The following is a 57,671-nucleotide window of genomic DNA, read 5'->3' on the forward strand; positions in this document are numbered from 1 at the left end:
AAGAGCAAATAAAATTCGGCGTCAACCGGCCAAGATAATTGACGCGGAACCGGCCAAGTTAATTGACGCTAGATATTGCTCACACGTATAATTCAAATCGCTTCTTAACTTAGCTGAAATTGATGGCCAATCTGGCGTATAACCACTTGTGTGTTTCTTACTGTTAACAGGTAAACTTTTAAAGTAGGAGCTATAAACTTCGAAAAATTGTTCAAACGAAAAACTATTAAATACTTGATTTTTAACTTGAGGACTTTGAGTCGAGTAACCCTTGTAATTAAGAATTTTTAAGCAGTTTTTACATACACCTAAATCAGCTTCACCCACTGTATTAGAGCCTCCTCTGTAACTTGAGCCAAATACAGGGAAAAAGCCATCAACCCGATTAATTACATCGTAGCGTTTAAACCGGCCAGTTTCTCGCATCAACTCAAGAGTAGAGCACTCTGCCACATGGATACGTCGCCCTAATTTACCATTAGACAACACGGCTTCAATGTCATCTCCTTGATCAGGTATATAAAGCATAACCTGATGGCCATCATAGTTTAATACACCATTTGACCCATCAATTTCATCTAACTGTACATCTTTACCTAAAATCATCCCTTGATTAAGGTGACTGCCAATGCTTTCGAGTTCAGAAGCATCACTGCTAATAGAAAAGTCTGTTACTACATGCCCTAAAGGTGCTACCGCTCTATGTAACGCACTAAAATCAACTGTTAGCTTCATCACTGCGCCTCCAGTATCCGTTTTATTTGAATGTCAGCATTAGTAATAGCCCTAAATGATACACGCCTTGACCTTGCAGCATCTTCCACACCATTCTCTTTAATCAAACGCGAAGATGAAAAGCCGACTGCAGCAATATTAGCTTTAATCCAATCAGACTCATTAGGCATAAGTGCATAGCCATACTCTAATACAGAACGTGTTCGCCCTTGAGATAATCGCATATTATAAAAGTATGCTTGCGCTTCTGTAGAGCCTCTTAAACCAACACTTGAAGTATGACCCTCAATACGAATTTCATCTAATGAGTCCCTAAACGGGGCTAGCACGTTGATATAACGGGGGAAAAAGTCGTTTAATATTTCTTTATATGCGTCGCTTAATCGAGTTTCATTATTTGCAAATAATACATCAGGAGATTGAAAGTTAAACGCTAACGTTTCTTTGTCTATTGTTGCTCCCCACTTATCAAGGTCTTTTTCAAATTCGCTTTCTAGAGCTTCATAGATAGCCACTTGATTTTGTTGGTAAGCAACAGCAACATCTTTAATCTTGTCGTTTTCTTTTTGAGTTATCATCATAAAAACAATAGCTATAAACAAGAATACAACCATTAGACCAGCCATCAAATCTGATACAGTTAACCAATGGTCACCACTATCTTGTGAGGTATTTTGAGAGCCAAATATCTTTTCCATTACATTACTCGCTGACTTACAACTTCATTCATCGCTTTAGTTAGCTTAATGTAATCATCAACAAATTTACCGCTTACCTGCGCAAGTGCCTTACCCATTTCGTTCATTACACGGTTTATTTCTTGCTGCATCGCAGTATCAATAAGTTTTAGTTGTGAGTCTACGGCTTCACCAGTCATACCAACCTGCTTTTTAACCTCATTTTCCATTGCGTCAAAGGTACGTTTAGCTTGGTTAATTTGCTGTGTAGCTGCATCGTCAATCACTTCATTAAGGCGTTGCTGAAGTTTTTCTGCAGACTTAACTACAGTGTCACGCACCTGCTCTGTATCAGTCACAAGGTTTTGATTAGCTTGCTTCATAGTTGAAGTAATGTCTTTAGCGTCATCGACTAGTTTTTCAATCATGTCTCGCATATTGTTATTTAGGTCTGTCACTGTATCTTGTAAGTGCTGCTTAATTACTTCAGTTTGCGACTGTAAATGATCAGATGTTGTCTTTAAGCTTTCGTTAGTACGAGCTGTATTATCTGTAAACTCATTACCTGCTGTTTGGATTTCTTTACCAATCTTGTCTGAACTTTCTATCAAACGATCGCCAACACTATTAATGCCTTTCTCTGTTTCATGAGCAAACTTGTCTAATAAATCATTAGATGTCTGAACGTGTGTTTTTATGTAATCGTCTGATTGTGTAAGAAGGGTTTTATAATGGTCACTCGCTGTTGTTACAGCAGCCGATATATCGTTTACTGTAGCTTCAACTTGTTTTTGAATTTGCGGGACGGCTTCAACAGCTTTGTCGCGCATATCTTTAAAGGCCTCTAAGTGGCGTTCAAGCTCAGCTAATTGATGTTGATTAACTTCCATAACGCCTTTTAATTCACCCATAGATTGAGGAATTATTTGGCTTTGCTCACTAATATGAGCAACAGATGACTCAGTAGCAGAAATAGAAGCAACACCATGAGCGTATTGTTCACTCATTTCTTTAAGCTGAACTTTATAGTTTTCTTGCCATTCAACTAATTTAACTACCGCTTCATTTAATTGTTTAAAGTTATCACCAAACTGCTCTGTTAAGTTATTATTAAAATCACTAATCACCTGTTTTAGCGCTTCAATAACTTGCTCGGTAGCTGACTTTGATAAAGTATCTGCAAAGTCTTGTAGTTTAAGCCATAGCTTTTCACTAAACGCCTCAAAGTTCTCTTGTTGTTTTACAGCTTGTTCTTGGGCAATATTTATCGATGTTTTTGCATTATCATTAATATCACCACGTAATATTTTTAATTGCCCAAACAGTGTTGACTCTTCATTACCAACAATCGCCTCTTTTAAAACTTTTGTTTCTGCAACCTGCGCTTGCATAGCACCTAATATCGCCTCAGGTGTTGCATGAGAAATGCTATCTTCTAGTTGCTTAGGTTTTAAAAATGAGAATGTAGACAGTGTTTTAAACACTAAAGATAAAAATATACCCGCTAAACTTGTAATAAATGCCGTTTTTAAACCCGCTAGCAACAACGGAATACTGGCTTCTATATCATTTTGGTTAAATTCTAATAAACCAAGAACTATACCTAAAAAAGTACCAAATATACCCATAGTAGTTAATAGTGTTGGAACGAACTGAACAAATTCAACTTGCCTAGCCTTTTTGGTGTAAAACAAACCTGAACCAAAAACAAAAAGCATTAAAATTAATACTGCACCGCTAACAACGTTTGTATCAAAACTGCGTAGTAAACTTTCTAGTATATCCATATGATTTATCTTTTGTACTCTCGTAATTAAATAGACAACTACCTTGAAACCTCAAAGCAGAAAACACGCATTAATGGCAAGGAAAAGAATCATAAAGAGGTATAAAATTAACAGTGGGGGTTTGGTGGTACTGCTCGGCTTTTATCCATAAAATCTTTACGCTCCCTATCGCCATCCACAACTAAAATAAAGCAATACTTTAGTCGTGGCGAGATAGTATATAAATCAACTGTGATAAGCAAAAAAATAATGATAAACAACTAAAAAAGCAGGTTATATGACCAAGCTTTAAGCTTAAATTCAGTAATAATTACTGTTCAGCCAATATTAACCATTAATTATAAGCCGTGTTATTAAGTAACTCGACTTATCGCTGTAGCTCATATTTTTATTGCGGATAAAACCTTTAACATGGCCGATTCATGGTTTTTTAAATTTGTTCGACCTAGTCCCACGGGGCCCCAGTCATCGTAACTCATCATAATCGCTTGCTTTAAACTCTCAGCACGATTGTTCTCACGATAGAAGGACTTTTTATCCTGCGGAGAGTAATTGCTGAGCCTCGAGTTACTACTTGGCGAAATTAAACATAAATTTCCAAAGCGATCGACATCCTCCATTTTGCTTGCACCTGATGGATCGGTTTGCGGGAAGTAATGCTCAACAGAGGTTCTAAAACTAAACTGAAAATCATCAAAGTGCTTTCCAAGCTCTTTTTTACCTTTACCATCAAATGTTTCACCATCTGATAAACGCTTCCACAAAAGGTAATCCAACCGATTAAACACGAAGTTCTGAACACCCGTTCCTTGATGTAATACGCCTAAGCTCTCTTCATTAAGCTCTAAACATTGACCGCCGGTGATTTCTTCAAAATAGCGATCGCTTAAGCGCTCAAGCTCAGTTAAGTACACCTCTCCATCAATGCTTAAACCCGTATCCTCTGTAGTATTCCTATTCAAAATACTTAGCGCATCATTTAACCAACGCTTATAAACTAAGGCTGGGTTTGATACATGGAACATTGCTAATATCATGCGCAATTTTTCATTTAATGTGTCTTGGTCTTTACCAAAAGAGTTATTATAGCTAGAGCTTGTGCTAGTACCGCTCGTATTAGCTATGAGTGTTTGTAGGCTCCACTTACGCTTTTCATTGTGTTGGTCTGGCTTGATGATGTAGCTATCAAGTAGAATTCGGTACTTGAGCAACTCATATACAAAGGTTTTGGCTTCTACCTTAAAGCCATTATCTTTACTAATAAACGCATCAAGTAATTTTTTATCATCAAGCGATACCCCCTTAATCTCAGGCATCAACTTGAGTACATGAAGTAAGAAATTTGAAAAGTCGATAACCGTGCCAAAGCGTTCTTCTTTCTCGCGCTCTTCATCATCGGTATTTTCACTGGGTGTTTTGTTGTCGATAATTTCGCGTAGTGTCATTGCATCTTGTTTTTGCTGTATACTCGTATGCTTTGCTTGAATCGCATCAAAGCTTTTTGGCATTGTTTGCCAATTGTCACCAAATACTTCTTTACGCAAATCAGATTGAAAACCCATCTGTGTGTAACGCGTCATATTTGAGCAAGCATCCCAAATGGTCGAAAAACAGTTTCTTTCCTCATCATTACTCAGTGTAGCCATGAATTTCGCTTTCAATACTTCGTGTTTTTCTAGCTGCTCACCACGGTTATTCATGATCTCAAAGTAGTGATTAAGATCGGTTTGCGGTGGCACAACGACTTTCAATATAGTGACGTTATCTAACAGGTATTCGCAAAACTGCTTAATTTTAGCCTCTGTATCTAGCCCTTTGGTTTTGAAGTAACGCTGAATAATGTTCAACGCAGCATGAATGTTAGGCTCTTCAGCCTCGCCACTTGACTTACCTCTATAAATATCATCTAACGCTCTGGAAGATTTTGGGCGACTATCAAAAGTTAGGTTAATGTCTAACCCTGCTAGGTCACTCTCATCCAATACTTTTCGATGCTTTAGATACGCCAATAAAATAGAAAGCGTGGTATGCCTTTGCTGCCCATCAATAGTCTCGTACACCACATTTGATTGCTGTGAGTGAGTTGTGCGCTGATAAACAACAAGACTACCCAGGTAATATTTTACTTGTTTTACGCTAACAGTTTCACCTGGCTGAGTAATAAGCCCTGCGGCATCACTAATATCTTGAATAAGCTGCTCAATCTCAGGTGCACCCCAAGCGTAATTTCGCTGATAAATAGGGATAATATATTGAATTTTCTTATCAAAAAGCACTCTAACGGATAACTGTTCCACTTGTTTCACATCACTCATTGATACTTCCCGATTTCATTGCTTCAATAAATCCTTGTACTTTCTCAGCATTATTAAACTTAGGCACTTTTATATAAAGCGGCTGAAAATTCAACACCTGTTGAGGGTGAACAGCTTTGCGAATTACTCTAAATAACCCGCTACGGCTTTTAGCGTGGTTATCAACTGACTCCATGCCAATACGTTGCAATTCAAGGCGTAAATAATATGCCCAGCGATAACAAATCTGCGCCGCTTTTTCTAACTCCACATCACCAAATTTGTCGTAGTAATACATCACGGTACACAAAAATAAATTGCGCACATAGCTATCCCCTTTACGGTGACTGCCACTGTACCTAGCGTATTTATCAACAAACAAAGAGAGCTTTGCCTTGTTACCAACAAATAAGGTTGAGTGAATGGCCATGTAGTGCTGAATGTATTCAAAAAAACGCTTACCGTTGATCATCACCTGTTCTACTTGGAATGGGTAACTCTTAGTTTGCTTGTCCCATTTTCGCGCAGGATCGCCATTAAAGGTTTCAATCGCGTAATCGAGCGCCAGCATTGCATCCACATAAGCATATTGCGTGTTATCTAAGTTAATACCCTTGAATACATCAATGTTATGACGACTAAACGTAATGCCATAATCACCGTCAATCCATCGGCGCATACGGAACAAAAACTCTCCAATTATGGTGTGCAAATTGGCTGAATCATCATCAGGGTTAACGCCTTGCTCCCACAGGCTTACATGGTGCAAGCGTTCTGTTTGTGTCGTGGCGTCCATCATTTCACGCAGGTGATACGCTTTGAGTAAATCGTGCGGCGCGAGGGCTTTACCACGGGCATTCTGAGAATCAAAAAACTGAAACGCTTCACTCAAATCATCTAATGTCACTTGAATAAGCTCGCACTTGTTAAGCACAAAATTAAGTAAATTTTGTTTTTCAGTAGTATTCAGACTGGTTACTCGTTCAGAAATGATCTGAGCATTATGTTTGAGGTTTTTAATACTGACTGATGATTCAAACTTATGTTCAAGTAAAGTGGATGCAATAGCTTTCTCAGCCCCATCAAGAATGGTGCAAAGCAGCGTTAAAGTGAGCAGCCGCTGCTGGCCATCAACGATATTCAGTGTCTGTTTTTTATTCTCATTCACTGATTCTTTATCTTGATGCAATACAACAGTACCAAGGCGATAACACGGCTTAGTGCGGTGATTAAAAATATCATCAATTAACTGATTAACGTGCTTAGGCTGCCATTTATAGGGCCTTTGGTATTCAGGAATCGTAAGTTGTTGCGCTAACAACTGCACAATAGTTTGTGGTTTATTGAAGACAATTGCCATAGCTAAAGCGCCTGTTCGACTATGGCATCGGTTAGGTGAAGTTTAGTGGTTTGTGCGTCAGTCAAACGAGCTTTGAGTTGGTCGCAGAGTGTTAGTAGTTCATCGATCTTGACTATAATGTCTCCCAGTTCCCCCTTGGGTGGCATAGCAATAAGGCAACCTCTTAGCTGTGTTTTATTAATAGAAGCAAGGTTCGTTGTTTGTTTACTTGAGCCTGCAAAGTAATCACGGGCATATGGTCCATTAAGATATTTCTCGAGCCAAACTTCGCATTGTTCTTCAAGAAAAATACGAGCTTTAAATACATGGTTTTGATGACCTACATAATCAAGTTCATCTGACCAAATAGCTGTTCGACCAACCTTATCCCAATCACCACCTTCAGTTATAAGTAGATCTCTTTTTTTCACACGATATTTTTCTTTTTCCTCAACTGGGATATCAATCTCTTTTAAGTGCTCCAAATTGAGATAGCTTCTCTGAACATTCGCCACGCTCAAATAAGGCACAGTAATGAGCTCACGCCCAGCTAATTTTCGACCCTTAGTAATTCCGCCATTGATCTCAACTATATCTTCAAACCGACACCACTCCCACCCTTCGGGTAATTCAAACGGTTTTTCTTCGTCGGTAATTTCTGGCAGTGGTTTTTGCTTTTTGATTTTTTTGTCTTTAATCAGTTGTGCTTTTTCTGCTGCTATACGCTCTAGGAGTTTGGCGGCGGGTTCGTCGTTTGGGTTTTGTGGGACGAGTTTGCCCATTACTGCGAGTTGTAAAATGGTTTGTTTTAGCGTGTCGATGCTGGCGGTGGTGGTAAATAGCGTGTCGAAGTGTTCGCTTAAACGTTGCCAGTTTTGTTGGAACTGTGCTGTGGCTTGTTCGGGCGTTGCGGTTTGCTCTGGTGCTTTCAGCAAGGCCTCTAACAGCACTTCAACTAATGTTTGATGTGCCGTAATACTATTTTCAGTTTGCGCCTCAAGCGCATCACACAAGCCCATTAACTCATCGACTTTAGCAACAATACGGCGTTGTTCTTTTAAAGGTGCGACCGGAGCTACAACAGTAACAACTGAACTTGTATTAAGCTCCACTTGTTTAGTTGAACCTGAAACTAAAGCATTATCATGATTAGGCTCTATTCTTGATTGAATACCCGGAGCCATGATAAAACACCAAAGAAATTGACTATAAACATTGAGAGGTCTAATAACCGTTACATGAGAATCAGCAACTAATGTTTGTTCTACAATATTCCCTATAACGTTGGCTCGACCAACGGTACCGGTACCCGTTGAATTCCAAAGTATATCGTCATTTAAAAGGTATCTTTCTGGTTGGTAAGCACTAAGGCTTTCATCAGTAACATACCTAGCTACATCAAGATTAAAACCTGTATTTTGAACACATTTCTGAGAAATAACTCTAACCTTACCAGACTCGGCATATTTAGGCCCTTTACCCCTCTGTATGTATGAAGTTAAATCTTGCAACCTTGACCACGCCCACCCTTTCGGCAATTCAAACGGTTTTTCATCTTCGCTGATTGCTGGCTGTGCTTTAGGCTTTTTGATTTTCTTGTCTTTAACTAACTGCGCTTTTTCAGCGGCTATTCGCTCAAGCAATACTGAAGCGGGTTCATCATTTGGATCTTGTGGCACTAATTTACCACGCACTGCGAGTTCTAAAATAAGTTCGCGCAGTTTTTTAATGCCATGAAGTGAGAACTTTTTAGATGATCCACGCCCTGACGACGATTTTTGCTCAATAGCAGTCGTCCAAATATCAAGATGTTCGGTTATTAGCTGCTCTGCGTTTGTATTTGGTGTTTTTGACTCAGCCATTACTTGCCCTCAGTATCTTTTGAAAGGGCTGCTGATAATATACCTTTAAGCTGGTCACGCAGGGCTTGTATATCGGCTTGCTGCTTTGAATAGTCGGCTAGTAGCTCTTGTGGGTTATGGCTTATTACCTCTCCTACATGCGGGTTTTTAATATCGAGGTTGTAATTACGAGCAATAATATCGTCAATTGATACTTTCCATGCTTGCTCGGTTTCAGTTCGGCTTGCAAAGCCGTCTGCCTCATTGCCCCACCATTCGAGCTCAGTCTTAAATTCTTCAAACTTCATTGGTTTGGTTTTGTTGTAATTTTTTACACCGGCTGGGTATGGGTGCTCGTAAAACCACACGTCTTTTGTTGGCGTGCCTTTAGTAAAAAACAGGATGTTGGTTTTAATACCGGTGTACGGGTTAAACACGCCATTGGGTAAGCGTATTATGGTATGTAAGTTACATTCCTCTACCAATAGTTTTTTAATTTTGGTTTTTACGCCTTCACCAAACAAGGTGCCATCTGGCAATACCACTGCTGCGCGCCCTTTGGTATTAAGTACTTCTATAATGAGTTGTAAGAACAAGTCGGCGGTTTCGCGAGTTTGCATGTCGCTTGGGAAGTGTTTTTCTATGCCATCTTCTTCAGTGCCGCCAAACGGAGGGTTGGTGATGATGACATCTACTTGGTCATCCCAGCTTGAAAGCGGTTTGTTTAAGGTATTGCCGTGTTTAACTTGTACCGGTACTTCAATGCCGTGAAGCATCATATTGGTAGTACACAGTAAATGCGGAAGTTGTTTTTTTTCTACGCCGTGTATTTGCTTTTGTAATATTTGGTGGTCGTCGCCCGATTTAACATAGTTTGATTTTACATGGTCGAATGCACACGCTAAAAAGCCACCAGTACCACAAGCAGGGTCCATAATTGACTCGCCTAGTTTTGGGTCGGTTACCGCCACTATAAATTTAGTGATGGCGCGCGGGGTACGACTAATGTCGTTTTCAATAAGTGACAAAGTGTTACCACATTGTATTTATTCATTTTAATAATGGTAACAGTTTTTGAGAAATTTACTCCATAGATAATGAAAAAATGAGGTGTAAAATGCAGTTTTGTTACTAAATCTATCGCTTACTATTGAATTGAGATAACACCGAACTTGCTAATTTTTAGCAGTATTAGATGCATTAGGTGTACTAGTGTGATTACGACAGAATCGCTTGGTAATTAAGATACGACAAAGTCGCTTGGTGTTAACTGCATTAGGTGTACTAGCTCATATCTGAACTTACAGATTAAATGAATAGGTTTAGACTTCATCTGACAGACAGCCATGAGCGATAACCGGTCATTGAGACTGGCTAAACATCGTCGTTAATAGATTGGTTAAACTGCTCTTTGCGAATATATTCATGAAAATGAGCGCTGTGCGCATATTGATGCATTTAACTTTACCTAAATAATTTAGAAAACTTAGTGATAGTAATGCCTTAGATAATTTGTTAAAACTATATAAAGTAAATAAATGAGCGTTAAGTCGGCAGAAATATGCGCGATGAGCGCACTATAAAATTGTTGAACTAAGCCGCTACGCGGAGATCCTATTCTGACCATTTGAGCCACACTTACCTTGGGGTTATCCCATAACTTGGAGGTAAGTCATGAATACACTCATTGAACAAGTCAAAACTGAAATAGTCTATCGTGGTTATTCGCAAAGTACCTGTAAAAGCTACTGTGAACATTTACTAAAACTCAGTCATTATTTTAATAGACCACTCGATTCGATTACTGATGACGAACTTAACGCCTTTTTTAACGATCCCGCTATTCGTAAACTGTCTAGAGCAAGCCAAAAAGTACAGATAAACAGCATTTGGTTTTTGTTTAAGAATATTTTACACCGGCCATTGAACTTAGATGTCGCATTGCCAAAAGTGAAGTCGCGCGCACCCACCTATTTATCACGTGATGATATGCGGCGGCTGATAGAGAGCTGCACGGATGATATGCGCTTAAAAACATTGATTATGGTGTGCTATGGGTGTGGCTTACGTATTAATGAACTGCTACGCATTAAAGTGCAAGATATCGATGGACAGCGTAAAACTATTTTAATTGAACAAGGTAAAGGGGATAAATCACGCTATGTTGTTGTATCAGATAGCGTGCTGGCTCAATTACGTTGTTATTGGAAAATGTATCACCCAACAGGTTGGATGTTCTATTCACGGTTATTAATGGATAAACCTATGTCAGCATCAACCTTCAGGAAGCCATTGAGAAAACATGCACAAGCGTGTGGCTTAAAGCACTGTAATCCACATACTTTACGCCATGCTTATGCAACACACCAACTTGAATCAGGTATGCCACTTCATCAACTGCAACATCAGCTTGGCCACAGTGATATTAAAACCACACAAAGTTACTTACATTGGTTACCAGAGTTAGGTCATGGCGGCATTGATTTGCTTGCGAGCTGGAGTAAACAATGAACGCCTTACACCTCGCTGATATTTTAAACTCAAGCCTTGAGAGTTATCGCCAACATCATACGGTGAGTTATCAACAACTGCGCGTGTGTCAGCACCTTCAATCATGCAGAACGGGTCAGCTCGGTTACCAAGCATGGCAATGTGATAACTGTGGTGAGTCACAAAAGATTGGATGTAGTTGTCGAGACCGTCATTGTCCGCGTTGCCAAGGCATGGCTACTGCTAAGTGGGTGCAAAGGCAGCAAGAGGATTTATTACCGTGTCGGTATTTCCACCTTGTTTTTACGCTCCCTCATGAGTTGAATATCATTGCGCACTATAACCCAAGCGCGTTGTACCAGTGTTTATTTAAAGCCGCATGGCAAACGCTGAGTAAATTTGCGAAACGAAAGAGGCATGGTCAGTTAGGCATGACAAGTGTACTGCATACATGGGGGCAAAACTTAGGTCAGCATATCCATTTACACTGTTTGATACCCGCAGGCGCGCTTGATAAAGCGCACTGGCATAAAATAGAAAAAGGCTATTTATACCCCGTTAAAGCATTATCAACAGTGTTCAGAGGGAAAATGCTGGCGGCGCTCAATGAATGCGATAGTTCATTCGCGAAGGTAAGCACGCCAACCAAATGGTGCGTGTATAGCAAAGCTTGTTTAACGTACAGTGAAAAGCTAGTTAGTTACCTTGCTCGTTATACCCGAAAAGGCGTAATGTCAGAATCACGATTAGTGTCAGCGACTGAAGAAACAGTGAGCTTTAAATACCGCGATTATGCAGATAACAACCGCGATAAAGTCATGACTCTGAGTTGTGATGAATTTTTACGGCGTTACTTACAACATGTATTGCCCAAAGGGTTTATGCGCAATCGCCACTATGGCTTTTTAGCTAATGCGTGTCGCAAGCGAAAGTTAGGGTTAATAAAGGCTCAAGTATCAGCAACCCCATGCAAAGCGGTGAAGCCGAAGGTAGAGCAAGAACGATTAATACCCCATTGGCCTTGCCAGTCATGCAAGACGGGTACTTTACGACTTATTGGTGTGATGAATTTAGATGAGGCGACAAACAAAGTAGCGCGAACGAGTTAGCAGCCTTGCTTGCTGCATCAAATCAATAAGTTAACCTGCTTAATTGTTCAGGCTAGCGGCCTCTGTACGTGTAAAAAATATAATTGCTTATTAAGGCAAATTTAGGTGTAATGAATACATAATAAGCGCTGAGCAATGCAGGGAAAGCTTACATAACACTCGCTAAGCTGATTAAATTAGCGAGGAAAGTGAGAGCCTCTAAAAAGCAAATTCCCATAGCATAAACAACACCAACTCTGACACACCGAGCAGGTAGCGGCTCAGTCCAACAAGTGATTATGCAACACAAACAGCGTGTCGCATAAATACTAAAATGTTATGCATTTCCGTAAGCTGGAGAAATCAGTGAACCCAATCTACGACACTAGTAATACTTTCGCGAAGATTATTGCTGGAGAGGCCCCCTGTGTAAAGGTCTATGAGGATGATTTAACGCTCGCATTCATGGATATAATGCCGCAGAAGGATGGTCACGTATTAGTAGTACCCAAGGAACAAGCGGTCACAATTTACGATCTGTCTGCAAAAGCTGCTCAAGCATGCATGCTAACCGTTCAGAAAATAGGTAAAGCTCTCGAGCGCGCTATGGGGGTGACTGGGTCAACCATATTCCAGCACAATGGCTCTTCTGCCGGTCAAACTGTGGGGCATTTTCATTTTCATGTTTTTCCGGGACCTTTGTTGGTGATAAAAGACCATGGCGTGCAGTTTGAAGAGGTTGGGAAGCTTAAAGAGATAGCTGCGTTAATCATTGCACAATTAGAAAGTCCACATGCATAACAAGTGCAGGCACGGCGACGCCCACTACATTGCGCCTCCGGCTCCATTTCGTGGGCGCGCGTGCTGCAAGCGTTATGTTACCGAATAAATATTCCAACTCATTTTTGTCCAAAAGTGAGTTTCAATCTTTGTTGTCACAATTTTTCTTTGGATAGGCACGTTGATTGAATCTAAGTTTTGATCTTTATTGTCATACATACCTTCTATTGACACGAAAGGCGGACTGGGAAGGCAAAAAAGTTTCAAACATTATTGTTATGCATACTTAAAAGTGTAACATCTCCTTTAATGGTTAATATCTGCGGTTGTAAGGGTGAACTGAACTAAAGCATAGTTCTTATAGAGGTAGTACTTTCTGTGCTGATTGGAATCTAACAGAGGCGATGTTGCCAAACTCATTTCTGCCCCAAAACGAGTTAACGTAAATGCTCTAAGGGCAGCTTTGAGCGATAACCGGTCATTGAGATTGGCTAAATGTCGTCGTTAATTGATTTGTTAAACTGCTCTTTGCGCATATATTCATGAAAATGAGCGCTGCGCGCATATTGGTTCATTTAACTTTACCTGAAAATTTTAAAAAACTTAGTTATAGCAATACCTTAGGTGATTTGTTAAAACTATATAAAGTAGATGAATGAGCGTTAAGTCGGCAGAAATATGCGCGATGAGCGAACTATTAAATTGTTAGGCAATTTTTAAATGGATGGGGATATTTCAGATGGGTAAAAAAAGTAGGCTAAAAAAAGAACGAAAAAAAGAACGAAAAAAAGCTAGCTTTACTCAAAAATTATTTAAAAAGTTAGTGTTTATTGATGGATACAATAACCCTGTTTATCGGTTCTTTCCCGAAAAATGGCAAGCAGAATCATTGTGTCAAGGTAATGTATGGATCAGTACGCTTGAAACATGCCGAAAGTATGAAGACCCATTGCAAGGCGACCTCGGTGAAGCGACGCAGACTTATAAATCCGGTCATATAGTTGGCGGTAGTGGAGATCCTGCTTTTGTAGAAATGGCATCTCGTAGTGGTATCCATATAGGTGGAGTGTGCTCAAATATTAATATTAGTGGGGCTACCAACGTACAGCGATTGCCTGACGCGTACGTTATGTGCAGCACAAAAGAATTCAGCCCTGAAAAATTATCAGATACATTTGGAAATTATTGCGTAAAAATTTCTAATCCTGCTGAGTTTTTCAAACGAGTTTCTGTGGAATTAAATAAAGAAAGCCCAATTAGGGAAGCAGGAATGGGGTTAATTCAGTATAAAGATCGAGAATTCACCGGATTGCAAGCCGCTCCTGGTCCAATAGGTTTTGTGAAACCTCGAGATCAATATGCTCCACAGAAAGAGTTTAGGCAGTTGTGGATTCCACAAAATCATCAAAATATTGAGCCATTTTTATTAAAATGCTCAAACGTAAGTGAGCTTTGTACGTTAATTGCCTAACAAGGCGTTACGAACGTCCGTAAATGGCACATATGCGACTATCAGATTTGATCAAAATCTAAAAATCACACCTGACAGATTAAGTTAAGACTTACTCACATTAGGATCGGTTAATGTTTTAGCTGCCTTTGTGCTAATTTTTGGATATTTTCTTTGTATTTTTACTCATAGTAAATATCTCATGATTGTTAATTCAATTATGAATATTTAGAGTCCGTGTTTTAGCCGTTCTGCAAAGCCATTGCGTTCAGCTAATACTTCATCGTACATATTGTAAACCTGCTGAATGTGCTCCCACAATGACTCATTTTGCGTTCTCAAATCCTCAGCGAGCGCTTTATAATCAAGATTCGATTTTTTTAACGATTCAACCTCTTTCTTAAGCTGCTCATTTTCAGTACCAACAGCAATAGCCTCTGCTTTATTTTTCTGACGCTTTTGCGCAGTCTGAATATCCGGGATTTTCTCAGGGTTGAACTTGTAAATAGCAGAGTTTGAAATTCCTAATCGTTTAGCTACTTGGCTAACGTTAATTTTTTCGTTATTAGCTGCCATTTCAGACAAAGCCATATCAATTCGATCTGCCGTTGTGATCTCAAATGATTCGCTCATATTAGGCTTCCTTCACTTTTATCGTTAACTGGTCAATGATGATATTGGCGGCTTCAAGGTTGTCATTTAATGCCGTACTAAAGGCTTTTAATCGCTGCTTTATCTCTGACGGAAATTTTTCAAATGCAGCTAATTGCGATTCACATCGCTTTTTAACAACCAGCCAGTGGGGTAGATGTCGAGGTGTTGCAATGTAGCTATCGCACCATACACAGTGGCTTGGATCTGCTGCATTACGAACTTTACATTCCGACCCCTTAGTACAGTACCCATGTGACACGCCTCTAAAGTTGTTGGTATGCTTAGCAGCAAACGTGATCAACTCTTCCATATTTTTAAAGTGAGGGGTGCTTCCGGTGGTCAGGTCATCAGCCAGTATCTCAGTTAATTTGGCGATAAAGTTTTGTCCGCCTTTCCCAGCAAGCGTGCCGTCTTGTGCTGCACCCACCATATCTTCCATTGCTTGCGATATCATAAACTCAGAGAAGCTTTCGGTTAGCCCAATTAACTCCTCCATAGACTCATATCCCCGTTGGCTGTATACCAACGACATCATGCTCTCTAAATGTTTGTACTGATACTTAATATCGTCTAAATCACCCAAACGATTTGCAACAATAAACCATGCAAAGGTATGTCTAAATTGATGGGCCGTAAAGTTGAATAAATCGCCTACTTTGTATGGCTTCTTAAACTTTTTATGGCTTGAGCTGACCGATTGGTAATTGCACCCCATGCGCTCAAGCTCGGCAATATCGTGTTCAGTAACTCTGATCGAAAACATTTTGTTTATGTTGTTAAAGCCATTTTTAGTCGACTTAGTATTTAATGAAAACTCGCAGGATTTTTTATGGGGTGACACACCAAACAAAGTTCGATTACTCAAACCAAACTCTAAATTCAACTTACGCTTTAGTGGTAATAAATCGCTGTGATGCTTTAGCAGCAAGGCTGCACGTTCACGGTAAACAGAACAAACTCTTGTGAGTAGTTTTACTGCCCGATAGGTGACTTCATTCGTTACCCATTCTAAGCTTTGGGTTTCATCTGTTGTTTTAGACAACAACGTCTTGATAAAGTATTTACCGTTTCGCTCAATAGCTGAATCATCAGTTAGTGCCATTGCTTCGCCATAACGCATACCTGTATAACTAACCACAAGCACAAAGGCATATCTGCGAAGATTTTTAATCAGCTCATAATATTCGTCTAATTCAGCAGATTCTGACTCATTTAATCCATCAACGTATGTCGAGTTTTTAAGGTACTTTTTCGGTGCGTATTCAACACCATCATTGAGTTTGATTTGCAGGCAGTGCCAATTATCGATGATCTTCTCAACGGCATTAACGTGCTCTTCGCTTGCCTTAAGAACTTGCTTCATTATTTGAATCGGAATGACTGAATGTTTATTTCTGCGTTCTTTTTTTAATAAGGTAAATGGCAAAAAATATTCATTCATCAAATCGAAAAACGGCTCGCTTTTAACTACTGAATAAAGCTTCAACCAATAGATGGCAGATAGAAGTGACTGTGCATAAGATGGATGCTTCTTTACATCAGACGCTTGCACCAAGTCCAATATGATATTGCGCAAACGCAATTCTGGCAGTTTATCTAAGCCACCGAAGCTCTCAATGCCATAACGTTCAAGCCACTTAGCAAGGCGCTTAAGGTTAGCAATATTCCTACGTATCGTAGTCCATGCAAGAGGCTCCATGCCTTGTCCTGAGCCTTGCGTATACATACCAAGTGTTAGGGCTTTAAGTTGATATTTATACTTCGGCCCAACACCGTTAAAGGTTACGGATAAATTGTTGCCTTGCGAATACCAAGAATCATCCCCGAACAATGTGATCTGTTTTTTATTCGAGCGGATATATTGCCAAAGCACCAACGGTGTGAGCTCGGCATCAATCGGTGAACTATAAGGATTAATGCTAATAAGCCCATCAATCTTTAAACAGGCATCTACAGCAGCTGAAATTCCTGTCATAAAATATCTCCCACATTCTTAACTGACGTTACTGCAAATGCCCAAAACGGATGCATTCCTCTTTCCGCCATCAGCTCCTTTCCCTTAGTCACTGCCATCGGGTTTTTAATTGCTACTTGTTCTAGTATGTCATCAACTCGCTGATGCAATGCAGTAATCGCTTCCTGCTGAAATTCATTATTTTCAATATCAGAAATACTGGCCGACATATCTGCCAAAACATAATCACGATAACTAAGCAACTGCCAAACATGGTCTGGGTCTGCTACTGTTCTAAAATGCTTGCACCACACACAAGCCAAAAAGTCACTACACCATCCATTGTCTTTACTGCCCGATAGACGCCGATGTTCTTTACCGTATTGTGACGCTTCTGAATCGTTTCCTTGCGATGCACACTCACCTGTGGGCGTTTTTTGAGTGCTACCGTCATCAACCATTAACACCTTAATTTTCGGGTCAATTTCTCGACCAGTAAAATAACGCTGCATCACATCTACTGCCGTGTGCAATGTTTGTTGTGTTTTTTCTTCACTCACTCGTTGGTAGTGCTTGATGAACGTATCGAAGGTGTGAAGTTTTGCTGATTCATAAGCACGCATTTGCTTTGCTACTTCACGGTAAAGGTGATTTGCACCATTCTTGCGAATGCGCATCGAATCATAATCAACTGTGCAACCAAGTCGCTTTAAAATAGTTTTGATATAAGCAATGATATTGCCTGCCAATACACGACTTACATTGGTTTTTTCTTTGGAGATAAATAGATATTGCCGTGTATGTGTATCCGCAAGGTAGCGATAGCTGTTGGTCAAAGTATCTCTTACATGAACTATGTCACGCATCACACTATTTACAGTTCGCCCATCTAGTGAATAGGTATCGGTGTCGTAACCTTTTCTCGGTTTTTGGATCAACACTGTAATACTTTTTTTAGCGGTTGGCAGAGAAACTTCCGTGATATCACTGAGTTCTATGTCCGTCATAGGTGACGTATTCCAGCAGCTTTTAACTTGGATGCGTGCAAAATATAATGCGATTAATTGTTTAACGTTATCCGTTTCCTTAATCCCTTTTTCAATATAAAAGATCAGTTCTTTTAATTCATCGTCACTGTATAAATCTTCAATTTTCATTCTTCTGGCGTGACGTTGATAGCGCTTAAACGACAGTTTGTAAGCCTCAACCACAGTCTGTCCTGTAATTGCCATTACCCATCTTATTGTTTCAAAATAAGACGTGCCCGTTCTTAAGCTTATGGTTTTTCCTTTAACACCTGACTGAATGCGTTGAAAAACACTTTTTTGTATTTGGTTTTTGTTTAAGCTGAGGCATTTAAAACCATGCTTCTTAAGTTGCTCTGTATAATCAGGTAATACAAATTTCACCAAAATTCGATTAAGAGTGATGAAGCGGCCATGCAAAGTAACCATGCCATAGTTTTTTTCTGGCAAAAGTTCGGTTTCAGAATGATGGATTTCTAATAGCTCATTCTCAATTTCAGGGCACTGTTTCACTAATTCAAAGTAATTAATGTGACGAAACATCTTTTCCTTTTCAAAATAAAAAGGCAGCAAATGATCAACGTAATCATGGCGATGAACCTCATGCCCAAAGTGCAGCTCTAGCAGTATAAGCAACTCAGTGAATTGATCTCTTCTTAGTAATGTCTTAGCTTCTTTAAGCAAAGCAAATTCATCTTTCTTGAAGCCATCAAGCCCTTCATCAACAAAAGCACACTTGTTCTTCTCAGCGACTATTCGAATGCTACTCACAATAGCCATAAAGCGCCTAGTCATTGACACAACATCATGCTCTAGCTCACCTTTAAATTTATCGGAATTAGCAAGCGCTTGAAGCTGTTCAACCAACAGTGGCTCAATATCGTTTAAATCAGTAACGTCTATGCATTTATCATTAATAGTGATCCGAATAACTTGAAAATGATCTGGCTTAAATGCGTTAAGCACCGAGAATAATGCCGACTGAAGTACACAGTGTTTATCTTTAATCGGGTATTCGTTAAAAACCTGTCTAAAGTGCATGGTTGAGTTAAACCATAGAAAGCCATACTCATAAAGTTGCTCAGCGACTGATGGAGCTGCTTCACACAGCAGCTGTAAACATTTTTGCGCCATTTGTGCGTTAGAGAGAGTGGTACTTCTTGCAAGCATTGACTGCTGACCCCATGCACTTATGGCATCGTTAAGCTCTTTACCTAAGCGAAAGCTTTTCCGATACCAATGCAATAAATCAATGTTTGTATCAAATACAAAAACGCTGCTAGGTCTTGAATTTACCTTGGTAATTGCACTTGCAAAGTGAAATAAACAGACCCTGAACATCAAGTCATCTTTGTGGGGTATACTTTGTGCTAAGGCCTCTAATTTAAGCCAATAGTCGTCTCGAAATAGCGAGTGAACATCTTGTATTAAGCTCTGGCAATGGTTTCGTAACACTGAATGGCGCAGCAACAGCCGTTTTAGAAAGCCAATGTGTTGTTTAATCCGTTTACAGTTTTCGTCCGTTAAACAACTGCCTAGCTGCTCTTCTAACTGTGACAAATCAAGCACGGTATCAAGCATCTGCATCTCCTGATTGCTCGGCATTAAATGCATCTTCTTGTAGTGGAGCAACAAACTCACCAAATAATTTATCTACCCAACTCGCCATTTGCTTATCAAATGTCAGTGATCTAGCGAAATTGATGTACTTCTGAGTCGTTGAAAAATCCGCATGGCCCATCAACTGCATTAGCTTGTATTGCACAAAGCCAATGGGCAGATCCTTATGGATCAGAAAGCCAGCAAGGTTTGTTGCAAAAGTTGAACGTAAATCATGAAAATCACGCTTTAGTGTTTTCCCGAATGGCGCTAATTCCTTACGCACTTTTGAGATCACATTGCCGATAGATTTACGAGACATAAAATCACCAGAGCGATTAAGAAACAGTGGAGCATCATCACAATTTCCATGTTCAAGCTGCCACTTAGCTAATCTTTCTTGATGTTCTTTGCCGTTACGATATTGCCAAAGTGATGTCATCAAGCCTTTTGATACCATTATCGTGCGCTCTTTGTCGTACTTGCCGATTATGGTTACGTAATAAATTGCTTTATTATCCAAGGCAGGATCAACAACATGACTCGCAGTAAAAGTGGCAATTTCTTCCGCTCGCAAGCCGCATTGCACGGCTAAATCTACTCTCAATTTAGCACCTTGCTTTGTTAGTTCCTTGCTGGCATAGAGCAGCTTCAATTCATCTTGGCTGTATGGTGATAAACCTGCATCGCCTGATTTCTTTTGCTTATACTTTTTAGGGATCAGCAAATCAGTCGTGGTAATGGTAAAGCCTTTTTCCTCACTCCCGTAGTCGGTAAACAGCAAATCTAAACCGCCATCTTTGCGCTTTTTCTTAATGACCTTGGTTTTATATTTGAATGGCACTTTATCAATTCTGCGTTGCTTTCTTGCCCATTCGTAAAACTGCCTAACATGGTTGATGTATAGGTTTGCTGTATCTCGGTCGATATCCTTTGCAATCACTTGTTCTATAAGGTGCTTGCGATAACGGTACACAGGAAGCCAATATTTCGCTTTATCACTGTCACTTACGGCATAAACCTCATGCCAGTCCACGTTATTCTTCTCAACCCATTGCAAAAACAAACTCATCGAATTGGCTAATGACTGCACAGTAATAAGCGACACGCCACCAAGAGGGTTCTTTTTACCGCCACGTTTAGGCGGCATAAAAAGCCCTTTATAGCGGTGCTCTAAGAATAAATTGATTTCGAGAGCGTCCTGAATTCGAACCAGCGATAACACTCTAGGGAAACGTTCAACAATGTGATCTTCATGAAAAGCAACAGTGCGTTGACCTTCCTCATCAACATTCGATACGTAAGGCAGGCTGCCTAAATTTACAGTTTGTTTTACAACTTTGGGATAATTGCCACTCAAATTAAATGCTCCATTACAATACTGCAAAATATACGCATGAGCATTTAAGGTGTCAACAACAAATTGCAGTATTTGATTACTGCAAAAATAAATTGACCTAGCCAACAATGTCAGCCACAATAATTTTCATTAAATTAATTCCGATTTTGTAACGCCAGTTGGTCATATCCCATTGGCGTTTATTTACTTTTTGAGCAAATCGGTTTACTGAACACAACCAAGGTTTAACGTTCATGAATGCAAAAATGCGCCAAGCTACTGAAGAGCTGCGCCTGAGTGATATTGCCGATATCCGCTTAGGCCACCCTTTTCGTGGCACGGTGAAGCAATACGACAATGGTGACGTAAATGTTGTTCAGGTAAGGGATACCGAGCCAACAGGTGATATCAATCAATACACTATGGTTGAAACCGTATTAAATACGAAGAAACAACCCGACTGGTTACAAAATGGCGATGTGTTATTTGTCGCTAAAGGGGCAAAACATTACAGCGTATTAGTAGAACAGGTATTAGAGCGCACACTCTGCTCACCACACTTTTTTATGGTGCGTTTAAAGCCTGAGTTTAAAGATGTGATCGTGCCCGATTTCTTGTGCTGGCAACTCAACCAACAACCTGCACAGCGTTATTTCAAAGCGACTGCCGAGGGTTCAATGCACCTAAGTATTCGCAGGCAAGTATTAGAGAATGTGCCCATTAAGGTGCTTAAGTTTGAGAAACAAAAACAACTCGCTGCAATGCACCGCTGCGCTGTTAGAGAGCAAAAAGTATTACAAAAGCTGATTGAAAATAGACAGCAACAACTAGAAGCCATTGCTATTCACGCACTTGAAAGCTCATGCGTTTGAAAGAGAGCCTAAAACAAAACAGATTTAAAAATTAATAATAAGGACTTAAAAAATATGACCACAACCAACCAAATCAATCAGGACGATATCAACAAAGCAGTATGGGCCGCTTGTGACACCTTCCGTGGTGTGATTAGTGCCGATACTTATAAAGATTTCATCTTGACCATGCTGTTTTTAAAGTACATCTCTGACGTGTATAAAGACGAATACAACAAACTCGTTGCGCAATATGGTGATAATCCAGAGCTGATCCACGCCATGATGTCGAAACAGCGTTTTGTACTACCAGAAGGCGCAAGTTTTTGGGATTTATACGAAAAGCGTTATGAAGCAGGTAACGGTGAGCGCATCGATAAAGCCTTACACGCACTGGAAGAAGCCAACGGCAGTAAGCTTAAAAACGTATTCCAAGACATTAGCTTTAACACCGACCGCTTAGGCCAAGAAAAACAAAAGAACGATTTACTACGCCACTTACTAGAAGACTTTGGTAAAGACATTTTAAACCTAAGCACAGAGCGTGTAGGCAGCTTAGATATTATCGGTAACGCCTATGAATACCTTATTAAACACTTTGCCGCTGGCAGTGGCGCGACCGCTGGTGAATACTACACCCCGCCTGAGGTCTCAACTCTTTTGGCAACCGTTTTAGAGCCAGTCGAGGGCGACCAAATATGTGACCCGTGTACAGGCAGTGGCTCACTGCTACTTAAATGTGGCGCTATGGTGCGCAAAAACTCTGGCTCTAAAAAATACGCTTTATTTGGGCAAGAAGCGATAGGTTCAACATGGGCACTCGCCAAAATGAACATGTTCCTACACGGTGAAGACAACCACCGCATTGAATGGGGCGACACCATTCGTAACCCACTGCTACTTGATAAAGACGGCAACGGCTTATTGCACTTTGATGTCGTAACCGCCAACCCGCCGTTTAGTTTGGATAAGTGGGGGCATGATGATGCCAGCAACGACCCTTATGGGCGCTTTAGACGTGGTATTCCACCAAAAACCAAAGGCGACTATGCGTTTATCAGCCACATGATTGAAACGCTAAAACCCGAAACAGGTCGCATGGGTGTGGTCGTGCCGCATGGTGTGTTATTTAGAGCATCAAGCGAAGGCAAAATCCGCCAACAACTAATTGAAGAAAACTTGCTCGATACCGTGATTGGTTTACCAGAAAAGTTGTTCTTTGGCACAGGTATTCCAGCCGCCATCTTGATATTCAAAAAACACAAGACCGACAAAAACGTATTGTTTATTAATGCCAGTCGTGAGTTTAAGTCAGGCAAAAACCAAAACCAGTTAACGGCAGACAACATTCAAAAAGTTATCGACACCTACAAGGCTCGTGAAAGCGTTGATAAATACGCCTACCTAGCCAGTTTTGATGAGATCAAAGAGAACGACTTTAACCTAAACATCCCTCGTTACGTTGATACCTTTGAAGAAGAAGCTGAAATTGATTTAGTGGCAGTACGCACAGAGCGTGTCCAGTTACAAAGCGAGTTAAAAACACTGGAAGCGGAAATGGAAGGCTATTTAAAGGAGCTGGGTTATGGTGCCTAATGGAATGAAAAGTCGGGAGGAAAATCATGGGTGAATTTGAACAAACCCGCTTAGGGAATTTATGTGACTTTACACAAGGTGTACAAATAGCTGATAAAGATACTATCAAACAGCCGCAAGATGGATATGTCAGATATATCTATATTAGAGATTTATTCACAGACAAGTTTCCCGTTTATGTGAAGGATGTATATCCAAATAAGCTATTACTCAGTGGTGATATTGTAATGGTTAATACTGGAAACACATCGGGTAGCGTTTATCAGGCGAAGGAAGGTGTATTGTGTAACAATGCATTTAAAATAGCAGTTAAAAGCTCAAAACTTAATAAGTTAGACAAAGGGTTCCTTTGGGTATATCTAAACAGTGACGCTCGTGAGCGAATGCTTAAAAGGCTATTCAATCCGGCAGGACAACCTCACGTTGGACATAAGAATGTTGCTAGATTGGATATATCACTTCCACCACTCCCAGAACAACGCAAAATCGCCAAAATCCTATCTACGTGGGATAAAGCGATTAGCACCACTGAGCGCCTAATCGACAACAGCAAACAGCAGAAAAAAGCCCTAATGCAACAACTGCTCACGGGCGCTCATACCCAAAGAAAGCGCCTACTTGATGATTCAGGTAAACCGTTTGAGGGAGAGTGGGAAGAAGTTAAGTTGGCTGATGTCGTTGAATTTAATAACGGTAAAGGTCACGAAAAGCATATTGTTGAAGATGGCAAATACTTAGTCGTAAATTCTAAATATATTTCATCTGATGGACTCGTGAAAAAAACTACTGACTCCGCCTTTTGCTTAGCTAATGTGGGAGATGTTTTAATGGTCATGAGTGATGTGCCAAATGGAAAGGCTATTGCAAAATGTTTGTACGTGGATACTTCTGAAAAATTCACTGTAAATCAGCGTGTTGCTAGATTTCGTCCAAAATCAATCAACTCAATCTTTTTATATTACACCTTAAACAGAAATAGCTATTACTTACAATTTGACGATGGTGTAAAACAAACAAATCTTCGCAAAGATGAGGTGTTGGATTGTCCAGTTTTTAGACCAAGTGATGAAGAGCAACAAAAAATTGCCTCTGTATTAGTTAATGCAGACCAAGAAATCGAGTTATTAGAACAACAACTCGCAGACCTAAAACAAGAGAAAAAAGCGCTGATGCAGCAACTATTAACAGGCAAGCGCAGAGTAAAAGTGGATGATAAGGAGGTCGCGTGATCACGCAAAAGCGACCTCGCACTATTCAAATCTTTTTGCCTACGGGCGACCCTGCGGGTATTCGCATTGCTGAGACAAATTAACACAGCCCGATAATTGCAGGTAGGCAGCTAGTTAGCGTGAACTAGCTATAAAAAGGAGTATATAGACCTATGACAGATGAACTCATTCTTTACACCACTGATGATGGGCAGTCGCAGTTTGTGCTACGCACGCTGGATGGTAATGTGTGGCTTACACAACTTGAAATAGCGCAGCTATATCAAACCAGTAAGCAAAATATTAGCAAGCACGTAAAAAGCGTATTAACAGAGAATGAGCTGTCTGAGGCCGCAGTTGTCAACTCTAAGTTTACAACTGCGGCAGATGGTAAAGAGTACCTTACCCAGCTGTATGCACTGCCAATGATTATTGCTGTAGGTTACCGTGTTCGCTCAACCCGAGGCACGCAATTTAGGCAATGGGCAACTCGCACCTTAAGCGAGTATTTAAGCAAAGGGTTTGCGATGGATGATGAGCGACTTAAAGACCCCAAATGGGATTATTTTGATGAGTTGCTTAAACGTATTCGCGACATACGTTCGTCAGAAAAGCGCTTTTATCAGAAAGTGCGTGATTTATTTGCTTTATCTGACGATTATCGTGCCAATGAAAAAGACACCGGTTTATTGTTTGCTGAGGTGCAAAATAAACTATTTTACGCCGCCACCGGGTTTACGGCCGCAGAGTTAGTGATAGAGCGAGCAAACCCTGATCTGCCAAATATGAACCTGACCAATTTTTCGGGCAATCGTGTGCGTAAAGCCGATGTGGTAATAGCTAAAAATTACCTGCAAGCCGATGAGCTAGATAAGCTTAACCGATTAGTTAATATGTTTTTAGAATTTGCCGAGTTAAGAGCAAAAAACAAACAGCGTTTAACGCTTGAGAACTGGCGACAGTATGTAGACAACTTTATAACGTTTAACGAACAAGCTTTACTGGCCAATGCAGGCAAAGTGAGCCGTACACATATGGAAGAAATAGCAAAACAGCGCTATGAGCAGTTTGACAACCATCGTAAATTAGAAGAAGCAACACGCGAAGATGAGCGCGAACTGCAAGCATTAGAACAATTACAACAACGCTTACAGCAACAACAAAGGAACAAGGATGACCATGCCAAATAAGGTTAAAAGCAGTGTTAAATTTCAAGAAGAGTTTAGCGCAAAAATTCCTGCGCTAACGTTGCTGATTAACTTAGGCTATACGTTTATTCCACCGAGTGAGTGTGAAGCTCTTCGCGGGAACACGTTAGCAGGTAACAAAAAAAGTACCCATCAGGTGGTGTTGTTACCTGTGATGCGTGCCTTTTTAGCCAAACAGACGTTTTCGTTTGCAGGTAAGCAGCATACGCTCTCAGAAGCGGCCATTGATAAGGTAATGCATGAGCTGAACCCTGCTATGAACTTGGGGCTAAAAGCCGCTAACGAGAAAATTTATGATGCGCTAATGTATGGCGTGAGTGTGACTGAATTTATTGATGGTAAAAAAGCATCCCCCACTATTAGGCTGATTGATTGGCATAATATTGATAAAAATGCGTTTCATTGTACCGAAGAATTAGTAGTACAAAATGCCGAGGGCACAGGTAACCGTAGACCTGACATTGTGTGTTTTGTAAATGGGTTGCCATTAGTGGTGATTGAGGCAAAACGCCCCGATTCAAACAAAGAAGGTAAATCGACCAACTTTGCAGCAATCTCTCAGCATATTCGTAACCAAAAGCAAGATGAAATACCGCATTTATATGCCTACAGCCAGTTATTATTGGCCATAAACGGGCATGAGGGCTTGTATGCAACGTGCGGCACCCCTGAGAAGTTTTGGGCAAAGTGGAAAGAAGAGCATATACCGGAAGCTGAGTTTGTCAGGCTTAAAAACCATACATTGCGTGATGAGCAATTAAATGCGCTCTTTAATCATCGCCCTGCAAAAGATAAAACAGATTACCAGTCGCTTATTGCCGCAGGTGAGCTGACGGTAACCGACCAAGATAGGCTGATTGTAAGTTTATTACGCCCTGAACGCTTATTAGATATGACCCGCCTGTTTACCTTATTTGATAAAAAAGCTGGCAAGATTGTAGCTCGATACCAGCAGGTGTTTGGTATAAAAGCACTTATTGAGCGAATTAATACATTTGATGACTCTTCTTCCGCTCGCGGCGCTGGCGCACGTCAAGGCGGTGTTATTTGGCATACTACGGGCAGTGGTAAGTCGTTTACTATGGTGTTTTTATCCAAAGCGCTTATTTGGCTTGAAGAGCTAGCGCAGTGCCGCGTAATTATTGTGACTGACCGCGTTGATTTAGAAGACCAGCTAAGCCGTACGTTTGCTTCTGGTGGTGTACTGACCGACCGCGATAAAAAAGATGCGATGGCGACCACAGGTAAGCGTTTGGCCGAGCAAATTGGTCAAGGTAACGAACGGGTTATTTTCTCGATCATTAATAAGTTTGGCTCTGCCATAAAACACAAAGACTGTTACAACGATAGCCCTAATATTATTGTATTAGTGGATGAAGGTCACCGCAGCCAAAACGGTGAAAATAATATCCGTATGCAGCAAACCCTACCTAAAGCGGCTTTTATCGCCTTTACAGGTACGCCGCTATTAAAAGACGATAAGACCGAAAACAAGTTCGGTAAGATCATTCACTCTTACACGATGCAACAAGCGGTTGAAGATAAAACCGTAACCCCACTTTTGTATGAAGAGCGTATACCAGAGCTAAACGTTAACGACAAAGCCATTGATGCGTGGTTTGAACGCAGTACCAGTAAGCTGAGCGACAAACAAAAAACCGATTTAAAAAGAAAGTTTTCGCAAAAAGGTCAGATTTATCAAACTGCCGATCGCATTATGTTAATTGCCTATGATATTGCCGACCATTTTCAAAACTTTAAGCATCAAGGTTTAAAAGGTCAATTAGCCTGTGACTCTAAAGCCTCTGCAATACGTTATAAAGAGGCTTTAGATAAAATTGGCACCGTGACATCAGTTGTTGCAATGTCGGCTCCTGACACGCGTGAGGGGCATGATGTAGTTGATCAAGAAAGCAAAGACATTGTACAAAATTGGTGGAAAGCCAATGTTGATAAAATGGATGAAAAAGCCTACACCAAAGCCATTATTGAAGACTTTGGCAGAGATGACGGCCCTGACATCATGATAGTGGTTGATAAACTGCTAACGGGCTTTGATGAGCCAAAGAACACCGTACTGTATATTGATAAACCTCTAAAAGAACATAACCTTATTCAAGCCATTGCCCGTGTAAACCGTTTACATAGCAAAAAGCAGTTTGGTTACTTAATTGATTACCGAGGCATTTTAAAAGAGCTTGATACCACCATTGAAAAGTACCAAGACCTTGCGGAGCGTACCCAAGGCGGCTTTGATATTGATGATCTGAAAGGTTTATATAACCGAATGGATACGGAATACAAAAAGCTTCCGGGGCTGCACAGCGATTTGTGGGCGATATTCGATGGGGTTAAAAACAAACAAGATGGCCCCGCTTTACGCCAAGCATTGGCACCAAAAGTACATGAGGTTGGTGGTAAGCTTACCGATACCAATCTTAAAAAGCGTGATGACTTCTACTCAGCACTAACCGCATTTTCAAACTGTATGAAAGTAGCGCTACAGTCAGCCACCTACTTTGAAGATAAGTCGTTTGATAACAAACGCGACCTATACAAACGAGACTTAAAAGCCTTTGTAGATTTACGTAAACAAGTACGTGAGGATGCCGACGAAACCATTAACTATGATGAATACGCAGAAGATATCCGTAGCTTGCTCGATAAACACATAGCGGGTATTGAAGTAAAAGAACCTGACGGGGCGTATTTAGTCGGTAACTTGGGCAAAGACGTTAAGCCACAGGATATGAGCGATGACGAAGCGCGTAACCAAACAGATAAAATTACAGGCCGAATCACTAAGATGATTGAGCAAGACTTAGCTGACGATCCGTATGCGCAGGAATATTTTTCTAAGATGCTTAAAAAGGCCATTGAAGATGCCAAAGCGATGTTTGATGCGCCAGTAAAGCAGTACATATTGTTCGCTGATTTTGAGCAAGAAGTAAAAGACCGCAAGATCGCTGATGTCCCTAATGACTTTATGGATGACGCAGGCAAGTTAAACAAACATGCCCAAGCCTATTTTGGCCTGTTCAAACATTTATTCGATAGTGAGCTTTTAACTGAAAAGGCACTGGATAATGAGAAATTGGTAGCGCTTGCTTTTGATATTGATGCCGTCGTAAATGACGCGGTTGCTGAGTATTCCATTAACCCTGCGGAAATTGAAAACGCCATACACATGAAGTTGTTACCTATGTTGTTTGGTGATCTTGGCCTTGATAACGCTCAAAAGCTGATTGAAGAAGTGTTAAAGATAACCCGATTAGGCATAGCTAGAGGCTAATGTAAGTGACGCAAAAAACGGTAGCCGCTGCTATTCATTCTGAAAAAAGCAGCGCAACAACCAACGAACGAGGTGTTTTTACTTATGGTAACGACACCATTTGCTATGATGTCATTCGTAAAACAAAGCCTAGTGATAACACTAAGAAAACCGCTCGCAAAGTAATTATAAAGATTCACCCTGATCAACGTGTTGTAGCTACTGTGCCTCATGATGCTAGTGATGATGCTATTGTTGATGCCATGCAAAAGCGTGCAAGATGGATATGGCAAAGTATTAATGACTTTGCAAAGCAAAAAGACACGGTATTGCATAAGCGTTATGTAAGTGGCGAAACCCAATTTTATTTAGGTAAGCGCTATGTACTCAAGGTCATTGTTGATGCTGAGCAAGTGCCCAGTGTGAAGCTCAGCCGAGGCAAATTGAACGTCACACTCAAGTATGAAATAAGCAAAGATACTGCCCCGGATAGTCAAGGTAGCCGCGCTGCGAAAATTAAACCGCTAATCGATAAATGGTATCAGCATAAAGCAAAAGCTATTTTCCATGAGCGACTAGCCGAACTACTTCCTAAGACCACATGGGTAACAGGCATTCCGTCTTTTCGTGTGATGGCAATGAAAAAGCAATGGGGAAGCTGCTCTACCAAAGGTAACTTGATGCTCAATCCACACCTAGTTAAAGCCCCGAAAGAATGTATTGATTACGTGATACTGCACGAGCTTTGCCATATTGCAGAACACAATCACAGTGAGCGCTTCTGGCGCTTATTAACCCAAGTAATGCCAAACTGGAAAGAAGTAAAAGCCAAATTAGATGACATGGCGGAGATGTATTTGAATGAATAAGTCAGAATTAATATCAGTTTGTATTAGTGACAATAGAGTATGCCCTATGCCCCCTCAGTGGGTTAAATTCGAAGAGCTATTATCAGAAATGGGCAATGGTAAACCGCCTCAATCACTTATTTTGGGTTATTGGTTTGATACTAGTGATGAAGAAAAACGCAAATGTGTTCAACAGCAGATTGACTGGGCTTATGAAAGAGGACTACTCGATTTTGCTATTGAATATTTAACCCAACTTAAACCTAACCAATGGCATACAGGATACCGCAAGTAATATGAGTAAGCATAACGAACACTCGTCATATAGAGAAAAGTTAATTGAACATTTATTTGTAGGAGAGTTACTGAAACTATCTTGGCTTGAACATGAATGCGGTCTTGAGGTAGCAAAACCAGAGGTTGATAATTCAGGTTACGATATCATTGCCGAGTGTTACGGGGTTGTTCGGCATATTCAACTGAAGGCATCGTACAGGTCTTCCTCAACAACCCAGCAAAAAGTGCATATAAAATTAGCGGATAAACCCTCAGGCTGTGTAGTTTGGATCATATTCGATGAAGACTCTTTAGAGTTTAAAGAGTTTTTATTTTATGGTGATCAAGCTGGTGAACCTTTACCGAACATAGATAACCTTAAGATAGCCAAGCACACCAAGGGAAATAAGGACGGGGTTAAAAATGAGCGACCCAATATTCGAGTTATAAACAAAGGTCAGTTTGAATCAATTAATTCAATAGGCTCTTTGTTTCAAAAACTATTTTGCATCACTCCATCGGAAGCTCCAGATATAACTGAGCCTTCGTCAGAATTACAACAAGTGAACTCCACTTTAGATGAATTTACTAAATTACATAGAATCAAGATATGGTCGCAAAAACCTTGGCAGAAAAATCATCAATTGATTAAAGGTTTTTTAGAACTTGAATCAAGTAATGGTTTTGTTGATTTGGACCAATTAATCGAATACTGCTCAAATCACTTTGATGGCGCAAAAGGCGAATGGAAAAATAATTTCAACTCCATGAAAACTGATCTTGGAAACGCTCATGGCAAGATCTTTTTTACTGTTGGAAATAGGTTAAAAATTTATAGTGAAGCAAGGAGAGAAATAGATAAATTTAATTGGTAAGCGGTAACAGTTTAAGCTGCTTTATGAAGGTGGCATTCGTTAGTAAAAAATGAAGATGACATTATATAAAATTCGCCGGCGTTACCTGCGCTTTGTAAGTCTTTTAATATTTGCTCGTACAGGTCGCCAAATAAGTGGCGCTCTTTTGAGTCGGTAAAGTCTATTTCGTTTAGTTTGTTAATCACTTGGCGCAGTAGTGTGCCGTTTTTCATGTAGTTGAAAGCATCGCTAAATGCCTCTTTTACTACATAGCCGCGTGGGTTTTTATCTATGGGGGCTGTTAGGTTTTTAAGCTCTGGGAATAGCTTGTCGTTTACAAACTCTAAAAGCTCGTCACCTGTTATGCCTTCGTTATCGGCTGCCCAGTTACGCCATAAAAATTGCTCGGGGATTGGCTCGCGATAGTCGTCTAATTCTAGCTCTAGCTCTTCTTCTTGCGCGTCGAATACTTTTAAAAATAGTAACCACGACATTTGACCAAGGCGTTGTGCGTCGCCATCGACACCGGCGTCTTTACGCATAATATCTTGAATAGACTTAATAGCTGAACTGATAGACATAGGTTTCTCTTGTTTGATTATTTTTATAAACAGCGGCTAAAAGCAAATATGAAAGCTGTTTAATTTAAATGGTTTAATGCTTTGCTGACGCTAATACATAGCGACAGCAAAGATAAATTTAGGCTGTTTTAGGCGCTGGCATTTGGTAAATTTCGGCCTCAAGCTCTTTAAGTGCTTGCTCGTATTGTGGTTTGCCACCAAAGCCTTTTTTTACTATTTCACTTAGGCTGCCTATTTCGTTAAACGGCGCCACTTTAAGCGCTTGCATAGATTCTATTTCTTGCACGCCTACATCGGCGTATTTTAACAGAAGGTTCTCGAGTACGGTGTGTGCGGTACCCGAATATTTAGTGAAATAGTTACGTTTTTGTACGTTATCTGCGCGCTCTTTACGGGTTAGTGGAGGTTGGTCGTAAACTACATGGCAGATCATATCAAAAGGGTCCATGTCTTTGCCCACTTCTTCTTCAAGGGCTGACCAAATAATGCCTTCTTCGGCAAGCTCATCTATTACGGCTTGTTTGCGGTCTGACTCTTTCCAGCGTTTTACAAAGTCATCCAATGAACTGTACTGCTTGCTCATGGTTTTACGGGTGTAATCTATAAATGACTCGGTAACGAGTTTACCGTCGGTATCGTAATACTGTACTCGCTCTGCCACTTTATTAACGGTAACACCCGATACGTGGTACTTAACCATTTTGTTAGTTTCATCGTCCCATTCGCCATCTAGCGTACCATCGCCTTTAGAGTCATTTATGGTGTCGTTATTGGCATCGCTTTCATCACCGGTTGATTGATCATCGAATACGCTATCAGGTTGCTCTTCGCCCGTTGTATCGTCTTGTGATTCAATATCAACGTCTTCGTTTTCAATGTCGGTTGGCGTTATTTTTATTACTTTTTCTGGCGTGCCATCAAAACGTTCATCGGCAAATAACTCAGTGGCTTTTTTAAAGTCGAGTATGGTAAACCATAGCTTGCCGTAGCGGTCGTCAATACGGGTACCACGGCCAATGATTTGTTTAAACTTGGTCATTGATTGGATGTTTTGATCAAGCACTACTAGCTTACAGGTTTTAGCGTCTACCCCTGTGGTCATAAGCTCTGAGGTGGTAGCAATAACTGGATAAGCACGCTTAGGACTACAAAAATTATAAAGTTGAGCTTTACCTAATTCATCATCGCCAGTGATCTTCATCACATATTTATCGTTTTTAGCCATTTGCTCTGGATTTAAGTTGGCAATGGCACAACGCATACGCTCGGCGTGATCTATGTCGTTACAAAATACAATGGTTTTAGCCATAGGATCTGTACGCTTTAAATAGTTAGTAATGGTTTCTGCCACAAGCATGGTCCGCTCATCAATCACCATTGTGCGATCAAAGTCTTTTTGGTTGTATATGCGGTCTTGTATTACTTCACCGTTACTATCAACCTGGCCCTTAGTGGGTCGCCAGCCTTGTAGGTCTACATCGAGATCGACACGTACCACTTTGTATGGGGATAAAAAGCCGTCTTCTATGCCCTCTTTAAGAGAATAGGTATAGGCAGGGTCGCCAAAATAGTCAGAGTTTGATACTTCCTCAGTTTCTTTTGGTGTAGCGGTTAAGCCAATTTGAGCAGCACTTTTAAAATAAGTAAGTATTTCACGCCAGGCACTTTCTTCGCTTGCGCTACCTCGATGGCACTCGTCAATAACAATAAGGTCAAAAAAGTCAGGGTCTACATTTTTAAATGCTTTTTGATGTTCTTCTGGCCCTGTCAAACCTTGATAAAGTGCTAAATGTATTTCGTAAGCGGGATCAATTGTTCTGCCAGTAATTTTGGTCATTGCTGTGTCGAACGGCGCAAAATCACCACTTTGAGTTTGATCTATCAAAGCTGTACGGTCGGCTAAGAATAAAATGCGCTTCTTAGCCCGTGACTTCCATAAGCGCCAAATGATTTGAAACGCGGTATAGGTTTTACCGGTTCCGGTTGCCATAACGAGGAGTACGCGGTCTTTACCTGACGCTATAGCTTCTACTGTTTTATTAATTGCTTGGAGCTGGTAGTAACGCGGGTGCTTGCCACTACCATCATCATAATAGGCTTGGTTTATTATAGGAAGTTGCGATTCAGTATAGCCCTTGTAGGCACAATACTTTGTCCACAGTTCTTGCGGTGATGGGAAGTCTTCTAAGCGTATTTCGGTTTCGAGGTTATGCGCATCAGGCGTGCCTAGCTTAGTTTTATCGTGGAAAATAAAGCCATCTCCATTAGAGGCGAATATAAACGGCACATCGAGTAGCCTGGCGTAATCCAAGCCTTGTTGGAGTCCTTTATTTACTGAGTGTTTATTAGCTTTAGCTTCAATGACAGCAAGCGGCATACTGGGTTTATGGTAAAGCACTATGTCAGCCGATTTAACCGTTTTACGTACACCAAGTTGCCCACGTACGATTACTTTACCGTCACGTAATTTAACCTCTTGGCGTATTTGGGTTATGTCGTCCCACCCTGCGGTTTTAACTGCGGGTAGAATAAACTTACTGATTATATCGGTTTCGCTGAGCTTTCTTTTATCCATAACTTAAACCATCCCTAAATACTACGCTATGAGCCAACAAGGCTTTGCGTACAACTCGTTGATTCAACGTGTTTCATGCTGTTTAGTGATGCTATATAAAATAGGGTGAATAAGCAAAAATAAAAGATATTAAAAGTTAGCTAGTTGAGTTAATAAAAGTATTAAGCTAATTATTGCTATAACCAAGCTGAAATAGTAACTCATTGCTATATTGGTTCAGAAGATTAAAAGCTTTTTCTTGCTTAACGTTCATCTGTCCGCCAAAAATTTTATACTTAAGTGAGCTATGTTTTTTAAACATCCTCAAGTTATCTTCAAGCAACTTACCAAAGTGATTGGCATACTCGGTAATGTGGTAATGATGCTGCTGGACGGTTTTAAGGTGAGCCGTTGCTTCAGATTCAAGGGATGTTAACTTTTCTATCTCTGCCAACAGTTCAACTTTTTTCATCTTTATTTTTTCGACTTTTTTATATGAACCTGTTACTGCAAAGTACATTGCGGGAGCTGCTATTATGCCACCTAAAACCATAAACCCTCCAGCCATACCAGCTCCACCTGCAGCGATAGAACCACCACCAAACCAAGCTAGTGTTGCGTTTGTTGCAGCTATACCAGAGAGTGAGGTAATAGCAGTACCTGTGGATGCACTACCTATAATGGTAACGACGCCCCAAGCACCAATAGCTGAAGTACCACCCACTAAACCACCAAACCCTGCTTTGAGTGAAGTTTTGAAACCATCGGAGAACTGCTTTAACTGAATTAAAGTTACTTTTTGATCAACTGACTTTCTGTCACTTGTAACATTAGATTTAGTTTGTAAAACCTTTCCAACTTTTTTTAAAAGTTTATTTGTTTTCTCTAATGTAAAGCCGATAGAATTTAAGGCTTTATTCGTCTCATCATTAATCAGTTTTAAATTTTCAAATACTGGCTTATACAGGGTGTTGTGTAAGTCTTCGTAATGTTTATTTTGGAGTGCTAAGTGATAAGTACCACCTAATGAAAAACAACCAATTAAATATTTACCTGTAGATTTTAATATTTGCCTCTTATTGCTTCCCTGAGCAAAAAACACTCCCTCAAACTCATGTTCTAAGTACTCAAAAGACTCATCAGAGATCTCAGTAGGTGTTTTATTACTATAATTTACTATGGCTTTATAAGCGGTAATGCTATTTTTTGATTGCTTTAAATGAGCAAGGTACTGTTCTTTGACTTCGCTGTAATACATTAATTTACTTCCTTGTTAACCAATACCCAACTTTTGAAAATATAAATAATAGAAGTCGGACAATTATTTTTAAGTTATAAGGTTACAGGATTTCTCTTATCAATATCACCAAGGATTCGCATAGAAATACACTTAAGTATTAGAGTCACACTTTTTCTAAATCATAAAACTAAAAAAGCGCCCTAGAATTGAGCGCTTTGCATTTCGGACAAATAAACAGGGTTATACAAATTTAAATAACAAATATTGCAGCATAGCTTTCATACTACGCTTATTACTTTGGCGATATTGCTCATAGTTAATTATACCAATAGACATTTTAGTGCAAAACAAACTTAGAGCGATAAACCAAGCAAAATTTTGAGTCGATTGGTACTGGACAGAAAGTACCGCTGAGCCACCAAATACAATGGTCGAATAAACGACTTCTATTCGATACCGGCTAACTGCTTTCAATATCTCAGGCATTAAAAGCCGTCATCAAATGCATTAAAACAATCGTGCTCTATAGAGTCTCCTATCGACTCTTCAATTTCATAAACAGTCATGACCCTATCAGGTTGGCCCACCACATTGCCGCCTACATCAACCATATTAGCGCTCGCATTTGTGATAGGTAATCCTGTTGAGGGATTAATAGCAATATCATTAGCGTCGTTTTTCATTTTTTAAACCTTCTTAATTATTAATTTATGCTATCAAATTTAATGATTTCGTGATAAAAAACAAACTGTTTGACTGCGCAGCTCAGCAACAAACAGTTTGAATAAGGCATTCACTTTTCTTCTATTTTCACTTAATTTTTTTAGTAAAAACCCTCTCCTCTTTATCTAAAAAGTTTATTAATAAGTTTAATTTGAAGACGTTTTTTGTCTGATAGACGCTCTTAAAACGCATTTTTCGGCACGACAAACTGCAAAAAAAGCGTCTCAGAATGAGACCAATAAGCGCGTAATGTGGCATAAGCGAAGCTTAGGACACATGGAGTTGCGCGAATGTACAGCTGGTCTGTACCAACCGCGATAATGTTTCGCATCAGCGAAATTCGATTAAAATTTGGCACAAATTGATATCGAACCATCTATTTTCGTAGAAAATTAAAGCAGATGAAAAAGGCGAATAGTGAGGAACTCACAGCCTTGTTAGGCGCGGCAGTATGGCGGTTGGTACAGAGCGTAGCTCGGTGCATTCGCGCAGGGTCTACAACGCTAGCGCGATAGCGCGTCGAGTCAGCTCGTTGCGGAGCAACACCAGAGCTGGCGGGCGTTTTAGACCCTATGGTTGAACAACGAAGTTGAGAAGCCATCCGCTGAAAGCGGCTTCTCTTTAGTGTTTTCATCCCTCGTTTCATTTAAAGAGCAAACGTACAACGTCTTGTAATGAATATCGTAATATTTTTTCCTAATTGAAATAAAGAATAACCTATAAAGTAAGACCTCCTCTTTAGGAGGAGGTCTTACTTTATAGGTTTAATTCACACAAATTTTCTACGTTTAAAAACAAAATTAAAAAAATTAAAAATAAATCGGCGGATTTTACATAAAACGCAATTAATTCGTTTTTCGACATCCTATTTAGAAATTCCGAAATACTCAAATCTTATAAGGAATTTATAGTATGAATGACCAAAAACATACCCAACAATTTTCACAAAACAGTGAATCAACAAACATGCCTAATCCATTACATCAATTAAGAAAAGCCGATAGCGTACTTAGTATTGTGCAAGCTGACATTCCTCAACCATGCATTATTGTACCTTCGATATTAACAGCCGGAGAGGCTACGCTGCTTGCTGCCGGAGCTGGCTCTGGAAAAACCTATATATCTCAGTATATCGCCGCTAGTGTTGCTGCTGGCATTACTAGCTTTGGTAATGAGCCGTGCGAAGCTAAAAAAGTTTTGTATATTGATGCTGAATTAGGCTTACATCAGATACAAGCACGTTTTGGCAAAATTTTTAACGCGATAGGTGCTGGACCTAATGGTGATTATTTAAAAATTATTCATAAAAAAAGCTTTAAAGGGGGAATACCTGACCTTGCGACATCTGATGGCTTTGATGCACTCGCCAGTGATATTCAATGGGCCGATGTAGTGATTTTCGATAACCTATCCGCACTGTATACATCCGCAGAGGAGCTCAATCAAAACGACTGGAACTACTACAACAAATGTATTGATGCATTACGAAACGAAGGAAAGGCAATTTTGATACTGCACCATACAGATAAAACAGGCAAAAACTACCGAGGCCATACCGAGATTGCGCGTGCAGTTGATAATGTGCTCATTGCAGCAAAAGATTTAAAACTGAGTACTAACGCAGTGACTGTGGTTGATATAGCGCAGTCTAAATCACGCAACGGCGCCAGTAGTGAAAAGCTTATGAGTATCGCGTTTGGTGATATATATAACGATGGGCAATTTTTGATGGTTCGCGCTAAATAAGCAGTCAATTTCGCATACTCGGGAGTTATATAAATTATGACTCCTGATTTAGTGAACACGAATGCAAAACGATAACGACTGTACTCACCAATACGCCCGCTATTTTGACATTGATATGCGATATAACGCAGGTGCTAACAACTATCAAAAAGGTATGAACCGGACTGCTCTAACAGTCCTTATTGCGGTCAGGTTTTCTATTGTCGCGCCAGTGATTATTCGCTGGCTCTATAATATTAGTCAACCTCAAGCACTTGCCCATTTAAATAAGTTAGTAGATGAAAAGCTGTTAACGATGGTCCCTACACACAGAAGCCCTGATGGGCGGGTTTATATTCCAACTTACTCAGGAGCTAAATACGCACAGGAGCAAACCAGCATTAGTACTTACATTCGCTCAAAATCAAACCCCGCACTGCAGGTTAACCACAACCACATAATGCACGACTTAATGAATGCATTTATTGCTCTGCGCGGATTACATAAGCATACCTCTGATGGCGTTTACAGACCGCTATGGACAGGATTTTTATCTGAGCCAGAATTTAAACGATTATATAACCAAAGCAGTGCGCGAATTGTAGACGGTGTGGCCGTATTACCAGATAAAACCGTCGTTGCCATCGAAATTGAAAACTCATTTAAAAGTAAATCGACACGTCAGACTATACTGCTCAAATACCTCGCCTCACTTAAAGCAGGCCATTACCAACAGGTATTTATATTTTCACAATCTGCGCAAATATTTGATGATATAAAAAGATTGCACACTCAGTTGATGGATGCACTCCCCGAGCGAATAAATAAGAAGACCCAACAACCATTTATGACTCCTGAAGATGTTGCATTACTACAATCTGCGATTGTGTATCGCACAAAATTTTGTGATGAAATTACAGCGTTATTTTACTCATAAGCCGAAATATAAACGTGGAATAAAATGTTTACCCCAACAAAAAAAGCATCATCCGATGCTTTAGTGTTTTTTATTGCGGCTACAATACAGCGCAATTGTTTTAAATGTTAAATGCCCTATATAGCAAGCCGCCAAAGTGAGCGTATAGGATTGGATAGTAGGTAATATTAAATAGGTTTTATTTATTAGCCCCTCATAGTAAAGCCAACCGAAGGCGATAAATATAAAGCCAAACATACTGAATACCTCTGCTATAGCGTTAGCAATAAACTCAATCCATTTCTTCTTAGTCATAGCTATTGTCCTTTTTGTCCTTGTCACCTTATATAAGTACATAACAGAGGATTTATTAGGCTTTTGCCTTGCTTTAAAAACCAATCACAAAAATAAAAGAGAGCAAACTAAGTTCGCTCTCTTTATTATTTTGTCAGGTTACATTATGCGATTAAGACAACGCATTCGTGCCCTACCGCCAGGTCAATCGCTATATTGCCCTCCCCCTGCACAACCATCTACTCAGTAGATAGCATGACAAAGCTCATTTGATGTGCAGTGAATCACCTATTAGCTCTTCAGATTATGTAGCTTGCATAGCGACAAGCTGAGTGCAATTTTTTGGGGTAATGGATATGCAGGTATGTTGTGGCTTTACATTAATAATTAACTCCGCAGAAAGGGAATTACAAAGCGTACCGAGTAGTTCACTTAGGGTTTGTATATTTTCAATATGTTTCAAGTCACTCTTTTCTATTACGCTAAGGCAACTTTCTAAAAGAAAAAATATCCGTGCTTGCAAAGTACGCGTCAAACATTATTATTAATAAAAACTTATAGTCGGAGAGTAGTTATGACTGAATTTTTAATGATGATTTTTCCAGCGATAGTCCTCACTATTGGCTTTGCATATATCGCGATGAAGCACGGCAAAGAAAAGTAAAATTAAACTTAATTAGAAGCTAATTTTTAAGTATAAGAAAACGAGCCAAGAGGCTCGCCAGAGTTTATGAGCTTTCTATTAACCGTAACCAACTATCTTCTGCAGCTGCAAAATACTCACTGGGTTTTATCATAAATAGCTGCTCAAATTCTGCACTAAACAAGCTGCAAAAATTTGTTATGTCTTCAATATGTATGAGTAAAAAAGCATACATCTCAACCCCTTCCAAATACCTCTGTGAGAACTCAGGGTTAGCAGCTAATAACTGTTGAGAAATACTAATACCCAAAACACTCCCTGCGCTATCTCGGTGTAAATAAACGTAATTGGTGAAGCCCAGCTCTAGTGCTTGCTTATCAATAACGTCAGCTAATAGCAAAATAGTTGAACTGTCATCCCACGGTGACTGACTGGCGCGTACATATTGGCGAATAAACGGTAATTTTTGGTCTTTCATGATTTTTCCTGGTTAATTTGTCCTAAAACTAACTAGGCATAAGCCTGGAGAAAAATTGAAAGGTATGAAATAAACGACGTAAATTTGCAAAACACACCAAAAACGTTAAGGTTAAGAAAGTGTTTCAAATATTGAGAATTTAAGATGAGTGATTTTATATGGTTATTACCGGCTGCTGTGTTGAGCATAATTTTAATTAGGCTTGTTAAACAAGCTAAAAAAATAGATTAAGTAAAAACAATACAAAACTTTTGGTTGTAACCGTCGGCAGTTAAAGTGACCTATAAGTCACTTTAAGGCCTAAAATACGGCTTAATGTTACCTATAAGGCACTTTATAGTGAGAGTTAAAAAAGAAAAATCTAAGTTTTACTTTTGTTAACTACCAATTATCTTTTCCAAATTAACTCTATAACCTACAAAACACAAATCTAAGATTCAAAGACTCTACAAGTCTAAAATTTCAACTATTCAGTTAATGAAATTTGCCTTTTAAGGTCATTTTTAAGATACTAACTAAGTGCTAACGAGTTACGTAAAATCGTAGCACAAGCCATAGCACGACAAAGTAACAATCTGTTTTTAAAGACTTTAATTGAAAACCTTATAACTATCACAGTTAATGCATTTACTATTTATGAGTAGAGCCACTATTTAGCCTTTCTAATTAAAATCATTATAAAACATAAATATAGAGTTAAATTAAATGTTTTTTGACTACTTTTAATACAAGTCCAGTTCAATAATAAACCTTTATTTTTCATTAAATCGTAGCACACATTCCTAACACACCGTTTTACTTTTGGGTGTAAATTACAGCCGCGAATTATGCCTATTTCTCTCTATTTCTTTGTTGATCTTAATCAATAAAAATAGCCGTAAGGCCTTTATTTATATAGGTTACAACAAAGTGAAAAACTCTTTATCAACACTTACCAAGGCTCAGTACACTAAGGCAAAAATAGAATGGAATCAGCTCAAACCGCCGTTTTCTATGCAGCACATAAATCGGTGTGCTACGCTGGCTCAAAATATCATATTTTTTGAAGAAAAAAGCATAGGAAAACAAGGCCTTAAATCTAGTCGGACTAAAAAATTATCGAAATACGAAGCACAACACCATATTCGACTAATTTTCACCAAGTCTGGTACAGCCATTTTCTATTCTAATTTCCCTAAACCATCTGGCATAGCCAATACCAAATTAGGTGAAGTACCTGAATTAACGATAGCAAAAGCGCGTAAGCTTACTGAACAAAGCTTAATAGAGCGCCATAACACCGCACCTACCAAATTTGCAGCTTCATCGCTCAGAACATATCAATGCAGAATAAAAAAGCTCAGGCATCATCTCCCGGCTTAAGCGAGCGTTCCAATCTCTTTCAGCTGGAGAGTTAGAAAAAGTTATTGATAACATCAATAAGGCAGAATCCAATAACCCAGCAGCTGATATTGACGACTTTTATGTATCTGACCGTGTAGAGAGCCCCTAACTAAATATACATATCATGATCTAACTATAAGGGTATTAATTATCTAAGACGCCCGCTTTCATATATAGGCGTAACCCAGTATTTTAATGATGTGTGTTGGCATACAGGGCTTAATGCTGTTTTGATAATTTGTAGCTGCGCTAATAATATATGCACCTCAAACTGATAAAAGCTGCGATGCCCTTCTACTTGCTCAGCAATATCAAATTCACTGTGCTCCTTGCTGTAGCCTTCAATGTTTTTTAAGTTAAAGCCGGTAATGCAGTCTATGCCAATTAATATATCAACCACTTCATCTTTTATGTTTGTGGGTACATTTAGGGTAAAAAGTAACTGTTCAGCCATGTTTTTTCTCCAACCAACCATAAAAGATAGGCAGTAAATAAAGTGTTGTAATTGTTGAGGTAATTAACCCGCCAACAACCACAATCGCCAATGGCTTTTGAATCTCAGCGCCAGGGCCGGTAGCGAATACCAGTGGCAGTAAACCAAACATTGCGGTTGTGGCTGTCATTAACACTGGGCGAAGGCGTCTGCTTGCGCCATCTAAAATGCGCTGCATTACATTGGCAGAAAACATTTTCATTTGCTCTAAGTGGCTGATCATCACAATACCATTGAGTACCGCTACGCCAAGTAAAGCAACAAAACCAACCGATGCAGGCACCGAGAGGTATTCGTTACTAATAAACAGGGCAATCACTCCCCCCATTAACGCAAACGGAATATTAGCAATTATCAGCGTTGATTTAGATAACGATTTAAACGTGGTAAATAAAATAATGAAAATCAGTATTAATGCCACCGGAATAAGCACCAGCAAGTTTTGTGTTGCACGTTGCTGGCTTTCAAATTCGCCACCAAACGACAAGGTAAAACCACTGGGTAATTTTATGCTGCTATTAATTTTAGCTTCCAGTTCATTCACATAACTAACCACATCGCGGTTATCCACATTAACGCTTACAGAAGCAAAGCGTTTTGCTTTTTCTCGCTCTATTAACAATGGCCCCGTTTTAAAGCTAATATTAGCCACCTCTTCAAGTGGTAGTAGGCTGTTGTCGGGCATTAAAATTAGCTTTTGCTTTAATGCGCTCATTGACGATAACTCAAAGTGTGCTGCGCTTTCGCTTTTTTGTGCATTAAACACAATTGGGATCACGCGGTTTCCTTCTTGAAGTGCCGATACCTGCAAGCCTTCTAATTGCGACTTTAAATAATCGCTTAATCCTTCGGTGGTTAAACCAAACTGACTAGCAACCTCAGGAATAAGTTTAATATTTACGTATTTACCCCCTTCAATAAGCGCCATTTGCACATCACTTGCGCCGTCAATATTAGTGGCAAGTGCAGTGATTTTTTCAGCTAATGAGGCAAGTGTCGCAATATCATTACCAAATACTTTAATCGAAATATCACCGGTACCACCGGTGAGCATTTCTGATACCCGCATTTGTATTGGCTGAGTAAAGCCAATATTTACCCCTGGAAATTGCGTAAGTGTTTGTCGAATATCCTCGATTAGCAGCGCTTTGGAGTCAAAACGCCACGTATCTTTTGGTGCTAATTCCATAAACACATCGGTTTCGTTTAACCCCATAGGATCAAGCCCGAGTTCATCGGAGCCGGTACGGGCAACAATTTGTACGATTTCTGGGGTGTTTTTTAGCAGTGTGGCTTCAATTTGTTTATCGATATCCAGCGAGGCTTGCAAGGAAATACTCGGCGATTTTTCCAGTTGCACAATAATGTCGCCTTCATCTAAAACGGGCATAAAGCTTTTGCCAAGCCCCTGAAATAACACCCCACTGAGCACTAAAACAGCGACTGATATAACACTAATAGCCACCGGCTTTTTAATTGCTTGGGCAAGTGTTTTAGTATAAAAGCCTTGTAATAGCGTCACCATTTTAGGTTGGGTTACGGGTTCATTTTTTAATAACAACGAGGCTAAAATTGGAATAACCGTTAACGACAACAACAGCGCACTTAGCATGGCAAACACGATAGTTAACGCCACTGGGGTAAATAACTTGCCTTCTAGCCCTGTTAACATTAATAGCGGTGAAAACACGATAATTATAATGATTGTGCCTGAAAACACTGGCGTCGCGACTTCTTTACATGCGCGATAAATAACATGCAGCCGAGGGAGGTGCTGATTATTAGCCAGCCGATTTACTATGTTTTCAACAATAACTACCGATGAGTCCACCAGCATACCAATGGCAATCACTAAGCCACCTAAACTCATTAAATTAGCCGATAAATCAAACTGATTCATCATTATAAACGTCAGCAATGCCGACATAGGTAAAGACAAAGATACCACCAATGAAGAGCGAATATCGCCTAAAAACAAGGCTAGTAGCACTATCACTAAAATGATAGCTTGGCCTAATGCGCTGGTAATGGTGCTAATTGCGGTATTTATTAAGTTAGAGCGGTCGTAAAACACATTAATTTTTGTGCCTTGCGGTAATGAAGCTTCAATGGTGCGAAGTTTATCTTTTACATCTTCAACAACTTGCGCTGTATTACTATTTTTAAGCGCAATTATAAGCCCTTGTACCGCCTCTTCACTGTTTTTAGTGACTGCGCCATAACGGGTTAAACTGCCAACGTGTACCGTGGCAATATCACTTAACCGAATAACCTTATTTTGAGTGGACTTAATCACAGTATTTTCAATGGCGGTTATATCGGTGTATTTGCCCTCAGTGCGCAAAATAAAAGTGTCGTTGCCTTTTTCTAAGCGCCCTATGCCACCGTTTTGATTCGTTTGCGTGATTGCTAACTTCATTTCATCAAAGCTAACTTGATGCTGTTGCATCAATAAGGTGTTGGGAAGTATTTCATAGGTTTTTGAAAAGCCGCCAAGACTATTCACATCTGCAACGCCGGTTACAGTGCGCAGCAATGGACGAATTTGCCAATCTAAAAGCTCTCTTTTTTCAATCAGCGATAAGTGAGTACTTTCTATAGTAAACATGAACACCTCGCTCAAAGGCGTGCTCATTGGCGCCATGCCGCCACTAATATTACTGGGCAAGGTGGGCAAAATATTTAATAAACGCTCATTAACTTGCTGACGGGCCCAATAAATGTCGGTGCCCTCTTTAAAGTCAATGGTAATATCCGTAATAGAATATTTAGTAGTAGAGCGCAGCATTTGCTGTGACGGAATACCCAGTAATTCGGTTTCAATCACCCGTGTTACTTGCGATTCTATTTCAAGGGCGTTCATGCCGGGTAATTTGTAAACTATTTTAACTTGGGTGGGCGATATTTCTGGAAAAGCATCCACCGGAATACTTAACCAAGATTTAGCGCCAATGGCCATAGCAACAATAACAAAAATACTAACAAACAAACGCTGAGTAAGTGAAAACTTAATAAGCTGGTTTAACATTTACTCTCCCCCTAAGTGAAGCAACATACCTTGTAGCGCACTTACCGAGCTTATTAGTATCTTCTGATCATCTAGGTTTTTATTGGCAGTAAACACGTAGTCTTTGCCTTGTGTACCTTTGAGCTCAATCGGCAGTAACTCAAGGTTATCGCCAGATTTTAAAGCAATGTAATTAACATCTTCAAATTCAAACACCGCTGACTTTGCTATTTTAAAGCCTGTTAATTTATTTACCGGTGTGACTTTGATGGTTTGCCCCAGTGTCAGCTGGCACTCATTCGAGCTTAGCGACGCCCATACTATTTGATGGTATTTATCTACAATACTGTCATAGCTCTCAATATTTAAGCTGCAATTTTGTGACAGCTTAAAATGCGCTAACGTGTTGGTAAAACTAAGGGGGACATTAATCTTAACGCGAATACTACTTGCATCGATAATATCAAACGCGGTGTCACCCATCACACGGTTTCCCGACTCATTAGTGAGTTTTAAAATGCCCGTTTTTGGACTCACTAAGGTCACGTTTTCATTATCATCAATGTTTAAAAATGCCATTTGATGTTGCATATGTTCAAAATTTAGCTTGGCTTCAAAATAGCTTTTAGTAATTTCAACCCATTCAGAGCTTCTTATTATTTTGTTTTTTAAGTGCTGTTGGTTTATGTCGTAATGGCTTTTAGTAATAGCGAGCATGTCTTTTGCTGATTGATAGGCATCTAAAAAATGGTGTACATCGCTGCCCTCAACGCTTGCGATAGTGGCGCCCTTTTCTACCATGCTGCCGTTAGGGTATAAGTAACGAACCTGCTGTACATCAAACGCAAACAGCACCGTGTAATTGACCCCGGGTTTGAAATTGACTTCACCAATTAAACTTTGCCCGTTAATAAACTCTGTTTTTTGAATTGGCGCAAATTCGACATCAAAACCACTGAGTGAAGAAAGCTCTACAGGTGCTAAATTTTGTGAAGCATGCACAGGGATAAGTGTTAATAAAGCCACCATAAAGAATAAAAATAACGTATATTGAATACGTAAAAAGTGAAGAATTTTTGTTGTAAAATTTAACAGCATTGCGTTTGTTCACATTTGATTAATTTCATAGAATGAACCATGACTTTTTTAGACTGTTAAATCATCAGGCAAACGCCGTACGTACCCAAAAAAAGCGTGACTCACGGTATGGGACATATGTCCATTGTATTTATAAACAATTGATAATAGAGGATTTAATGAAAGACAAGTTAATCGCAGCCACCTTGTTAATAATAATGGTGCTAAACTTTTTTGATGTGATAATAGATTTGAAACTAGGAGTACCACTGTGGCATATTTTTTCTGAGAGCTTAATCGTTGCCATTTCCGCAGCCGGTGCTATTTACTTATTTAGAGATATTCGTTCGAGTACCGCCAATATCAATGTGCTGAAACAAAAATTAGCTCATTCAAAAAAAGAACTTAAAAACATATCACAAACAATGATGGATGCGCGCCATGAATACAGTGGCGTTATTCAAACCCAGTTTTCACAGTGGGCATTGACACGCAGTGAGCAAGAAGTCGCCATGTTGTTACTTAAAGGCCTAAGCTTTAAAGAAATAAGCGCGCTAAGAAGCACAAAAGAAAAAACCGTCCGTCAACAAGCTTCCGATATTTACAGCAAAGCCGATGTAGAAGGCCGACACGAGTTTGCTGCATGGTTTTTAGAAGATTTTATGCAACAAAACCATTATCAACCAAAAAGTACAGCTATAAATTAATCTAAAAAAGCCTTGACATGCTAGAGTCGGTATTTCGAGTCCACTCGGTCATCCAACCAAAAGTAATAGAATCACTTATAAATAGAAGCAGGCTCTACTCTTAATCTGTATTGTAGTGGTTAGGCGCTTTTTTCATTTAAATTAAATTTCTTAAGTTTTCTTTAAGTTTCACTCGTTAAGTTTAAACCCTGAAATATAAACAGGTTTAAATGAGCGAGCTTATGCAATTAGCCCACACTTCTACATCATTAGGTTTAACACAAAATAACAGTCAGTTTATTAGTGCTCGTATTGATGATGTGCATCGAAAAAATCTCGAAAACACAGTGAAAGAAGGTTTTTTAGTTGCGTATAACGCTAAGCTTACTTCTTTTATGCCACTACTTTGCCAATATGTTACCAAGCAAGGAAAGTGCACGTTAGGGCTAAGGCAAGCAACTTCGCCATTGTTTATTGAGCAATATTTAGCATCACCCGTTGAAGATTTTTTAGATGAGAGCATTTCTCGCAATAAAATTTTTGAACTTGGTAATCTCTGCTCTACAAATCGAAGAGCAACTCTTGCACATTTTATTATTGTTAACGAAGCTCTGCAAAGTGTGGGGGCAAAACATTTAGTGTTTTGTGCAACCAACAAAGTGCGTGCTTTATTGCGCTTACTTGGTGTTACGTGTACTGAAATTGCACTTGCGAGCAGTTTTGTAGTTGAGAACCCATTAAAGTGGGGCAGCTATTACGCCAACCAACCAACAGTATGCATTGTGAGCCTAGAGCAAGCTCACCAACAAGTATTAAATACCCCAATGCTTTATAGTTTGATGCAGCAAAACCACTGCAATATCAATTCTTTGGTAAATGCATTGGTGAATGTATGAATTACTATAATACTCATTCAGTATCGCCATTAATTATTGCCCATAATAAAGATCAAACACGTGAAATTAACGGCGATGAGTTTAACCAGCAAATACAAAAAGTAGTAAAAATACTACAAGGCTTTAGCGGCAAAGGTATCGCTTATAAGCTTGATAATACACCCGCTTGGCTTGTTATTGATGCTGCTACAGCGGTTTCTAATAAAGTGGCTGTGCCAATTGCTCACTTTTTCAGTGAACAACAAACTCAATATGTATTAGTGCAATGCGGCGCTAATTTATTTATTAGCGACACGCTAAACCATTTACTTGAGGAGCCTGTTGCCTCTATTACTGTGTTTGAACTTTACACGTTATATATTTACGAAATAGTTGTGGCTAAACCGAACAGTTACTTTCCTGAAACTCAAAAAGTAACATTTACATCAGGCTCAACTGGGCAGCCAAAGGGCGTGTGTTTATCTGCAAAGAGCCAAATGCAGGTAGCTCAATCTCTTTGCGATAAAATTAATATTAAAAAGCCTGTTCATTTATGTTTATTGCCACTAGCTGTATTGCTTGAAAATATAGCTGGTGTGTATGCCCCTTTAAAAAGTGGCGGTACAGTACACTTAATACCATTAAATGAATTAGGCTTTGTTGGAACTGCATTAAAACAGCCCGCACAGCTTATTGCTGCTATTGATAAAGTTAAGCCAAATACGCTTATTTTAGTACCTGAACTATTAGCATGCTTAGTTACTTTTGCTGAGCAAGGTTGGCAACCGCCTAGTTCGTTGCAGTTTATTGCAGTGGGTGGAGCGCTTGTCAGCGAAATGCTAATAGTTAAAGCGCGTAGCTTAAACTTACCGGTGTATCAAGGTTATGGGCTGTCTGAGGCGGCATCTGTAGTGAGTTTAAATACCCCCACAAACGATAACCGCCAAAGTGCAGGCTCTGTGTTACCTCATATTCAAACCAAAATTGAAAATGGCCAGCTTTTTATAAAAGGCGATTTGTTTTTAGGCTACTTAAACCATCAACCTCACAACAAAAAACAGTGGTATGGAACCGGTGATCTAGTCGAGCAGCATCAAAATACCTTATTTATTAAAGGCCGATTAAAAAACCTAATTATTACCAGCATGGGGCGCAACATCAGTGCCGAGTGGCCTGAATCACTATTACTCAGTCAAAGCGGTATTTTACAAGCGGTTGTGTTTGGTGAGGGGCGACCTTTTCTGAGTGCCATTATTTACGCCGATACAAAGCTAAGTAACCCAGTGTTAGCTCAATACATTAACGCAATTAATAAACAACTACCCGACTATGCTCGAATTCAAAAGTGGCATCGTTTAGCTGCCCCATTAAGTGTGCAACAAGGATTATTAACAACAAATAATCGCCCAAAACGAGATGCCATAAGTAAGCAGTACCATGATGTGTTTGAGCAATTTTACCGACTTGGAGAAGTAATTAATGAGTGATTTTTTTAACACCCTTAAAGAGCAAACTAAACAAGAGCAAAATTACCTGCTTGCAGCGCCGATTATCCAGCGTGTTTTTAAAGGCGAAGCATCACTTGAAGAATATGCCTCGTTTTTAGTGCAAGCGTATCACCATGTTAAGCACACTGTGCCTTTAATGATGTCGGTTGGTGCACGATTAACCGACGAACAAGAGTGGCTGCGCGAAGCCGTCGCAGAATACATTGAAGAAGAGATAGGTCATCAAGAATGGGTACTTAATGATATTGCAGCCTGTGGTTTTGACAAAGAAACAGTACGGTGTAGTCAGCCGCAATTTGCTACCGAAATGATGGTGTCGTATGCGTACGACTCCATTGCACGTAAAAACCCGCTGAGTTTTTTTGGCATGGTGCATGTACTTGAAGGCACTTCTATAGCGCTTGCTGATGGCGCGGCTTCAAACATTGCAAATGCTGTGGGCTTACCTAAAAAAGCATTTAGTTATTTAACCTCTCACGGTGCACTTGATATAGAGCATGTAAAGTTTTTTGAAAACCTTATGAACCAAATAACAGACGAGGCGGATCAACAAGCCATACTTCATGGTGCAAAGCGCTTTTATCGTTTATACGGCGATATATTTCGTGGACTCGATGACGAACCACTTTTTAAAGCAAGTGCACAAGGCAAATTGGCATGAGTAGTTCTTTATGTGTGCTCACTGGTGCAACAGGCGGAATAGGGCAAGCAATTGCTAAAGCCCTATATGCAAAAGGGTGGAAGTTACTACTTGTAGGGCGAAATACCCAAGCCCTTGAAAAACTGAGCCGTGAATGCCCAGACAGTGAAATATTTACAGGCGATTTAACCGACGATACAACACGTATTGACCTAGCAATAAAAGCCAAGCAACTCGGTGACGTTAAATTACTTATTAATAACGCAGGTATAAATACAATGCAAAGCCTTGAGCACACAAGTAATGAGCAAATAGATAATATGCTCATGACTAATTTGTCGGTGCCTATTAAACTATGCCAGCTATTTTTAGGACAGTTAGAGTATACCAAAGGCACTATTGTTAATGTGGGATCATCGTTTGGCAGTATTGGCTACCCGTTTCAAACGCTTTATTGCGCCAGTAAATTTGGTTTACGTGGCTTTACAGAGGCATTATCACGTGAGTTGAATGGTTCAGGCGTTAAAGTGACCTATTTAGCACCAAGAGCAACAGATACATCTATTAATAGCAGTAAAGCGCGGGCAATAAATAAAGAGCTCGGTAATAAAATGGACTCGCCAGAATTAGTTGCTCAAGAGTTATTAGCACTAATAAGTTCAAACCAAACAAGGCGCTTTATTGGTTTTCCTGAAAAATTATTTGCACGCATAAATGGCGTATTCCCAAGCGTTGTTGATAACGCTATTGCAAAGCAACTTCCTAAAATTAAACGCTTTTTAAGTTAACAAACACACACAAGGGCAAAATTATGTATAAATTTACACTCGCATTTTATTTAATATTAACGGCTATATTTACCACCGTAGTACAGGCAGATGAAGCGCAAGACCTAATTTCTATTCAACAAAAGTGGGCTATTGCCAACTACGAGCTTGAAGACGATGCGCAAATAGATGCGTTTACGCAATTAAGTGAGCAAAGCGCGTTATTTGTTGAAAACTACCCTAACTCGGCACAACCGCATATTTGGAATGGTATTGTGTTAGCTAGTTTTGCCGGCGCAAAAGGTGGCTTGGGTGCACTTGGTTTAGCAAAAGAGGCAAAAGCGTCACTTGAAAATGCACTTTCAATAGATGGTGCTGCATTAAATGGATCGGCTTACGCAAGCCTTGCAACGCTTTACAGCAAAGTACCTGGTTGGCCAATTGGTTTTGGTGATGACGACAAAGCTGAAAAATTATTTAAACAAGCACTCGCTTTTAATCTCAAAGGCATTGATACTAATTACTTATACGGTGAATACTTGTATGGCGAAGGCGATTATAAACAAGCTAAAGCACGACTACTTGTAGCACAAGCAGCGGGCATTCGTGATACTCGTGCAAAAGCAGATGAATATCGTCAACAAGCAATTAGCCAGCTATTAGTAAAAGTAGATAAAAAACTAAAAAGATAAACACACAATGCATTTATTACTTGTTGAAGACGATGCCTTAGTGGCACAAGGGCTTATTCGCTCTTTGCGCCAAGAGGGCTACAGCGTAGAGCACAGTGGCACAGTAAAACACGCCTTAGAGTGCCTTTCTAGTGGTGAAATTGAGCTTGTTATTCTCGATTTAGGATTACCTGATGGCGACGGCTCGCAAGTTTTAAAACATATTAAATCGCAAAAAAAAGTTATTCCGGTGGTTATTTTAACTGCTCGCGGCGGTATTGACGACAAAGTTAAAGGGCTTGATATGGGGGCTGATGACTACCTTGCAAAGCCGTTTGACCCCGCTGAGTTATTTGCTCGATTGCGAGTAGCAAGTCGGCGCATTAATCAAACACAATCAAGCTTATTGCGCTGTGGTGATGTAGTAATGGATACTTCTGCCCATACAGTATTGCTAAGTGGGCAATCACTTACCCTACCACGAAAAGAATACATGCTTTTAAAAGCGCTGATGGAAAATCTGGGAAGGGTGCAATCAAAACAACAGCTCGAAAATAAACTTTACCAATGGGGTGAAGAAGTTGGCTCTAATGCCATAGAGGTACATATTCATCATCTTCGTAAAAAATTCCCTAGCGATTTTATTAAAACCTTACGTGGTATCGGCTACGTGGTTGGTAAGCGTTAGAGTATGTTTATATTTCGAGGTTGAAAATGTCTATTCGTAAACGCCTGACCTTAATTTTACTTTCAATGATGGTGCTAACCTGTTTTTTAGCATTAGTAAAAGGCTATCAAAAAAGCATGCACCACGGTGAAAACTTACTTGATAATGAGCTTAAAATAGTGGCTGGCGTTTTAATTGAACAACCATTAGCACTAACCACAAATGCAGCACAAGTAAGTAGTAATAGTGCTCAGTTGTTGTACCAAATTTGGCATAATAATCGTTTACTTAGTGGCTCATCGAGTTTATCAAATAACTGTGTTAATTTTAGTGAAGGACTTCAAACTGCAAATTTAGCAGGGCAACGTATGCGAGTGTTTGTAATGAGAAAAAATACTCGTAAGGTTATCGTTGCTGAACCTATGGCAAAGCGGTTTGAATTAGCTGAAGCCGTTATTTTATCGGCAATGTTACCTATGTTATGGGCAGTTCCTCTGCTTGCTATTTTTATAAGCTTTTTTGTTAAATACGCATTAGCCCCTCTTACCCGACTGTCTAGGCAGTTGGCTTCTCGCCAAGCAAACGACTTTACCCCAATTAACTGGCAAGTAACCGACGAAGAAATTAAACCTGTTATTAATCGTTTAAACGATTTATTTAAACGAGTAGAAACTGCCTACTTACGAGAGCGCTTTTTTGCCTCAGATGCAGCTCATGAGTTACGTACTCCGCTTAGTAGTCTAAAAATTAATGTACATAATTTAGCTAATAAACAAAGTAACTCGCAAAATAATCAAGAATTAAAAGCAATGTCACAAGGTATTAATCGCTTAAGTAATATTGTTGAACAAATGCTAATTTTAGGACGCACTCAGCCAGAACAGTGGCAAAAGCAGTTTAGTGAACAGTCATTGCTAACTATTACTCAACAAGCCGTGTCGGAGCAATACGATAAAATAGACGAAAAAAACCAAACTATTAGCCTCGAAGGTAATGATTTTGTAATTAATGGTGATGAGTTTACATTAACGACGCTTATCTCTAATTTACTCAGTAATGCTATTAAATACACACCTAATGATGGTCAAATAATAATTAAATTAGCATCTAGTAATAATGACTATAGTTGGCAAATAGATGATTCAGGTTCAGGCATGACTGAAGAGCAAAAAGACCGAATATTTAATCGCTTTTATCGCGTAGGTGGCGATCAGCATCCATCAGGCGAGCAAGGCGCGGGTTTAGGCATGGCGATTGTTCAACACATAATTGCTATTTATGACGCAAATATTCATTTAGCGAATAGTCATTTAGGCGGGCTAACCGTGAAGATTACTTTTACAGGAGTAAAAAGTGACTAGACGTTTATTTAATCAATGCCTTTGTTGTTTGCTATTTTTGTCGTTTAACGCGGCGAGTAAAGAGTACCTTATTATTTTAAAAGATCACTTGTTCTATCCCTCACAAATTACTATTCCCGCGAATAAAAAAGTAAAGCTATTGATAGAAAACCAAGATAGTACACCAGAAGAGTTTGATAGTTTTGATCTAAACAGAGAAAAAGTGCTCTACCCAAATCGTAAAAGCATTATTTATATAGGACCGCTTAGTAAAGGGTATTACAAGTTTTTTGGTGAGTTTTCGCCAAATACAGCTAGGGGCGTTGTAATAGTTAGCGATGAAGGGGCACAGCATGTTAATAAATAGTTTAGTCATGAGCCTTAATCAATTACTACCTGTGGCTATTTTATTAGTGCTACTACAAGTAGTAAAAAAACAGAGTTCTTTGCGAATATGCTCTGCTGTATTAATTGGCGCGGTAATGTCGTTTTTGTACATGCAAAGCGCATCGTGGGTGAGCCAGTGGTTTGAATACCAAGGGTTAGAGTACTCACAAATAGGGCTATGTATTACTATATTTATTGCTGTGTTGGTATTTGCACTAAAGCAAAAGTCAGCGGCATTTTATATCGCAGTTATAAGCACAATAACGCTGTATTTAAGCCACTATATTATTTACCTCACCAGTTTTTGGCAAAATAATGATGCAGGGCAAAGCTTATTTATTGGCACTTTATTAGGTGTTGGAATTTGTTTAAGTTTTAGCGTATTGCTGTACTTTTTAATGAATGCAATTAAGCACCGTTTTGGTATGTACCCGCTTTTTACTTTGCTTGCTTTTAACAGCGCGGCTAAGTTATTAGTCGCACTGGATTTGGCAAGCCAAATAGACTTAATTACCAACACCTCAACCGTGTGGGATTTACGTGATTTGTTAAGCGAAAACTCTGAGCTAGGCCGCGTACTGCGTGCTCTTGTTGGTTACGAGGCCACTCCTGATTTAATGAGTGTACTTATATATAGTACAAGCAGCGTGTTATTTTTATTAATTTGTTACGTTATTCCAGCTTCAATGACTAAGGAACGTGTATGAAAGCACTCAACCTATATTTAGCGCTTAGTTTTACCGCTTTTTGTGTGTTGTTACTTCCAACCCAGGCAAGTGCTGATGGTATTGTTGTTGATAAGGTATATCACCCCTATGTTTTACCTTTTGAACGTGAGTTTGAGTGGCGACTGGTATCGCATCAAACTGATAGTGGCAATATATTAGCGCAGCGCTTAGGTGGTGGTGGTGCTATTAGCGATACAATGGCACTAGAAGGGTATTTAGTTGGTGAGCGAGACGATAACGGCGATTTTAGCTTAGAAGCTTACGAGCTTGAATTGCGCTGGCAGTTAATTGAGCAAGGTAAGTTATGGGCTGATTGGGGCGCATTATTTGAGCTTGAAAAAAAACATAACGAAGATGTATACGAAGCAACCTCGGGTTTTGTGATCGAAAAAGAGTTTGGAAAAACAAGCCTAACATTAAACGCTTTTTTGGTTTATGAATGGGGGCAGGATATTCAAAACGAATGGGAAAGTGAGTTTAGAGCACAATATCGCTACCGGTATCGTTCTGCTTTTCAACCATCTATTGAGGTTTACGTAGGTGAAGACTTTGTAGGAATTGGCCCTGGTTTTATAGGTTTGCAACGTTTTGATGGACAAAAACAATTAAAATGGGAAGCGGGTTTTATCACTGAGATAAGCCAATCAGAAAAAAATCATAGTTTTAGGCTCGCATTAGAATTTGAATTTTAATAATGAATAAAATCTAAAAACGGGCAGTTACACAGAATCCGTACAGGCTCCACAACAGATTTTCCATTCATTAAAAAATCACTCCCATTGACTGTGTACCAGAAGCCTCAAGATACAAGTGGTCAATAAAATTTGGCCACAGTTTTAGAGTTTTTGTATCTAACCTAAACTCGTTTAGCACTACGCTAGCGCTATAATGATATGGTCTAAGATTATTATTAAACCCATTTATATAATCACTAACGTTTTATTTTGTCACTGTGAGCTCTTCAACTAGCTTTATAAATTCAGGCTGTATCATGAGTGTATTTTGTAATTCTGTAAAAACTTCTAGCACTATATCTACTTGCTCTTGATGAGTATTGGCATGTTCAAACAAAGAAAGCATTGACCTTAAAATAACAATTGGATGCCATTTATTATGCTTGGCTCTCGGATCTACAGCAGTATCTATATACTCCCAATCATTAAATAATAATTTAAAACACGCTTTTAAATTATTATAATTGTCTGAATTTTTTATCATCTCTTGGCCTGTTCGATTGAAATCAAAAACTAAGCATAATTTTAATTCATTATTTATAAATTCTTTAACTCCGTGATCTCTTCCATCGAGCAACACACCGCAAAATATACCGGGAAGCCACTGCCTGCCTTTATTTTTAATGATAGGGCAAAATTCTAACCCAACTCTTGACTCAGTTCCTTGGCGTTTAAATACGGGTTCCATCCCGATAGTTTGTAACGGCCATTCTCGTTTTTGAGCCGTTTTAAAGATCGAGTCAACTTGCTCAATAAATTTTACTGCTTCTAAATAATGAGCAATAGAGAAACGATTCATTGGGGACTTTGGTCCTAATCCTTCAGATTTAAGTAATGATAAAAAATCTTCTATTGCCCAACTTGCGTGCTCATAATTTACTTTATCAACTAAACTTATTAAGCATTTATAAATATCCTCCCAGCACAATGCTGCATCTGGATTTTGAGCATGTTGAAAAGGAGTAGCTGTTATTAATATAATTCTGTAATCGTCATAAGTTTCAGATGCATACTCACGATAGTTTTTCAGCTGGTTTTGATGTAAGTCTGATTTTACTTTATGTTCGAACACTAAGGTGCAGGTCTCCCAACTTATAACTAAATCAGGGAACTTATTATTAAAATTTTCCTGCGTTGATATAAAAACTTCACCATCGGGTGCACTAATTGACGATTGCAATTTATTATTTATACATTCGAATACGCTCTGTAAAACCTCGCGGTTACTTCGCAACAGCCAAGCAAATGCTTCTGTTATAAAGTTTTCAAGGGGATCCGTATTTTCCCGAGGACGATACTTTCTTAAGTTGACTAAAAGGCTTTCCATAATTATTACCTGTAAAAGTATTTTGTTAGTTAACAATATAAACTAACTTAAATTTCGTTAAAAAATGAATTAAATTATATTTTACGAATTTGCCTTTCGATCTAGAACGATGGGATAAAAAATAAATTACATGCTTAAAATAATTTAGTTTTACTTCTTTATCTATAATTTTCAATAATTCATTTTTAGGTGTTCTTTAACTTCGAAGTAGCACCTAAAACTGATGTAAAACAAGTGCATAGTTTTATTCCTATGCGCAATGTTTAATGCATTTTGGAGATTATAATCCAATGCGTACTTGTTATTAAATTAGAAGTTGAAGCTGTGCTCCCATTTAAACACTATTTATTAGCTCTTATCACTCTAAGTTTTTTGATATCTGATCCTTTAATTTCCATAGAACGGGCAAGGGCATTGAAATGTTCTGCGTCAGTAGCATGCAAAACTTCAGGCTTTTCAAAATCTAAAAAATAAACAAAGTGCCCTAATTCGAATGCGGTGTTAATTCTTGAACTCGAAAAGCGTCCATCACTACCTCCTTTATGGAAATCTGTAATTAACACCTCTGTGCTCGCGAGTATGTGTTTGAACATTACATGATCTGCAATATCCCTTGGGGTATATACCGAATCAAAGCGCGTCATAATGCAATTTGTAACTTTTATGCCCTAACTTTTAGTTACTTTTGTATTTGTTACAACGTTTAAGTGGACTCTTTGAGTATCATGTTTTAATAATGCAATTTTATTGTCTAATTTTACTAAATCAAAAAGGCCAAGCTTTTCTAATAAAACTAGCTTTTCGTTGTTTGAAATACTGAGGTAGTGAGCCAAATTAACCTCTTTTAAGTTGAGGTTATAATCACTATCAGCTACGTTGCTAATGAACAACTCCCACTAAACGCTGCGCGTTTTGAAGGAGTTTCAAAAAGAAAGCCTAAGCTACCTTTTTAGGCTGGTTCCCAGCCTGAATACCTAACGCCCAGTTTAAGTTAACTTGCGCACTGGCTACATCGCGGGGCTTCTCACAACCACATTCGCATGAGTGCCAGCGCTCTGCTAAG

48 protein-coding genes and 2 pseudogenes (1 of these 50 running past the window's edge) are annotated in these 57,671 nt (G+C 39.5%); 26 read left to right on the forward strand and 24 right to left on the reverse strand.

The features are described 5' to 3' along the window. Positions 1-21: 21 nt before the first annotated feature. The 7 genes and pseudogenes from AAEY55_RS12810 to AAEY55_RS12840 all read right to left on the reverse strand — a co-directional run. Positions 22-735, reverse strand: a complete 714-nt coding sequence (locus AAEY55_RS12810; protein ID WP_350551676.1) for a hypothetical protein — start codon at positions 733-735, stop codon at positions 22-24. Beyond that, the gene (locus AAEY55_RS12815; protein WP_058374752.1) at positions 735-1,433 is read right to left on the reverse strand and encodes an OmpA family protein; all 699 of its coding nucleotides are present in this window, start codon (positions 1,431-1,433) and stop codon (positions 735-737) included. Before AAEY55_RS12815 ends, AAEY55_RS12810 begins: the two co-directional genes overlap by 1 nt. After that, positions 1,433-3,199, reverse strand: a complete 1,767-nt coding sequence (locus AAEY55_RS12820) for a hypothetical protein (RefSeq protein WP_350551679.1) — start codon at positions 3,197-3,199, stop codon at positions 1,433-1,435. Before AAEY55_RS12820 ends, AAEY55_RS12815 begins: the two co-directional genes overlap by 1 nt. A 380-nt stretch (positions 3,200-3,579) precedes the next feature. After that, complete coding sequence (locus AAEY55_RS12825) at positions 3,580-5,514, reverse strand: DUF262 domain-containing protein (protein WP_179807920.1); 1,935 nt, start codon at positions 5,512-5,514, stop codon at positions 3,580-3,582. Beyond that, on the reverse strand, positions 5,507-6,853 hold the full coding sequence (locus AAEY55_RS12830; RefSeq protein WP_350551682.1) for a DUF262 domain-containing protein: 1,347 nt from the start codon (positions 6,851-6,853) through the stop codon (positions 5,507-5,509). The genes AAEY55_RS12825 and AAEY55_RS12830 overlap by 8 nt, the downstream gene beginning before the upstream one ends. Positions 6,854-6,855: 2 nt before the next feature. Next, positions 6,856-8,694 carry a restriction endonuclease subunit S gene (locus tag AAEY55_RS12835; RefSeq protein ID WP_350551685.1) on the reverse strand — a complete coding sequence of 613 codons (1,839 nt, stop codon included), beginning with the start codon at positions 8,692-8,694 and terminating at the stop codon, positions 6,856-6,858. Beyond that, a pseudogene (locus tag AAEY55_RS12840) lies at positions 8,694-9,671 on the reverse strand (N-6 DNA methylase); the annotation flags it as partial. The gene AAEY55_RS12835 and the pseudogene AAEY55_RS12840, both read right to left, overlap by 1 nt. A gap of 676 nt (positions 9,672-10,347) precedes the next feature. On the opposite strand from AAEY55_RS12840, the gene AAEY55_RS12845 reads away from it, so the two are divergent. The 4 genes from AAEY55_RS12845 to AAEY55_RS12860 all read left to right on the forward strand — a co-directional run bounded on the left by AAEY55_RS12845 (position 10,348) and on the right by AAEY55_RS12860 (position 14,502). Continuing rightward, positions 10,348-11,184 carry a tyrosine-type recombinase/integrase gene (locus AAEY55_RS12845; protein WP_179807925.1) on the forward strand — a complete coding sequence of 279 codons (837 nt, stop codon included), beginning with the start codon at positions 10,348-10,350 and terminating at the stop codon, positions 11,182-11,184. After that, a complete protein-coding gene (locus tag AAEY55_RS12850) occupies positions 11,181-12,272 on the forward strand; it encodes an IS91 family transposase (protein WP_350551688.1) in 1,092 nt (363 codons plus the stop codon). The genes AAEY55_RS12845 and AAEY55_RS12850 overlap by 4 nt, the downstream gene beginning before the upstream one ends. A 345-nt stretch (positions 12,273-12,617) precedes the next feature. Further along, a complete protein-coding gene (locus AAEY55_RS12855) occupies positions 12,618-13,052 on the forward strand; it encodes an HIT family protein (protein ID WP_198527814.1) in 435 nt (144 codons plus the stop codon). 718 nt (positions 13,053-13,770) lie between these two features. Further along, complete coding sequence (locus tag AAEY55_RS12860; protein WP_350551691.1) at positions 13,771-14,502, forward strand: hypothetical protein; 732 nt, start codon at positions 13,771-13,773, stop codon at positions 14,500-14,502. Between the two features lie 207 nt (positions 14,503-14,709). Here AAEY55_RS12860 and AAEY55_RS12865 read toward each other — a convergent pair whose 3' ends face one another. The 5 genes from AAEY55_RS12865 to AAEY55_RS12885 form a co-directional block, all read right to left on the reverse strand. Further along, positions 14,710-15,114 carry a DUF6262 family protein gene (locus AAEY55_RS12865; RefSeq protein WP_024603950.1) on the reverse strand — a complete coding sequence of 135 codons (405 nt, stop codon included), beginning with the start codon at positions 15,112-15,114 and terminating at the stop codon, positions 14,710-14,712. Position 15,115: 1 nt separating this feature from the next. After that, positions 15,116-17,110, reverse strand: coding sequence for a hypothetical protein (locus AAEY55_RS12870; protein WP_024603951.1), 1,995 nt, complete (start codon positions 17,108-17,110; stop codon positions 15,116-15,118). Continuing rightward, positions 17,107-19,695 carry a hypothetical protein gene (locus tag AAEY55_RS12875; RefSeq protein WP_024603952.1) on the reverse strand — a complete coding sequence of 863 codons (2,589 nt, stop codon included), beginning with the start codon at positions 19,693-19,695 and terminating at the stop codon, positions 17,107-17,109. The genes AAEY55_RS12870 and AAEY55_RS12875 overlap by 4 nt, the downstream gene beginning before the upstream one ends. After that, a complete protein-coding gene (locus AAEY55_RS12880; RefSeq protein ID WP_080670010.1) occupies positions 19,688-21,073 on the reverse strand; it encodes a site-specific integrase in 1,386 nt (461 codons plus the stop codon). Before AAEY55_RS12880 ends, AAEY55_RS12875 begins: the two co-directional genes overlap by 8 nt. Before the next feature lie 97 nt (positions 21,074-21,170). Beyond that, positions 21,171-21,308: a hypothetical protein gene (locus AAEY55_RS12885; RefSeq protein WP_158000937.1), complete on the reverse strand. Its 138-nt coding sequence runs from the start codon at positions 21,306-21,308 to the stop codon at positions 21,171-21,173. Here AAEY55_RS12885 and AAEY55_RS12890 point away from each other — a divergent pair. From AAEY55_RS12890 to AAEY55_RS12925, 8 genes are all read left to right on the forward strand, one after another. Further along, positions 21,307-21,924, forward strand: a complete 618-nt coding sequence (locus AAEY55_RS12890) for a restriction endonuclease subunit S (RefSeq protein WP_024603954.1) — start codon at positions 21,307-21,309, stop codon at positions 21,922-21,924. The genes AAEY55_RS12885 and AAEY55_RS12890 overlap by 2 nt on opposite strands. Positions 21,925-21,978: 54 nt before the next feature. Next, positions 21,979-23,499 carry a type I restriction-modification system subunit M gene (locus AAEY55_RS12895; protein ID WP_024603955.1) on the forward strand — a complete coding sequence of 507 codons (1,521 nt, stop codon included), beginning with the start codon at positions 21,979-21,981 and terminating at the stop codon, positions 23,497-23,499. A gap of 26 nt (positions 23,500-23,525) precedes the next feature. Continuing rightward, a complete protein-coding gene (locus AAEY55_RS12900) occupies positions 23,526-24,728 on the forward strand; it encodes a restriction endonuclease subunit S (RefSeq protein ID WP_024603956.1) in 1,203 nt (400 codons plus the stop codon). Between the two features lie 152 nt (positions 24,729-24,880). Next, on the forward strand, positions 24,881-25,897 hold the full coding sequence (gene rhuM, locus AAEY55_RS12905; RefSeq protein WP_024603957.1) for a RhuM family protein: 1,017 nt from the start codon (positions 24,881-24,883) through the stop codon (positions 25,895-25,897). Next, entirely contained in the window at positions 25,881-29,207 is a 3,327-nt protein-coding gene (locus tag AAEY55_RS12910) for an HsdR family type I site-specific deoxyribonuclease (RefSeq protein WP_350551699.1), read from the forward strand. The genes rhuM and AAEY55_RS12910 overlap by 17 nt, the downstream gene beginning before the upstream one ends. A 5-nt stretch (positions 29,208-29,212) precedes the next feature. Then, entirely contained in the window at positions 29,213-30,055 is an 843-nt protein-coding gene (locus tag AAEY55_RS12915) for a M48 family metallopeptidase (protein WP_024603959.1), read from the forward strand. Further along, on the forward strand, positions 30,048-30,329 hold the full coding sequence (locus AAEY55_RS12920; RefSeq protein WP_024603960.1) for a hypothetical protein: 282 nt from the start codon (positions 30,048-30,050) through the stop codon (positions 30,327-30,329). Before AAEY55_RS12915 ends, AAEY55_RS12920 begins: the two co-directional genes overlap by 8 nt. Position 30,330: 1 nt before the next feature. Then, a complete protein-coding gene (locus AAEY55_RS12925) occupies positions 30,331-31,185 on the forward strand; it encodes a hypothetical protein (protein WP_024603961.1) in 855 nt (284 codons plus the stop codon). Positions 31,186-31,250: 65 nt separating this feature from the next. Here AAEY55_RS12925 and AAEY55_RS12930 read toward each other — a convergent pair. From AAEY55_RS12930 to AAEY55_RS12950, 5 genes and pseudogenes are all read right to left on the reverse strand, one after another. Further along, positions 31,251-31,745: pseudogene (locus AAEY55_RS12930) on the reverse strand (type I restriction-modification system subunit M N-terminal domain-containing protein); the annotation flags it as partial. A 118-nt stretch (positions 31,746-31,863) separates the two neighbouring features. Continuing rightward, positions 31,864-34,320, reverse strand: coding sequence for an EcoAI/FtnUII family type I restriction enzme subunit R (gene hsdR / locus AAEY55_RS12935; protein ID WP_350551704.1), 2,457 nt, complete (start codon positions 34,318-34,320; stop codon positions 31,864-31,866). A 166-nt stretch (positions 34,321-34,486) separates the two neighbouring features. Next, positions 34,487-35,557, reverse strand: a complete 1,071-nt coding sequence (locus AAEY55_RS12940; RefSeq protein WP_218911012.1) for a hypothetical protein — start codon at positions 35,555-35,557, stop codon at positions 34,487-34,489. Between the two features lie 222 nt (positions 35,558-35,779). Continuing rightward, positions 35,780-36,025, reverse strand: a complete 246-nt coding sequence (locus tag AAEY55_RS12945; protein ID WP_179807915.1) for a hypothetical protein — start codon at positions 36,023-36,025, stop codon at positions 35,780-35,782. Next, positions 36,025-36,222: a hypothetical protein gene (locus AAEY55_RS12950; RefSeq protein WP_179807914.1), complete on the reverse strand. Its 198-nt coding sequence runs from the start codon at positions 36,220-36,222 to the stop codon at positions 36,025-36,027. The genes AAEY55_RS12945 and AAEY55_RS12950 overlap by 1 nt, the downstream gene beginning before the upstream one ends. 952 nt (positions 36,223-37,174) lie before the next feature. Here AAEY55_RS12950 and AAEY55_RS12955 point away from each other — a divergent pair. Next, on the forward strand, positions 37,175-38,008 hold the full coding sequence (locus AAEY55_RS12955; RefSeq protein ID WP_179807913.1) for an AAA family ATPase: 834 nt from the start codon (positions 37,175-37,177) through the stop codon (positions 38,006-38,008). A gap of 61 nt (positions 38,009-38,069) precedes the next feature. Further along, positions 38,070-38,924: a hypothetical protein gene (locus AAEY55_RS12960; protein ID WP_350551709.1), complete on the forward strand. Its 855-nt coding sequence runs from the start codon at positions 38,070-38,072 to the stop codon at positions 38,922-38,924. Positions 38,925-39,925: 1,001 nt separating this feature from the next. Here AAEY55_RS12960 and AAEY55_RS12965 read toward each other — a convergent pair. After that, entirely contained in the window at positions 39,926-40,318 is a 393-nt protein-coding gene (locus AAEY55_RS12965) for a hypothetical protein (RefSeq protein WP_179807910.1), read from the reverse strand. 909 nt (positions 40,319-41,227) lie between these two features. Between AAEY55_RS12965 and AAEY55_RS12970 the strand changes: the two genes are divergently transcribed. Next, positions 41,228-41,680: a hypothetical protein gene (locus AAEY55_RS12970; RefSeq protein ID WP_225741023.1), complete on the forward strand. Its 453-nt coding sequence runs from the start codon at positions 41,228-41,230 to the stop codon at positions 41,678-41,680. Between the two features lie 169 nt (positions 41,681-41,849). On the opposite strand, the gene AAEY55_RS12975 is transcribed toward AAEY55_RS12970, so the two are convergent. Genes AAEY55_RS12975 through AAEY55_RS12985 form a run of 3 tightly spaced genes read right to left on the reverse strand, consistent with a single transcriptional unit; the run spans position 41,850 to position 46,299 of the window. Further along, the gene (locus AAEY55_RS12975; protein ID WP_089369112.1) at positions 41,850-42,155 is read right to left on the reverse strand and encodes a DUF3240 family protein; all 306 of its coding nucleotides are present in this window, start codon (positions 42,153-42,155) and stop codon (positions 41,850-41,852) included. Beyond that, the gene (locus AAEY55_RS12980) at positions 42,148-45,222 is read right to left on the reverse strand and encodes an efflux RND transporter permease subunit (RefSeq protein ID WP_089369111.1); all 3,075 of its coding nucleotides are present in this window, start codon (positions 45,220-45,222) and stop codon (positions 42,148-42,150) included. The genes AAEY55_RS12975 and AAEY55_RS12980 overlap by 8 nt, the downstream gene beginning before the upstream one ends. Then, a complete protein-coding gene (locus AAEY55_RS12985) occupies positions 45,223-46,299 on the reverse strand; it encodes a hypothetical protein (protein ID WP_089369110.1) in 1,077 nt (358 codons plus the stop codon). It lies immediately after the preceding gene. Between the two features lie 158 nt (positions 46,300-46,457). On the opposite strand from AAEY55_RS12985, the gene AAEY55_RS12990 reads away from it, so the two are divergent. From AAEY55_RS12990 to AAEY55_RS13040, 11 genes are all read left to right on the forward strand, one after another. Next, positions 46,458-46,985: a LuxR C-terminal-related transcriptional regulator gene (locus AAEY55_RS12990; protein ID WP_089369109.1), complete on the forward strand. Its 528-nt coding sequence runs from the start codon at positions 46,458-46,460 to the stop codon at positions 46,983-46,985. 221 nt (positions 46,986-47,206) lie between these two features. Then, the gene (locus AAEY55_RS12995) at positions 47,207-47,860 is read left to right on the forward strand and encodes a thermostable hemolysin (protein WP_089369324.1); all 654 of its coding nucleotides are present in this window, start codon (positions 47,207-47,209) and stop codon (positions 47,858-47,860) included. Further along, entirely contained in the window at positions 47,857-49,326 is a 1,470-nt protein-coding gene (locus AAEY55_RS13000) for an AMP-binding protein (protein WP_089369108.1), read from the forward strand. Before AAEY55_RS12995 ends, AAEY55_RS13000 begins: the two co-directional genes overlap by 4 nt. Beyond that, positions 49,319-50,008, forward strand: a complete 690-nt coding sequence (locus AAEY55_RS13005; protein WP_089369107.1) for a TenA family transcriptional regulator — start codon at positions 49,319-49,321, stop codon at positions 50,006-50,008. The genes AAEY55_RS13000 and AAEY55_RS13005 overlap by 8 nt, the downstream gene beginning before the upstream one ends. Next, on the forward strand, positions 50,005-50,775 hold the full coding sequence (locus AAEY55_RS13010; protein ID WP_089369106.1) for an SDR family oxidoreductase: 771 nt from the start codon (positions 50,005-50,007) through the stop codon (positions 50,773-50,775). Before AAEY55_RS13005 ends, AAEY55_RS13010 begins: the two co-directional genes overlap by 4 nt. Before the next feature lie 23 nt (positions 50,776-50,798). After that, the gene (locus AAEY55_RS13015; RefSeq protein ID WP_089369105.1) at positions 50,799-51,446 is read left to right on the forward strand and encodes a hypothetical protein; all 648 of its coding nucleotides are present in this window, start codon (positions 50,799-50,801) and stop codon (positions 51,444-51,446) included. A 7-nt stretch (positions 51,447-51,453) separates the two neighbouring features. Further along, positions 51,454-52,113 carry a response regulator transcription factor gene (locus AAEY55_RS13020; protein WP_089369104.1) on the forward strand — a complete coding sequence of 220 codons (660 nt, stop codon included), beginning with the start codon at positions 51,454-51,456 and terminating at the stop codon, positions 52,111-52,113. 26 nt (positions 52,114-52,139) lie between these two features. Next, positions 52,140-53,453, forward strand: a complete 1,314-nt coding sequence (locus AAEY55_RS13025; RefSeq protein WP_179807906.1) for an ATP-binding protein — start codon at positions 52,140-52,142, stop codon at positions 53,451-53,453. Continuing rightward, positions 53,446-53,799 (forward strand): cupredoxin domain-containing protein, encoded by a 354-nt coding sequence (locus AAEY55_RS13030; protein ID WP_089369102.1) that lies wholly within the window; start codon positions 53,446-53,448, stop codon positions 53,797-53,799. The genes AAEY55_RS13025 and AAEY55_RS13030 overlap by 8 nt, the downstream gene beginning before the upstream one ends. Then, a complete protein-coding gene (locus AAEY55_RS13035) occupies positions 53,786-54,526 on the forward strand; it encodes an iron transporter (protein ID WP_089369101.1) in 741 nt (246 codons plus the stop codon). The genes AAEY55_RS13030 and AAEY55_RS13035 overlap by 14 nt, the downstream gene beginning before the upstream one ends. Continuing rightward, positions 54,523-55,239, forward strand: a complete 717-nt coding sequence (locus AAEY55_RS13040) for a hypothetical protein (protein ID WP_089369100.1) — start codon at positions 54,523-54,525, stop codon at positions 55,237-55,239. Before AAEY55_RS13035 ends, AAEY55_RS13040 begins: the two co-directional genes overlap by 4 nt. Before the next feature lie 247 nt (positions 55,240-55,486). Here the strand turns inward: AAEY55_RS13040 and AAEY55_RS13045 are convergent, their stop codons facing one another. The 3 genes from AAEY55_RS13045 to AAEY55_RS13055 form a co-directional block, all read right to left on the reverse strand. Further along, positions 55,487-56,608 (reverse strand): PD-(D/E)XK nuclease family protein, encoded by a 1,122-nt coding sequence (locus AAEY55_RS13045; RefSeq protein ID WP_179807905.1) that lies wholly within the window; start codon positions 56,606-56,608, stop codon positions 55,487-55,489. Positions 56,609-56,949: 341 nt separating this feature from the next. After that, on the reverse strand, positions 56,950-57,252 hold the full coding sequence (locus AAEY55_RS13050; protein WP_089369098.1) for a hypothetical protein: 303 nt from the start codon (positions 57,250-57,252) through the stop codon (positions 56,950-56,952). Positions 57,253-57,544: 292 nt separating this feature from the next. Continuing rightward, positions 57,545-57,671 carry part of the coding region annotated (locus tag AAEY55_RS13055) for a transposase (RefSeq protein ID WP_350551720.1) on the reverse strand (this coding region is incomplete at its 5' end). 325 nt of the annotated region lie beyond the right edge of the window, so 127 of the 452 annotated nt are shown.

The organism is Pseudoalteromonas sp. 120-MNA-CIBAN-0494, assembly GCF_040308885.1.
GTDB classification, from domain to species: Bacteria; Pseudomonadota; Gammaproteobacteria; order Enterobacterales; family Alteromonadaceae; genus Pseudoalteromonas; species Pseudoalteromonas nigrifaciens.

Bases quoted from the DNA above. Each gene is read 5' to 3' on its own strand.
- AAEY55_RS12810 (WP_350551676.1), bottom strand. From the start codon at position 735: ATGAAGCTAACAGTTGATTTTAGTGCGTTACATAGAGCGGTAGCACCT.
- AAEY55_RS12815 (WP_058374752.1), bottom strand. From the start codon at position 1,433: ATGGAAAAGATATTTGGCTCTCAAAATACCTCACAAGATAGTGGTGAC.
- AAEY55_RS12820 (WP_350551679.1), bottom strand. From the start codon at position 3,199: ATGGATATACTAGAAAGTTTACTACGCAGTTTTGATACAAACGTTGTT.
- AAEY55_RS12825 (WP_179807920.1), bottom strand. From the start codon at position 5,514: ATGAGTGATGTGAAACAAGTGGAACAGTTATCCGTTAGAGTGCTTTTT.
- AAEY55_RS12830 (WP_350551682.1), bottom strand. From the start codon at position 6,853: ATGGCAATTGTCTTCAATAAACCACAAACTATTGTGCAGTTGTTAGCG.
- AAEY55_RS12835 (WP_350551685.1), bottom strand. From the start codon at position 8,694: ATGGCTGAGTCAAAAACACCAAATACAAACGCAGAGCAGCTAATAACC.
- AAEY55_RS12845 (WP_179807925.1), top strand. From the start codon at position 10,348: ATGAATACACTCATTGAACAAGTCAAAACTGAAATAGTCTATCGTGGT.
- AAEY55_RS12850 (WP_350551688.1), top strand. From the start codon at position 11,181: ATGAACGCCTTACACCTCGCTGATATTTTAAACTCAAGCCTTGAGAGT.
- AAEY55_RS12860 (WP_350551691.1), top strand. From the start codon at position 13,771: ATGGGTAAAAAAAGTAGGCTAAAAAAAGAACGAAAAAAAGAACGAAAA.
- AAEY55_RS12865 (WP_024603950.1), bottom strand. From the start codon at position 15,114: ATGAGCGAATCATTTGAGATCACAACGGCAGATCGAATTGATATGGCT.
- AAEY55_RS12870 (WP_024603951.1), bottom strand. From the start codon at position 17,110: ATGACAGGAATTTCAGCTGCTGTAGATGCCTGTTTAAAGATTGATGGG.
- AAEY55_RS12875 (WP_024603952.1), bottom strand. From the start codon at position 19,695: ATGCTTGATACCGTGCTTGATTTGTCACAGTTAGAAGAGCAGCTAGGC.
- AAEY55_RS12890 (WP_024603954.1), top strand. From the start codon at position 21,307: ATGAATGCAAAAATGCGCCAAGCTACTGAAGAGCTGCGCCTGAGTGAT.
- AAEY55_RS12885 (WP_158000937.1), bottom strand. From the start codon at position 21,308: ATGAACGTTAAACCTTGGTTGTGTTCAGTAAACCGATTTGCTCAAAAA.
- AAEY55_RS12895 (WP_024603955.1), top strand. From the start codon at position 21,979: ATGACCACAACCAACCAAATCAATCAGGACGATATCAACAAAGCAGTA.
- AAEY55_RS12900 (WP_024603956.1), top strand. From the start codon at position 23,526: ATGGGTGAATTTGAACAAACCCGCTTAGGGAATTTATGTGACTTTACA.
- rhuM (WP_024603957.1), top strand. From the start codon at position 24,881: ATGACAGATGAACTCATTCTTTACACCACTGATGATGGGCAGTCGCAG.
- AAEY55_RS12910 (WP_350551699.1), top strand. From the start codon at position 25,881: ATGACCATGCCAAATAAGGTTAAAAGCAGTGTTAAATTTCAAGAAGAG.
- AAEY55_RS12920 (WP_024603960.1), top strand. From the start codon at position 30,048: ATGAATAAGTCAGAATTAATATCAGTTTGTATTAGTGACAATAGAGTA.
- AAEY55_RS12925 (WP_024603961.1), top strand. From the start codon at position 30,331: ATGAGTAAGCATAACGAACACTCGTCATATAGAGAAAAGTTAATTGAA.
- hsdR (WP_350551704.1), bottom strand. From the start codon at position 34,320: ATGGATAAAAGAAAGCTCAGCGAAACCGATATAATCAGTAAGTTTATT.
- AAEY55_RS12940 (WP_218911012.1), bottom strand. From the start codon at position 35,557: ATGTATTACAGCGAAGTCAAAGAACAGTACCTTGCTCATTTAAAGCAA.
- AAEY55_RS12945 (WP_179807915.1), bottom strand. From the start codon at position 36,025: ATGCCTGAGATATTGAAAGCAGTTAGCCGGTATCGAATAGAAGTCGTT.
- AAEY55_RS12950 (WP_179807914.1), bottom strand. From the start codon at position 36,222: ATGAAAAACGACGCTAATGATATTGCTATTAATCCCTCAACAGGATTA.
- AAEY55_RS12955 (WP_179807913.1), top strand. From the start codon at position 37,175: ATGAATGACCAAAAACATACCCAACAATTTTCACAAAACAGTGAATCA.
- AAEY55_RS12960 (WP_350551709.1), top strand. From the start codon at position 38,070: ATGCAAAACGATAACGACTGTACTCACCAATACGCCCGCTATTTTGAC.
- AAEY55_RS12965 (WP_179807910.1), bottom strand. From the start codon at position 40,318: ATGAAAGACCAAAAATTACCGTTTATTCGCCAATATGTACGCGCCAGT.
- AAEY55_RS12975 (WP_089369112.1), bottom strand. From the start codon at position 42,155: ATGGCTGAACAGTTACTTTTTACCCTAAATGTACCCACAAACATAAAA.
- AAEY55_RS12980 (WP_089369111.1), bottom strand. From the start codon at position 45,222: ATGTTAAACCAGCTTATTAAGTTTTCACTTACTCAGCGTTTGTTTGTT.
- AAEY55_RS12985 (WP_089369110.1), bottom strand. From the start codon at position 46,299: ATGCTGTTAAATTTTACAACAAAAATTCTTCACTTTTTACGTATTCAA.
- AAEY55_RS12990 (WP_089369109.1), top strand. From the start codon at position 46,458: ATGAAAGACAAGTTAATCGCAGCCACCTTGTTAATAATAATGGTGCTA.
- AAEY55_RS12995 (WP_089369324.1), top strand. From the start codon at position 47,207: ATGCAATTAGCCCACACTTCTACATCATTAGGTTTAACACAAAATAAC.
- AAEY55_RS13000 (WP_089369108.1), top strand. From the start codon at position 47,857: ATGAATTACTATAATACTCATTCAGTATCGCCATTAATTATTGCCCAT.
- AAEY55_RS13005 (WP_089369107.1), top strand. From the start codon at position 49,319: ATGAGTGATTTTTTTAACACCCTTAAAGAGCAAACTAAACAAGAGCAA.
- AAEY55_RS13010 (WP_089369106.1), top strand. From the start codon at position 50,005: ATGAGTAGTTCTTTATGTGTGCTCACTGGTGCAACAGGCGGAATAGGG.
- AAEY55_RS13015 (WP_089369105.1), top strand. From the start codon at position 50,799: ATGTATAAATTTACACTCGCATTTTATTTAATATTAACGGCTATATTT.
- AAEY55_RS13020 (WP_089369104.1), top strand. From the start codon at position 51,454: ATGCATTTATTACTTGTTGAAGACGATGCCTTAGTGGCACAAGGGCTT.
- AAEY55_RS13025 (WP_179807906.1), top strand. From the start codon at position 52,140: ATGTCTATTCGTAAACGCCTGACCTTAATTTTACTTTCAATGATGGTG.
- AAEY55_RS13035 (WP_089369101.1), top strand. From the start codon at position 53,786: ATGTTAATAAATAGTTTAGTCATGAGCCTTAATCAATTACTACCTGTG.
- AAEY55_RS13040 (WP_089369100.1), top strand. From the start codon at position 54,523: ATGAAAGCACTCAACCTATATTTAGCGCTTAGTTTTACCGCTTTTTGT.
- AAEY55_RS13045 (WP_179807905.1), bottom strand. From the start codon at position 56,608: ATGGAAAGCCTTTTAGTCAACTTAAGAAAGTATCGTCCTCGGGAAAAT.
- AAEY55_RS13050 (WP_089369098.1), bottom strand. From the start codon at position 57,252: ATGACGCGCTTTGATTCGGTATATACCCCAAGGGATATTGCAGATCAT.